The sequence below is a fragment of the Lactobacillus sp. M0390 genome, assembly GCF_016102085.1.
GTDB classification, from domain to species: domain Bacteria; phylum Bacillota; class Bacilli; order Lactobacillales; family Lactobacillaceae; genus Lactobacillus; species Lactobacillus apis.
Window position 1 is genome coordinate 1 of record NZ_JACFPH010000006.1, and the last position, 57,671, is coordinate 57,671.

A 57,671-nucleotide genomic window follows, 5' to 3' on the forward strand; every position below is an offset into this window, starting at 1 on the left:
TTCAAATAATTTTGCTGTCTTTGTTTGCTTTCTTCCAAATCAATGAAATTATCACAGTTGGTATTGGTTTTGGTAACCCAGTTAATGCTGGATTAATTGCAGGACTAATTGTTGGTGATGTGAAATTAGGTTTGGCCGTAGGAGCAACATTGCAGTTAATGATATTAGGTGTCGGTACTTTTGGTGGTGCTTCGATTCCTGATTATGCCACTGGAGCAATCATAGGTACTGCAATTGCGCATATTTCAGGAAAAGGCATTAACTATGGTATTGGTGTTGCTATTCCAGTTGGTCTATTGATGGTGCAACTTGATATTTTGGCTCGTTTTACTAATACCTACTTTGCACACAGAATAGATAAGGCAATCGATCGTAACGATGATAAAGCTGTTGTACGAAATAGTCTTTATGGCGCTATTCCGTGGGGGCTTTCAAGATCAGTTCCTGTACTGTTAGTGTTGATTTTTGGTGAAGCATTTGTCAAAAATGTACTGAACTATATGCCACAGTGGTTAATGGGTGGATTAAAATCTGCCGGAAGCATGTTACCAGCAGTTGGTATTGCTATCTTAATGCATTATTTGCCTATTAAAAAATTTGGTGCATATATGATTTTTGGCTTTGTAGCCGCTGCTTATTTAAACATACCGATGCTTGGTGTTGCACTTGTCGGAGTCGGCTTTGCCATTAATCATTATAATTCTATTATTCATGATAAAAACCAGTCTGGTAGCGGTAATGGGTTAAATACAGAAAAAGCTGCTGAAATGAGTGTTGATGATAAAGGAGTAATTACAGGTGATGAAGAATAATACTACAGAAAAAACTCCGACAACGCAGAGTCATAAGTTAACTAAAAAAGATATTCGTAGCGCTAATTTACGCTGGATTTTTACCTCTGCACTAAGCTGGAACTACGAAACTATGATGGCTCCAGGCTATGTTGGTTCACAAATGCCAATTTTACGTAAGTTATATGGTGATAAGCCTGAAGATATGAAGAAAATGATGCGTGTGCAGTCCGAGTACTTTAATACCAGTCCGCATATGGGCTCCATTATCCAAGGTGTCGACATTGCCCTAGAAGAAAAAGAGGGTATTGATTCAGTTGATGGTATAAGAGGTGTTAAAACTGGCCTTATGGGACCATTTGCTGCTGTAGGTGACACCTTATTAGGTACCGTTCAATCCACTATTTTTGGTGCGATTGCATCATATATGGCTCTTAAAGGTAACCCGTTTGGTGCTATTTTATGGATGGTTGCATTAGGTATTATCTACATTTGGTCTTATACTTGGATGCCATTTGCCTATAAACAAGGGGTCAACCTAGTTACTTCAATGAGTTCTAAGCTTAACGCATTGACTGACTCAGCAACCCTGCTAGGAGTGACGGTTGTAGGAGCTTTGATTCCAACTGTTATTACTTTAAAAATCCCGTTAATCTTTAGAGCTGGAAAAGTTTCAATGAAGTTGCAGGATATTTTTAATCAGATAATGCCATCATTGTTGCCAGTTTTACTAGTTGCCTTTATTTATTGGCTGCTAGATCGTAAACATATGAACTCTACTAGAGCAACTTGGTTTGTTTTAGTATTGGCTATTATTTTATTCAATTTAAAAATTGTTGCATAAAACATAGAAATTTAAATATAGTCAGATTATCTGCTGAAAAAAGCCTGTTGCAAAAATAAGCAGGTAAATTGAGAAAACGCGGATGGATTGACAATAATGATACAACCGTATTTTCTTTGATTTACAAAAGAATATTTGATAGCATAATTGCAAAAAATGCTGTAATAGCAGATTATGTTTAGATTATCAGGTTCTAAAGTTTATATTTTTAAAACAAATTTTAATAGCACCTGTATAATAACCAAATATGAAAGATGAGAAGATAAAATAAAATGGCTAATATCAGACAGGTAGCTCAATTGGCAGGTGTTTCGGCTGGTACAGTTTCACGAATCTTAAATAATGACACTTCCCTAAGTGTAACTGATCAAACGCGTATAAAAGTTTTGGCAGCTACTAAAAAGTTGAATTATCATACAAAAAATAAAAGTAAAAAGAGTCCCGTCATTGGCGTGCTGACAACTATGAATTTAGACCAAGTAGCAGAATATACATATTATCAGCAAATAAAGCAGGGGATTATTGAAGAACTAAAAAAAGAGAAAATGACGTTAAGTTCGATCTACTATTTGAATAAATCTTTGGACAGTTCATTTTGGGACCGATTATATTATTGGGACGGCGTAATTGTTATTGGTAGTTTATCCGAATCAGCCATTACTGAATTAAAAAAATTGAACTCTAATATTGTAATTATTGAGGCAAGATATAAAAGTAATTCAGTAAAACTAGTTAATGCTAATTTAACTGCTGGGGTAAAAGAAGCTTTAGCACAGCTTGAAAAGTTTGCTCAAACTAATATCGTATATGTTGGCGGTCCGCGTTATATGACTAACTTGCAAGGAGAAAAAACTCAGGCAAAAGGTGAAGTTCGTTTAAATTGTTACCGAGAGTGGATGAAGCTGCATGATCAGGATGAATGCTCAATCAGTACTTCTGGTTGGAGTATTGAAGATGGGGTTCAAGCTGGCAAACAAATTGTCCAATTACCTATTTTTCCTAAGGGAATTTTGGCTGGAAATGACCAAATAGCAATCGGAATAATGAGAGAATTGTACACAAAAGGCTTTCGTGCTCCTGAAGATTACCATATTATTGGATTCGATAATATTCAAATGTCCAAATATTATATTCCAAGATTATCATCAGTTTCAGTTCCGGAAAAGGACTTAGGTACAACTGCTGTCCATTTAATTAGAGAAGATATATTAGAGAATAAGTCGCGTGCTGCTACTACGCTACTGGAAGTTGAACTAATTTTGCGAGAAAGTACTGGTAATTAGTTTGGGAGGAAAAAATGGAAAATTATTATCCTGAGCAGTTAAGTGGAGATCAAACGAAGATTTTACTCACAAATCCTGATCGTGGTTTTCGCTTTGAAGTTTATTTGGATGTAAAAACGGGTAAAAGCATATATGAATATGCGGAGGAAGATGCTATTTCCGTATTAAAAAGAGAAGCATCACTGTATACAGATGATCAGCCACAAATAGTACAAGTCTATTTTTACTTAACAGGTTACCAGCATGCCCCTTTAGATGCACAAGCTTTTGACCATATGAATGCATTTTTTGAGGAGCTGGCTAAATTAAATTTAAAAGCATTACTTCGTTTTGCTTATATTTCTGAAGATAAAAGACCTTATAGACAGGCTCCTAGTTTGCAGAGAATACAGCAACATTTGGAGCAATTATCTGGCTGGCTCCAGGAACATCGCCAGCAAATTCATGCTTTGCAGGCAGGCATTATTGGACCTTGGGGAGAATGGTCTGCCCATGCTCGAGAAACAACTGATGAATCAGCAATTCTGCATAGTTTGCTGTTAAATTCTCCTCAGGATCTAACTGTACAGGTACGTTACTTAAATATAAAAAATCGCAATATAGGTGCTGCTGAAAAAGAGAATGAACAACGAATTGGTTTTCATGATGACTTTTTAATTGGCATTGGACATGAGTGGAACACAGCGGGTAAAAATTATGATTCAAATGAGTATCAACAATTAATAAGAGATTCAAAAAAAACAATTGTTGATGGCGAAAGTATCTGGCTATTTGCCAATCCTATGTATTTAAAAACAAAATACGTAGATCCTGAATTGACCACACAAAGAATGGTTGAAAATCATTTTACTACCTTAAGTATTGCGCATAATTACCATGAGATAAAAACTAATTCATATTATAATGTGACTTTAGAAAATGAATTAAAAAGAACTGGCAAACCCGAGGGTCTAAAATTTCCTCAAATGGGCTCATTTGAATATTGGAAACATGTCCCTGTTACGCCAGATTTACTAGATAAAAAGAACTGGCCTTATCAAAAATCATGGTTTTTGAACCAAAAGAATCAGACAATTGAACGTAATTATTTTGAATATTTACGTGATTATTTAGGCTACCGTTTAGAAGTTAAACAAATAAGTTATAACTCCACTTTAAATGCTGCCATTTATCTCACACTGAAGAATACCGGTTTTGCCGCTCCTCTGGCTTTGCAGAAAATAGAGTTATTTGCTGCAGATCAACAACAGAATATTATTGGTAAAGCTTTCGTGGAAAAAAGTGCTTTACAAACTAACCGAGAAGTAACTACAGTTATTCCATTGACTAAATCTGAACAGCCTGACAAAGTCGGCGTTAAATTACTTGCCACTAATGGTAGTACGGCACGTCTGGCTAATGAGTGTCAGTGGGCAGATGGCATCAACTGGTTTAAATTATGACTGAGGGGATCATCATGAAAAAAGTATTTAAAAAATCAACTTTAATAGCTGTATTTTTAGGACTGTTTCTTTTACAAAGCCAGCAAAGTTTATCTTCAGTAAAGGCTGTAGCCGTTACTGGATATGATGAAAAGCCCTTAACCGAGCAGCAAAATCAAGAAATGGCAAACAATACCGATCGCGGCTTTCGGTTAGAGTTAAATTTAAATGTTAAAACCGGCATGGGACTATGGAGCAATGCGGATAAAACAGGAATAGCGCAAATGAAAAATGCGACAGCTACATTTGCTGATGATAATCCGCGACTTGCACAAGTATATTTTTATCTGACTGATTATAAAAATAAGCCACTAGATAAAACTGCCTTTAATAATATGAATCAATATTTCAAAAAGTTAAAGCAAAACCATTTACAGGCTGTATTACGTTTTGCATATATTTGGGATGATGCTCATCCCAAATCTCAGGAACCTACAACTGAGCAAGTGGTTGCACATATTAAGCAGCTAGCTCCTTGGATTGCTCAGCATCGCGATCAAATAGCTAATTTACAAGCTGGATTTATTGGAGCTTGGGGGGAATGGGATAGCGGAGCACGCAGTCGCATGAATGAAAAAGCAATTCTGCAGGCATTATTAGCTAATACCCCTAAAGACTTATTTATCCAAGTCAGATATTACAACATCAAGTCGCGGAATATTGATCCGCAGAGTTCTGACTGGCAAAGAGTTGGATTTCATGATGATTACTTGATTGGTCGCCCTCACGAGTGGAATACCGCAGGTGCAGATCCTAATTCTGCTGAATGGAAGGCGATGGCAGAACAATCTCAGACTGTACCGGTTGACGGTGAAATGATTTGGGGTTCTGCCAATGCATCAGACAATAACGGTCAGTTAATTTCTGCACCACTGATTGCTCACCGCCTTGCAGTTGATCATTTTACTTCATTGAGTATAGCTCATAATTACAAAGAAGATGGCAAGGACTATTCTTTGAGTTCTTGGAAACGGCAATTAGTAACACCAACTCTTTTAGAGCAATATAAATTACCGTATCAAAAATCATGGTTTAAAGACACTAATGATAATGAAATAAGCCGTTCTTGGTATGAATATATTAGGGATTATCTGGGTTACCGATTAGCAGTTAAAGATATTAGCTATCAAGCAGATGAGAAGAGTATTGACTATCAAGTTAATTTAACTAATTATGGCCTGGCTGCTCCTGTTTTAATTAATAAAGCAGAATTGGTATTACTGAATGCATCTAAAAAGGCAGTGGCTACTAAAGAAATAACAGATGTTGCACATTTGCAATCGCTTCAAGTTTTGCCAATTGAATGGCAAGTAGACAAAGCGCTGGTCAAAAAAGCAAAATATTTAGCTTTCAAGTTTACTGGCTATAGTAATACAGGAAACCGCTTGGCAAACAATATAGCTTTTGCTAAGGGATATAATTATTTGCTGACACTTAAATAAATAGTTATAAAAAGACAAAAACCAATAAATTACATTTCAAAACGATAATTTATCGGTTTTTTATTTACGATAAAAATTAAAGACAAAATTTACTTATTTTTTTTGATCCCAATTAGCATTGATGCATTGTGTCGAGCTTGTTTTAAAGCAAATTTTACTATTACACGCAAAGCAAAGAAAAGCATTTTGTTAATGGGCACTTGGTTCTATTCATGATTCCCTTTGTGCTAGTTGTTGAAGCTCAAAATTTAGGGGGGGATAACTACCGCTAGTGGCGATCATACTATGATTTTCTTGAGATTAATATTAGTTATTTTGACAGCAGTATATTGCGCAAACAAGAAAGAAACTTATGACAATTTAAACTCCCAGGAAGGCTGTATTTTTAGTTTGCAAAATCGGGAAGTTTTAGGTGATCCACAAATTTATTTAGTTTATATTCTCAATTTTGTGGCTATTTTTGTTTTTTAAGAATAAATAATAATGGGTAAATTGTAAAATGAAGTTATTTCTAGTTATGCCGCATTAGCAGCTTCTTTTTTATTAGTAGAATAAACTACCTTTACTATTGTTACCAAAACAATTAAACAAGTTACACATAATAGTGTTAATGCGATAGTAATACCGAGCGAAGCAGTAATTGTAGTAAAAATAGTTGTTACAACTGGTACAGTCACAACTAAAATAGTGTTAAGCATTCCCATAGTTGATGACAAAATATTTTTATCAACAGCTTCAACAAGCCACTGCGTTAATTTAGGGCTAGCTGTACCAATAAATACTGCAAGGCTTGCCATGATAGGTAGGCAAATAAAAATATTTTTAATAAGCATTGTACCAATAACTGCGATACTTAGAACTGTTGAAATAATTGCGATAGTGAATAATGACATTTTCTTGAATAATTTTGTGCCTACAATACTACCAAGTGCCATACCAGCAGTCATTACACCTCCTATTAGAGCAATCGTGAAACTGTAAGTTCCAATGACCATAGAAGACTTATTACCAGCGATTACGATTGAAATTAAAGGCTCAATTGTTCCTAAGACTCCATTTAGTAAGGCAATTACTAGAACGACCGACAATAATCCCTTTGCTTTTTTTACTTGTTTGAATGATAAAGCAATTGTTTTAAAGAAGCCCTCTTCATTAACTGAAGTAGCTTCTTCTTGAGGACGAGTCTTGTAATAATTGCGACCGACGCTGGCAAAAAGGACACCTGCTGCTAGAAATGTTAAGGCATTGAAGATTGCTAGGCTTGAATAAGACATGAAAAGTAATAAACCAGAGCCAATGAATTGTGCAATCATATTGATAATACCGTTGATTCCACTAACAAATCCTTCAGCTTCAGCAACTTCATCATTTCCAACAATGTTAACAATTAGAGGCATTTGAAGGCCACCAGAGTATGAACCGGCAATATCTGACACTAAGTTAATGCCAATAACAGCTAAAACTAGGTTCCAGCCAGCAAAACCACTAGCGAAAAGTAAGCCGACGATTAGATAGAGTCCAAAGCGTATAACTGCTAACCAAACCATTAACTTGAATTTGTTTTTTGTACGGTCAGCTAAATATCCACTAAGAACTTGAAAAATTTGAGGTACTGATTCTGAAATTGAAATCAATGAAATAGCCAAGGCGTAATTTCTTAATTTACTTGCATAAGTAATAAGTGCTAAGTAAAACAAAATATTGCCTGCACCAGATAAAAAACTGGCGATTGTAAATTTTCTATAATCCTTATTCTTTATAAAAATGTCCATAATTTATAACTCCTAAATCAAATTTTATATATATTAAGTTATAACTTGGATATAATAAGGATTATCAAAAATGTCACATTTGAATGTTAAACGCCAAATTCGAATGAAATTAAGGAGGGGCACTAATGACAATAGGACAATTGCTAAAGCAATATCGAATTGAGAGCTCGAAAACACAAAAAGAATGGGCTGGTAATACGATTAGTACATCATATTATTCAAAAGTTGAAAAAGATCAGCATAGAATTACAGCTGAGGATTTGATTGCATTATTGCGTGCTAATAACATTAAATTGTGGGAATTTTTTGGCAAGCTTAGTCAAGAAGATAAAGTAAGATATGACGAAAACAGAGATATTGGCGAGGCAATGAATGAAGCGTTTTATCATAATGATAAGGATCAGCTTAAGGATATTAAAAATGTTATTGCAAATAGCGAAATAGCTGATAAAGAAGATCAGTTGTTATTTATAAATGCAGTTATAGCCTTAGTTGGTAATCATAACGTAGAAAATCTTGATGAAAAAGATCAAATTGAGTTGAAAGAAAAGATTTTTAATATTTCTGATTTTGACGAAAGTAAATTGGCTCTATATTGTAACTTTATGACACTTTATGATCTTGATAACAATTTGTTAATAAGTCGGCGAGTAATTACACAATTTCGCTATTCGGGGAATTCGAATGTTCAAGAAACAATATTAGCAATAGTGATTAACATTTTATTTATGTGTATTGAGGAAAATAGATATAAAGAAACAGAATTTTTTATTCAAGTAGCTGATCAAATTAGTACTAAGCCGAACTTGTTTTTTTATAAAAACTGCATTTTTATACTTAAAAATATAGTGAATTATCACTATGAAAGAAAGGATGAGTATTTAAATAAGGCTCGAAGGGCAATTGATCACATTAGTTCGTTGGGCATGCCGGAGTATAGTAAAGATGTGAAAGGTTTTTTTGATAAATATGGAAGAAATTAAAAAAGGTGTATTTGATATTTAGAATTCAAATACGCTTTTTAGTGTCTTCGGTTAAATCGGTAAACTATAAAGTTTAATAGAACTCAGAATGTAAAAAAGCTCGAAAGCTAAAAAACTTTCGGGCTTTTAGTCTAAATTCTATTTTTAGCAAAGCTTATTAATATAAAAATCCTTTGTAGTGATGCTTGGTTAACTTTTTAGCAAGTTTAGCTGAGCGATACCAGTGGGAGGTATTATGTATGCTCGTTCCATCAATTGTGTTTGCAATTGATAATACTTGGTGACCCTTAAGTTTAGAACAGTTGAAAAATTCACCGCCGTTTTCACCCCAGCCACCGTCTTCGCCATCATCACCAGTATCTGGTATGCCGATTTCAGCAGGTTCATTCCATTGCTTTACATTTAACCAAGTAATACCTTTTTGTTTCTGATAGCCGGGGATGAATATCCAATTAGCTCTTTCAAAATCTGGTTTATCGTGAGGTATATATTTATGTATTACGTTAGGTTGAAATTCATTTAAAGTATACGTTGTTTTAGTTATTTTTACTTTACTAAGATCTTTTTCAAACCCGTTAGTATAATACTGGTACCAAGTTCCGCGCATGTTTTTAGGAAAAACAGTAGGGACTTCTTTTGCTTGAACGGTATTCGTTGTGTTACATACACTTCCGACGCCAACAACTACACTGATTAATGTTAACACTGTGATAATTTTTTTCTTTAATTCCATTTTATTTTTCCTCCCCACTTTTACTACTAACCTATATTATATACCACTATATAATAATATGAATAAAGTAATAACAATAAAATTGCTAAGTTATCTATTTAGCAGATTCATTTGCACACATAATGATCAATATTTTTAAAAAATACCATACGAAAAAATAAAAAAGTCGAATGTGACACTTTTTAACTTGTCTCACCCCTTGAAGGTATTATCTGTATAAGAAAAAGATTAAATTATAGGAGAAAAGCAAATGATTAAATTTAATATTCGTGGTGGTTTTGGTGATTCTACTAAACCTGATGTAAATATCCGTGAGCAAGATAACCTTTACTTGGCGGTAAATTCAAAATGGTTGCAGGAGAATCCTGTTCCTGCAAGTCAGCCGTGGATTGATGGTTTTGACATAGCAGAACAGCAAACGCGTAAACACCTTTTAAAAGATTTTTCTGCTTTTGTTGCTGGTAAAAAACCAGTTCCTCAAGTTAAGAACTTTAACAAAGCAGTTGAATTTTACCGTGTAGCTGAGGATGAAGAAAAAAGAGCCGCTGACGGTGCCGCGCCAATTAAGGAAGACTTGACCTTTTTAACCGGACTCGACAATTTAGCAGATATCAATAAGAACTTGGCGAATTTGTTGCTAGCCGACAACTTGCCATTTAAATTTGAAGTGGAACCAGATTTTAAGGATGCACAACTAAATATTGTCACTTTTTACCGGCAAAATTTGATTTTGTCCGATACCAGTTATTATGGTAATGAAAAAACCGCTAACTTGCTTGATGTTTGGCAAAAGCAAACCGTTAATTTGCTGGTAATGAGTGGTGTTCAGCAGGATAAAGCTGAGCAATACGCCGCAGGAGCAGTTACGCTGGATCAGCGTTTGGCCCAGGTCTATCAATCAGCAGAATATAATTCTGAGATTGAAAACATATATCATCCAGTGAGTGTGACAGAATTTGAAAACCATAGTAAAAATATTCATTTAGCTGCTTTGCTGAAAGAAACCGGACTTGAAGCCGCTAAGAAAGTTAATGTTACTGAACCAGGCTATTTAGATAAATTTGATGAATTGTTTAATGAAGAACATTTTGCTGAATTAAAAGGCTGGCTAATCGGGTATTTTATTAATCAAGCGGCACGGTATTTGTCACATGAATTTCGAAAAGCAAGATTACCACTAAGAAAAGCAATGTACGGAGTAGATTCTTTAGATGAAGATGAGCGCTTTTCTTATGATGAGACGGTCAGATTATTTGGTGATGTCATTGGCCAATACTATGGCGAAAAATACTTAGGTGCTGAAGCCAAAGCCGATGCTACTAAAATCGTTAAAAATATGATTGCGGTTTACCAAGATCATTTAAAAAAGAATTCTTGGCTGTCAGATACAACTAAGAAAAAGGCGCTAAAGAAGCTAGACACTTTAGTCTTAAAAATCGGTTATCCAGAGCATGTTCAAAGATTTTATGACGAGTTCAAAGTAACGCCAACTACAGAAGGCGGCAGTTTATATAGTAATGTTAAAGCAAATAGTCAAATTAAACTTAAGGATAACTTTGCGGATGTCAACAGACCGGTTGATCAATCACTTTGGATGATGTCGGCGGTAGAACCAAATGCTTGCTATAATCCGCCAAGTAATGACATTACTTTCCCAGCACTTTTACTCCAAAAGCCTTTTTATGACCTACATCAGGATCGTGCAGCTAATTATGGTGGTTTTGGTACAGTTGTAGGACATGAAATTTCGCATGCGTTTGACAACAACGGCTCGCAGTTTGATGAGTTGGGTAATATGAAAAACTGGTGGACTGACGAAGACCAGGCTGAATTTAATAAAAGAATCAAAGCTGAAATTAAGCTGTTTGATGGCGTTGAAGTTGGTACAAGCAAAATCAATGGTAAATTAACAGTTTCAGAAAATATTGGTGATCAGGGTGGTCTAACAGTGGCCGTTGCGGCTAATAAGCAAGAAGGTGGAGACGCTAAAACCTTGTTTGAAAACTATGCGCGAATTTGGGCAACAAACGCTAAGCCTGAATTTTGGCAATTAATCGCCGCTTCTGATGTTCATGCTCTTTCCCAGGCTCGAGCAAATGTGCAGGCCCAATGTCAAGATGAGTTTTATCAAGCTTTCAATGTTAAAGAAGGAGACGGTATGTGGCTTGATCCGGATAAGCGGGTACAAGTCTGGTAATTACACTTGAGAGCAGCTACAAGCTCTATAAACTAATTGCTTTTAAGTGAACGTAGTCCCTGATTTTGTGCTAAAACAGACATAAGTTTAGAACTCTATATTAGTAAATATAAAATAGGGAGGAAAAGTAATGAAAAATATTAGAGTAGCAATTACTATACTAGCAGTTGTCTTGTGGCTTGTTGTCATTGGTATTTTCGCAGTTGCCATTGCTAAAAATCAATTGTGGAATTTGGGACCGGTTATTACACATAATAGGCCACAAAATGCTCTGGGCTGGTTGATTATTGCTGCCGCTGCAGTAACGGCAGTTAGCGTGATTTTAAAACTCACAAGTAATAAAGAGTAGTAGTACTTTTCTAAAAACAGAATGTACACTAAGAAAAAACAATAAATTAAAGGACTAATTCCAACTGTTTTTGTAGGTAATTAGTCCTTTTTGTGTTCTCGAGATACTAAAAAATTAGCTGGACTGGGGTGCTATAATCAGCCATTTCACTGAAAAGGCATTCAAAAAAAGCTTGACTTTGTTTGGGAAGCGCATACAATATGTTTTGTAAGGTTTAGTTAACCGGTTAACTAAATTCTTAATTATTTGATTATTACTTTTGATGGAGGAGCTGATTAAAAACTATCCCGTAAGATTTGTTGGGTAGGTATTAGTTTTAAGCTGGGATGATGCAACTGTTTATGTTCAAGCTTTTGTCTAAGGATATGCATTGCAACCTTGCCAATAGAATAAGAATCTTGATGAATACAGCTAATTGGCGGAGTCATTACTTGCATCCAGTCAAATTCTTCATAAGTTGCAACACCATAATCTTTTGGATAAGAGTAATGCAATTGCTGCATTGCCTGAAGTAAACGCAAAAGTACGCGAGCATTCATACAGAAAAAGCCAATTTTAGTGTCAGTATTTTGTTGCATAATTGTATTGATATTTTCAGTAAATTGTCGATATTCAATATCTTTACCGTGATGAGGTACAGCAATTAAATGATTGAGCGTCGAATATTTTGTAGCTTTAATGAACCCTTCATAGCGCTGAGTTCTTGTACTGATGTTTTGGAATGGCCAGGTGACAAAATAGAGATTATCGTAACCCTGTTTTTGCATTTCACCAACCATTCCTTGTACGGAAGTCATATTATCAGTAGCGACTGTATCAATGATTAGGTTATTAGATTCGCGGTCGACCATAACAGTATTCTGGTTTGATAGGGATTCATAGATTGGACTATCTGGATTAACAGGGTCAACAATAATTCCCGCAACACCTTCATTTTGTAACCGCGTAATATTATCAATTTCTTTTTGTTCACTGTTATCAGCATTGGTAAACAATACACGATAATGATAATTATCACATTGTTCAAAAATTCCTGATAGTACCTGTGAAGTAAAGGGATTGGTGATGTCGGCAATAGAAACACCAATGGTTTTGTTTTCATTTTTTGCTAAATTTCGAGCAGTAGAATTAGGACGAAAATTAGTGTCGTTAATTATTTGACTTAAATTCTTACGTGTTTCTAAAGACATGTGATCGTAGTTGCCGTTAAGAAAATTTGAAACGGTGGCTGTTGATACATTGGCCATAGTAGCAATGTCTCTAATTGTTAGTTTTCCCATAGTTATTTCCCCAATAATTTATATATATATTTAGTATATCGTATTTTTTATTAGAAAAAGGGAATTTTACTATAATTTTGTTAACCGATTAACATTGATCAGTATTGATCAATGTTAGCCGACAAGTAGCTTAGGTATATCCTCTAATACACTTGATTCACCTCATGCTTAACAAAATTAAAAGCTAATTTGCGGTTAGTTCAGTAATTTACTTCATATAGGAGGATGAGGTTGTGTTAGAAACTGTTAATCGTGTTTTTCAAGTTTTTGGTGCTAGTGTAGTAGTGCCAATTATGATTTTTATTGTAGCGCTGTGCTTAAGGGTTAAGCCCAAGACAGCGATGATGAGTGCTTTTTATGCAGGTGTAGGTTTGACCGGTTTTGGTTGGATCATTCAAGCCTTCACCCCAACTATTACAAAAATAATTAAACAAATGGTCAATATTACCGGGATTAAATTGCCTATCGTTGATATAGGATGGCAAGCTGGTTCTTTAGCATCATTTGGTTCAACTGTAGGTCTAAGTTTCTTTGTTTTCGGCTTAATTGCTGAGATCTTATTATTTGCTTTCGGTGTAACAAAAATTTTTATGGCTTCAAATTTATGGAATAATTTCGGTTTTATGATTTGGGGAACAGTTTGTTACTACGTTACACATAATTTCTGGCTTTCATTAGGATTATCATTCTTCATGTTACTCTACGCTTTGGCTTTAGCTGAAATTCAAGCTGATCGCTGGTCTGATTATTATGGTGTAAAGAATGCATCTGTAGCATCTTTGCATAATATTGAGCAAGTTATCCCAGCAATCATATTAGATCCATTATGGAATTTGCTAGGGTTTAACAAAGTAAAAATGACACCTGAATACTTTAAAAATAAACTAGGTGTTTTTGGTGAACCTACAACGCTAGGAGCACTTTTGGGTTTAATAATTGGAATTTTGGGTAATTTGACAAGATTGGGTACTTTACAAGCTTGGGGTCAAATTCTTTCGGTAGCAGTACAACTATCAGCTGTTATGACTATCTTTCCTTTAGTTACAAATGTCTTTTCAAAAGCTTTCACGCCGTTAGCAGATGAAATTGACAAAAATGCACATAAGGATAAAGAAGGAACTAAAGCAACCAATGAAGTCACTAATAAGAAACGCTGGTTCCTAGGTGTTGATGACGGAGTTGGCTACGGTGAACCTGCAACTATCATTTCTGGTGTCATTCTAATTCCAATTATGGTTTTAATTGCTTTTATTCTTCCAGGAAACAAGGCACTACCAATTGTCGATTTGATTTCTTTACCATTTATGGTTGAATCCATCGTTGCATTAACTCGTGGTAATATTTTAAAAGTAATTGCTAACGGAATTGTTTGGTTTAGTTTAGGCTTATATGCTTCTAGTTGGCTAGGTAGTTTTTATACTGGAGCAGTATCACACTACGGCGTTGCCCTACCTGCTGGCATTGTTTTAATTACTAGTTTTAACTTAATGGCTAGACCATTAAATGCATTAGTTTTTGCAGCATTTGTTTCGCAAAACCCATTATATATTGGATTGGTAATCGTAGTTTATTTGGCACTTCTGTTCGGACTTCGTCGATACCGGCCACAAATTTGGAATTATCTAAACAAGATGGCAGATAAAAACGTTGGGTATTCTGGCAGTGATGAAAAGATAACCTATTAATTTAGTAGAGGAGATAATTACAATGAAAAAAATTGACGGACATTTACATTTGGTACGTTCAGTTGCAGGTCTATCGGGTAAGGGTCGAATGACGCCTTTGGGTAATGGCCAAGCGATTTGGGACAACGGAATGTTTCTTAATCTAATACCTGAAGGCTGGGGCGATCACGATTTCACTGCAGAATCAGCTCTAAAGGTTATGGAAGATAATGAAGTTGAAAAAGCAGTTTTGCTTCAAGGCAGTTTATATGGCTTCCAGAACTATTACTCTTATCAAGCAGCAAAGAAATATCCTGATAAATTTATTGCAGCTTTTTCTGTTGACCCATTTGCTGATGACGCGATGGAAATTGTTAGACGTCACGTAGAAGACTTAGGCTTTAGAGCAATTAAATTAGAAATTAGCCAAGGTGGAGGTTTACACGGATATCATCATCCATTCCGTTTAGATACTTCACCAGAATTAGGTAAGCTTTTCCATTTCTTTGCTGACTATCCAGGCTTCGTCATCACAGTTGACTACGGTGATTACACTCAATTCAGCTACGAACCTGAAGCAATTGTTAACTTGGCTCGTCGTTATCCTAAATTAGACTTTGTTGTTTGCCATTTATCATTCCCTAACGCAGACCACTTAAATCGTTTGGAAAACGCTTTGGAGCAGTGGGAACCATACGAAAATATCACTACTGAAATTTCAGCAATTCAAGATATTGAAAAGGAAACGACTTTCCCATTTCCACGTTGCCAAAAGGATGTTGCATTAGCTAAAAAGGTTCTCGGTGCTAAGCGTATCTTTTGGGGCACTGATTCACCATGGTCATCAACATTTAATTCGTACCACAATTTAGCTACTTGGCTAGAAGAAACGGACATCTTTACTGAGTCAGAACTTGAAGATGTTATGTATAACAATGCAAATCGGATTTACTTCAAACCACAAAATGTGCAAGCAATGCGTGATAGTGAAGATCCAGTGTTAAAAAATAAGTAAAAAGTAAAGGAGTCAAAAATGAGTAAAATAAAAGTTTTAGTAACCGGTATTATTCCAGAAGCTGGGTTAACTGAATTAAGAAAGAATTTTGATGTAACCTACGAGCCAGAAAAAGAGACCAGAGAATGGGTTCTAGAGCATTTACCTGAATATGAAGGTCTGCTAATCATGGGCTTGAAGGGTGATCGTGAATTAATCGATGCAGGTACTAATTTAAAGATTATTACTGCAAACGGTGTAGGCTTTGATCATATCGACATTGAATATGCAAAGCAAAAAGGAATTGTTGTTGCAAACTGCCCACAAGGGGTACGTGTTCCAACTGCTGAAATGACCTTCACATTATTATTGGCAACTGTGCGTCACTTACACTTCTACGATAAGGTAGTTCGTTCAGGTGAATGGATTGATGTTTCAGAACCAGAATATATGGGAATGAGCTTGCAAGGAAAAACACTTGGCGTTTACGGCATGGGACGTATTGGCTCAGAAGTAGCTAAATTTGCTCAAGTGTTTGGGATGAAAGTGATTTATAACGATGCATATCGCTTAGACCCTGAATTGGAAGAAAAATTAGATGTAGAATACGTTGATTTTGACACTTTAGTTGAAACATCAGATGTTATCACATTACATGCACCAGCACTTCCTTCAACAAATGGCATTTTTAATGCTAAGACATTTAAACAAATGAAGAACACAGCTTATATTATCAATGCTGCTCGTGGACAATTGATTAAGCAAGATGACCTAATCTCAGCACTGAAAAATAAAGATATTGCTGGAGCAGGACTAGATGTTTATGAGACTGAACCAGATATTCCACAAGCTTTACGTGATTTAGACAACGTTGTGTTGTCACCTCATGCAGGAACTGGAACATTAGAGGCAAGAACTGCAATTGCTGAAGAAGCTTCTAAGAACTTAATCTCATACTTACGTGATAATAAACCTTTGAACCAAGTTAATAAATAAAACTACTCTAACTTTTTAACTATTGTGTTTAGCTGTTAGATTAATTTAAAGGCAATCTCTTAAGGGCACAGAGTCTAAAAGAGGTTGCTTTTTTTTAAAAATTATCACTGAGGTACAAAGATGAAATTTAGCAAAATTTTTAGCGATCATTTGGATCATTGCTATGCAATTATGCGATTGCAGGCACTTGAGCGTGACTTTATTGTTGTGGCTTCAGAGGAAAACCAACCGTGTTATGCCTATGATCTGGATAATGATTTTGAACGAATTATGGTGTGGAACGACATTGGTGGGACCATGACTTTAGTATCAATTCCAGGCACATTAAACTTTCTTGCCACACAAAGATTTTATCCAGGATTCAATTCTTTGCATTGTCGCATAGTTAAAGAAACCTTTAATGGACATGGATGGGATCAAAGCGTGGTGGGTGAGTATCCATATATTCATCGTTTTGACATTATTCCTAAAACTAATAATGGCGAGTACTGGTATATAGGCTGTTCCATTGCAAATTCAAAAAAGTATACCGATGATTGGTCGGATCCCGGAAAAGTCTGGGTAGGTGTATATCAAGATAAACAAAACCAAATTCAAGACTTGAGAGCCTTACCAATTAGGATTACTAAAAATCATGGTTACCACCGTATGGAGGGCTATTCTTTAATTACGGGAGCTGAAGGTATTTTCCGCTTAGATTATCCAACTGAACAAGAGGACTGGAAACTAACACAATTAGCGCAAAATGAAACTTCAGATATTGCAGCTACCGACATCAATAATGATGGGCAGCTGGAGTATTTGGCAATTGAAGGCTTTCACGGCTCTCACTTAAGAGTATATGACACAAACTTTAAGACCATATCAGTTAGTTCAGAGGCTACTCCTTTTGGTCATGCAATTTGGGGTGGAAAAATTAAAAATCACAATTGCTTTCTGTTTGGTTGGCGAGCAGGTAAACAGGGATTAGAACTGATTAGAGATACTCAATTGTCCGCAACTCTTATTGGTGATCATCTTGGCCCAAGTAATGTCACAGTCTATGAAAAAAATGAGCAACAGTACTTGTTATCGGCAAATCGTGAAGCTAATGAAGTGGCAATTTATCAAATTGATGATGAATAAGGGAGCATAAATGAAATATTTTTTAACCATTGATAATGGGGGAACCAATACGAAAGTAATCCTAACTGATGTGCAAGGTCATCAATTAGGGATGTCATCGTTTGCAACTAAGAGATTATCCTCCAAGCCAAACTTTCAAGAAATTAAATTGACTACTTTATTGACAGATATTGGTCAAGTAATTCAAGCGACCTTAAAAAAGACAAAAATAACAGCTGATAAGATTAGTGCCGTTTCAGTGGTTGGTCATGGCAAAGGGCTATATGCATTAGATGCTGCAGGTAAAATTTTTATGAATGGAATTTTATCTACTGACAGTAGAGCCAAGGACATTGCCGCAGAATTAAGTGAGCATGTCGAGCAAATCTATCCTATTAGTCATCAACAAATTATGGCCAGCCAGTCACCAGTTATTTTGCGCTGGTTAAAAGAAAATCAGCCAGAAAAGTACCAGCAAATTAACTATGTTTTGTCTAATAAAGACTTTATCAGATATCTTTTGACAGGAAAAATCTATCAAGAATTAGGCGATGCATCGGGGAATAACTTAATTAATTTAAATACCGGTGAATATGATCAACGTTTATACGACTTCTTTGGTATTCCTGAAATTGCTACTAAGTTACCACCACTAATTCATGCTACTGATCTAGCCGGTGAAATCACAAATGAAGCTGCTAAAATCACAGGTTTAGTCAGCGGTACACCTGTTTATGGTGGAATGTTTGATATTGATGCTTGTGCATTAGCTACGGGTGTTTTAAGCGATGATCTTTTCAGCATGATTGCTGGCACATGGAACATGAATATTTTCCCAAGTGAGCAATTGGCTCCAATAGAATCTGGACTAATGAACTCAATTTTCCCAACTGGAGCTAATCTAATTGAGGCTTCAAGTCCAACTTCTGCTGGTAATTTAGACATTATGCTTAAAATGTTGCTGGCTGACGAAATTCAAAATGCACAGCAAAATAATAAGTCAATTTATGATTACTTAGAAATGATGCTGGATAGCACAGATGAGAGTTATGCAAAATTAGTATTCTTTCCGTTTTTGTATGGGAGCAACTCGGATCCAAATGCAGAAGGTGCTTTCATTGGTCTACAAAGTTCCACAACCAAATCTGAAATGATTAGAGCCGTATATGAAGGAATTTGCTTTGCCCATCGTCAACACATTGAGCAACTTTTAAAGGTTCTGGGACATAAACCCAAAGCTATTCGTATGTCAGGTGGAGCATGCAATTCTGAACAATGGATTCAAATGTTTGCGGATGTTTTAAACATACCAATTGAAATTACAGCTAACTCTGAATTAGGCGGTTTAGGCGGAGCAATTGCCTGCGCTGTCGGAATAGGAGAATATGCTGATCTGACTGAAGCAGTAAAGAACATGACTAAAGTGGTTAAACGATATGAACCACAGGAAAAGGCTATAAAAGTTTATGACCAAAAATATCAAGTTTATAGCTCATTATTACAGTCTTTAAACGGTAATTGGGATGAGCTAAACAGTTTACAAAAGGAGCTAAGTTCTAATAATGACAATTAATTCTTTAGGTATTTATGAAAAGGCACTACCGCAGGATTTGTCCTGGCGTGAAACCTTTGAACTAACCCATGAGCTAGGCTTTAATTTCTTAGAATTTTCAGTTGATGAAAGCGATGAGCGATTAGCTCGGCTTGATTGGACGCGTGAACAGCGCAAGCAAATCCGTGATTTGATGTGGGACACTAATACCCGTATTAATAACTTAATGTTATCTGGTCACCGCCGCTTTCCACTAGGTTCCGCTGATCCAGCTGTAAGAAAGCAAGCACTTGTCATGATGGAAAAGGCAATTGATTTATGTGTTGATTTAGGAATCCATAATATTCAAATGGCCGGTTATGACGTTTTCTATGAAGAAAAAACGATGACTTCGCGTGAATATTACGTGGAGAACCTAACGAAATGTGTTCAGATGGCAGCTAAAAAGAATATTATGTTGTCCATTGAAACCATGGATGATCCTTTCATTAATAATTTAGCTAAAATTGCGCACTATCATGATCAGGTGAAAAGCCCTTGGCTTCAAGCATATCCAGATCTGGGTAATTTAAGTGCTTGGCCTGAAAATGATGTTCCGGCTGAAATTGAAACTTATCTTGATACAATTTGCGCGATTCACTTGAAAGATAGTAAGGCAGTCACGCCAACTTTTGCAGGTCAATTTAAAAATGTACCTTTTGATGAAGGCTGTGTTGATTTCACTGGTCTGCTACGGTTGCTTAGTCGATTAGGTTATAGCGGCAGCTTCACAATTGAAATGTGGTCTGGCGATAATGGCGATGAGAATGCAGTGGCTGAAGTGAAGGCTGCCAAAGAGTTCTTTGATCAAATTTTTGCTGAAGTTGGAATTGAGCAAGAAGAAGTTAAATAAGGAGATTAAGATGCTTGAACAACTGAAAGAGGAAGTTTATGAAGCTAACATTCAATTACCTCAATTAGATTTAGTGACTTTTACGTGGGGCAATGTTTCGGGGATTGATCGAGCGAGTGGATTATATGTAATTAAGCCGTCCGGAGTACCATATGAAACTCTAAAACCAGAAGATATGGTAGTGGTGAACTTAAAAGGGGAAGTAGTTGAAGGTGACAAGAATCCTTCTTCAGATACTCCGACACATACATACCTATATAACCATTTTGCTAAAATTGGTGGAATTGTTCATACGCATTCACCTTGGGCAGTGGCATTTGCTGCGGCTCAAATGGACATTCCAGCTTTGAACACGACTCATGCAGATACTTTTTATACTGATGTACCAGCAGCTGATGCTTTAACTCAGGAAGAAATAGAACAAGACTATGAGGGTAATACTGGAAAAACAATCGTACGGACTTTCAAAGAACGGCATTTGGATTATGAGGCAACACCAGCAGCATTAGTTAGTCAACACGGACCATTTACATGGGGCGAAACACCAGCTAAGGCAGTTTATAATGCAAAGGTATTGGAAGTGGCAGCAGAAGAAGATTATCATACGTTGCAGTTAACACGTGCTAATAGTCATTTGCCCCAATACTTATTAGATAAGCACTATTACCGTAAGCATGGTGAAGAAGCTTATTATGGTCAAGATAATGCACAGTCACAAACTCATGCCAAAAGAAAATAAATAAAACCAACAAAAAGAAAGGAACTATTTTTATTTAAAACAGTTCCTTTTAATTTGCTCTTTGTTTTTAATTAGTTTTCTCTATGTTTGTGAATGAACCAACCAGATATAGCTGCAAATGTTGCAGACAGAAGACCAGCAAGAACAGTTAACAGACTTTGCGTTTGGTTTTTGCCCGTTTGTGGTAATTTGTTGCTTGCTAGATTGCCAGCAGTTATCTTTGGTCTGGCAATATGATTATTAGTTAAATGTCGTTTTGAAAGGCTTTGAGGTGCTTGGGGCCGTAGATGATTGGTTGTTTGCGGCTTAGTAGGGTTTTTATCCTGATGGTTATTGTTGATAGGCACATTTTCGGATGGACTGTTACTATCTTTTGCGTAAATATAAGTGACATCTTGAGCCTGTGTACTAAAGAAGCCGGTGGCATTAGTAGGCCGACTTTTTAGGTGATATCCATTAAATTCTTTTATATCGGTAATGTACCCGTCACTAAGATTACCACTTAAAACAATGTCGGAAGTAAGAGGATTACCACTTTCATCTTGATAGTGAACAACTATATTAGCAGCTTTACTTGGGATAATAGGATTTACAGGTGGCTTGGTAGCAATAGGAGCTTTTTTGTAGAGATAAACAACATCAGTTATAGTTTTATTGGCAAAACTGCCACTGGCATTAGCAGGAGTTTCTGCTAATGTGTAACCAGTAATATCTTTTGGCGTAGTGGTATATTTAGTATTTAGTCCACCGGTTTGCACATCATTAGGTGCTAGTTGATTACCGTCTTGGTCTTGATAATGTGTAATAACAGCCGCATTGTATCTAACATAAGCATCGGCATCTTTAGCTGGATTATAGTTAGTTAGAAGCTGGCGAGATGTCCAACGCTTGTCTTTAAGCGCTTGAGGATGCTCTGCTGTTCCATTACCAACGTTAACCCAGATTCCTGGTGTGTTTAAACTTGTATTTGCTAGTGAATTTTTAGCACCTAATTTTAAGTAGTTTAAACTGTTCAGTCCGATTAGCATAACAGCGCTGTTAGTAACAGAATCCATATTAAAATTACTTATATCAAGGCTGGTTAAGCTATTATCTCCAAAGAACATTTGAAACATGTTAGTTACCTTGTCCGTGTTAAAGTGACTAACATCTATCTTTGTTAAATTGCTGCATGAGGAAAACATTCCGTTCATATTAGTAACATTACTAGTGTTGAAGTGGCTAACATCTAATTGAGTTAGGCTTTCGCAGCCTGAAAACATACCAGAAAAATCTGTTACTTTAGATGTATTGAAACTATTGATGTTTAAAGAAGTCAAATTAAAGCAGCTAAAAAACATGTTACTCATGTTTTCAACATTTTTAGTATCAAAATTATTCAGATTTAAGTTGCTTAAGCTTGAGCAAAGATAAAACATAGTGTTCATGTCTTTAACATTGGCTGTATCAAACGAACTAAGATCTAGATTTTTTAATGAATAGCAAGATTGGAAAAGGTAGCGCATGTCAGTTACGTTACTGGTGTTAAAGTTACTCAAATCTAGACTTTTTAATTTGGGTTCATTAGCAAACATAGAATTCATGCTTGTGACTTGGCTTGTATCAAGGTTAGATAAGCCTTCAAATTCTTCTAAGTTACTTATATCATTGAAGAGACCAGCTGCGGACCCTTTAATAGCTAAAGGTCCAGCGATAACAATCTTTTTAGGATTATTATTTCGTAAGAACCTGCTAAGTGCTATAAGTACATCGTCATTAGTCGTTAGGCTACCTGAAATAGTAACAACCTCTTGATCAGGATCGTATGTAAGATGGGCATCGTTAATGTCAGATGATATTAGGTTGTCTTTTGTAGCTATCTTTTGCTGTTCATTTTCATCATGTATAGTTGTAGAAGGCACGTCAGACTGATTTGCATTATTAGCAGGTTCATTGTTATCAGTAGTTGATGAATTGCTAACAGGTGCAGCTGACGGTGCCGACGAACTGGTGTCAGTAGGTGTACTTGATTGCTGATTAGCTGCAGGTTCAGCAGTTTTTGGTGATATTTTATTAGACTCAGTAACATTACTGGCTGCTAAGTGAGAAGCTGCAAGCTGATCAGCTTTTGCAATTTGCGGGTTAGCGCCTAATAGACCAATGGTGGCCAAAACGCCACCTAATAGTAATTTCTCCTTATTTTTATTCATTATTCTTAACCTCATATAGTAAAGATAACGTACTGTTTATACACCTTGAGTCTAACACGATTAATATATTAACTACTAATAGAACGCACTTGTATAGAGTTTATGCATCAACGGAAAAATTAGGACAGCTATTCAGCATTCGATTGAATGAAGCAATCTTGATGACCTTTCTAATAGACTCTATAATTGAGAGCGAATAGACAACTATATAAACAGTTGGAATATTTACATAGGAAAAAGCATGAAAAAATATTTTTAGCCTCTTACTTTGCAAAGGTAGTTGAACAATTTAAGGCATTTGTTCAAAATAATGAAATCAAAACTAAGAGAATTCTTTTTATTCCAACTGCTAGTAATGTAGAAGAATATACAGAATACGTTACTGAAGGAAAATAGGCTCTTGAAGAGTTAGGCTATGTAGTTGATAAATTTGACATTGCAAATGAACCAGTAGATGTAGCTGCTAATAAAGTAAAAAATGCAGAGATGTTTTTTATAACTGGTGGTAATACATTTTATCTATTGCAAGAACTAAAGAAAAAGAATTTAGTATCACTGATTAATGAGAAAGTTGATTCTGGAACTCCATATATAGGAGAATCTGCGGGCGCAATGATTATGGCACCGAGCATTGAGTATTGCCGTATTGTCAACAATGCAACTCTTGCAAAAGATTTGACCGACTATAGTGCCTTGAATCAGACTAAGTTCTATACTTTACCGCACTATAAAGAAGAGCCATTTGTGGAATTAGATGATGAAGTACTTGCAGTATATAAGGATAAATTGAATTTATTACCGATAAATAATAGTCAGGTAATTATAGTTAATGATAAAGACTATAAAATAGTTTAGAACTTAATAAAATAGCGAAGAAAAGACTCTCAACTGATGTGAGCCTTAAAATTATGCCACTTTATGGACTAACTTCCGATATTCAATCGGAGCTAGTCCTTTTAATTTAATTGTTTGCCATTTGTCATTCCTTAATGCAGATTACCTGAATTGTTTGGAAAGTGCTTTGGAGTAGCGGGAACCATATGAAAACAGCACCATCGAAATTTCAGCAACTCAAGATATTGAAAAAGAAAAGATTTTCCTATTTCTATGTTGCCAAAAGGACGTTTCATTAGCTAAACAGGTTCTTGATAACTAAACATATCGTTTGGGGCACTGATTCAGTTTTCCAAAATATGTAGAAGATAACAAAGAGAAGCATCACAGTAGTATTTTACGTTCTCACTCTGGTTCTATCTTCTACGGGCTGTCATTATTTCCCAGGTAATAATCTAAGGCATGCGTAGAAGGTGACAGTAACTTTTCCTGGTATTGAACACAAAAAATCTGAGAAATTACATTTCCCAGATTTTTCATAGAATGTTTAATTAGTTTTCTTTATGTTTGTGAATGAACCAACCAGATACAGCTGCAACTGTTGCAGACAGAAGGCCAGCAAGAACAGTTAACAGACTTTGCGTTTGGTTTTTACCCGTTTGTGGTAATTTGTTGCTAGCTTGATTATCAGTAGGTGATTTTGGTATGGCAACATGATTATTAGTTAAATGCTGTTTTGAAGGGCTTTGAGGTGCTTGGGGCCGTAGATGATTAGTTGCTTGCGGTTTAGTAGGGTTTTTACCATGATGGTTGTCGTTGACAGGCACATTTTCGGCAGGAGTATTACTATCTTTTGCGTAAATATAGGTGACATCTTGAACCTGTGTACTAAAGAAGCCAGTGGCATTAGTAGGCCGACTTTTTAGGTGATACCCAGTAAATTCTTTTGTATCGATAGTATACACATCACCAACGTTACCACTTAAAATAATGTCGGAAGTAAGAGAATTACCATCTTCATCTTGAAAGTGAACAACTACATTGGCAGCTTTACTTGGGACAACAGGATTTACTGGTGGCTTGGTAGGAGTAGGAGCTTTTTTGTAGATATAGACAACATCAGTTATAGTGTTATCTGCAAAGCTACCGCTGGCATTAACAGGAGTTTCTGCTAATGTGTAGCCAGTAATATCTTTCGGTTTTGTGATGTATGGAGTGTTTAATCCACCAGTTTGTACATCATTAGGTGCTAGTTGGTTGCCCTCTTGATCTTGATAATGTGTAATAACAGCCGCATTGTATCTAACATAGGCATCGGCGTCTTTAGCAGGATTATAGTTAGTTAAAAGTTGTGGAGATGTCCAACGCTTATCTTTAAGTGCTTGAGGATGCTCTGCCGTTCCATTACCGACGTTAACCCAGATTCCAGGCGTATCCAAGCCAGTATTTGATAGAGAGTTTTTAGCACCTAGTTTTAAGTAGTTTAAACTTGCCAGTCCATTAAGCATATTATCGCTACTGGTAACAGAGTCCATATTGAAATTACTGATATCAAGGCTGGTTAAGCTGCTATCTCCTGAAAACATTACCGATATGTCAGTTACCTTGTCCGTGCTAAAGTGACTAACATCTACCTTTGTCAAATTAGTGCATTTAGCAAACATACCGCTCATATTAGTAACATTACTAGTGTTGAAGTGGCTTACATCCAATTGGTTTAAGTTTTTGCAATTAAGGAACATGCCCAAGGTAATGTTAGCATTACTTGTATCAAAGTTTGTAACATTTAAGTTTGATAAGTTACGACAATCGCCAAACATAACAGTAAAGTCTGTTACTTTTGATGTATTGAAGCTACCAACGTTTAGTGACGACAAGCTTTGACAGGCAAAAAACATAGAATTCATGTTTTCAACATTTTTAGTATCAAAATTATTCAGATTTAAGTTGGTTAAACTTGTGCAAAAATCAAACATAGCATTCATGTTTTTAACTTTTGCTGTATTAAACGTGCTAACGTCGAGATTGGTTAAGGCAGAACAAGTCATAAAAAGAGTTGACATATCAGTTACGTTACTGGTGTTAAAACTACTTAAATCCAAACTTTTTAACTTAGTATCACCAGAAAACATACCCTTCATGCTTGTGACTTGGCTTGTGTCAATGTTAGACAAACCTTCAAACTCTTCTAAATTATTCAACCCCCCAAAGAGATCAGTAGCAGATCCCTTGATAGCTAAAGGGCCAGCAATAACAATCTTTTTAGGGTTATTACTTTTTAAGAATAGGTTAAATGAACCTGTACCATTACTATTATCCAATACGCTACCAGAAATAGTAGCAACTCCTTGATCAGGATCGTATGTAAGATGGGCGCCATTAATGTCAGATGATATTAAGTTGGCTTTTGTAGCTATCTTTTGCTGTTCATTTTCACCATGAGTAATTGCAGGAGGCATGTCAGACTGATTTGCATTACTAGCAGGTTCATTGTTATCAGTAGTTGATGAATTGCTAGCAGGTGGAACTGACGGCATCGATGAACTGCTGTCATCAGATGTACTTGGTTGTTGATTAGCTGCAGATTCAGCAGCTTTTGGTGACTTAGTTACATTGCTGGCCGCTAAGTGAGAAGCTGCAAGCTGATCAGCTTTTGCAATTTGTGGGCTAGCGCTTAATAGACCAATGGTGGTCAAAACACCACCTAATAATAATTTCTCCTTATTTTTATTCATTATTCTTAACCTCATATAGCAAAAAATAACGTACTGTTTATACACCTTTAGTCTAGCACGATTAATATAGTAACTACTAATGAAACGCACTTGTATAAAAACCTAAGCATCAGCGAAAAATGAGGACAGCTATTTAGTATTCGACTGAACGGATTAATCTTGAGGATCTATTTAATAAACTTTATAATTAAAAGCGATTAGATATAGGGATAGTTAGCATATTGACTAGGAGAAAGCATGAAAAAAATATTTTTAGCCTCTTACTTTGCAAACGTGGCCGAACAATTTAAGACATTTGTTCAACATAATGAAATCAAGACTAAGAGAATCCTTTTTATTCCAACTGCTAGTGATGTAGAAGAATATACAGAATATGTTGACGAAGAAAAACAGCTTCTGGAAGAGTTAGGCTATGTAGTTGATAAATTCGATGTTACAAATGAATCAGTAGATATAGCCACTAATAAAGTAAAAGACGCCGAGATGTTTTTTGTAACGGGTGGTAATACATTTTATCTGTTACAAGAACTAAAGAAAAAGGAATTGCTGCCACTGATTAATGAAAAAATTGATTCTGGAACTCCATATATAGGAGAGTCTGCTGGTGCAATCATTATGGCACCGGACATCGAATACTGCGGTATTATGGACGATGCAACTCTGGCAGAAGACTTGACTGACTATAGCGCTCTAAGTCAGACTAAGTTCTATACTTTACCGCACTATAAAGAGGAACCATTTGCGGAGGCAGATGATGAAATACTTGCAGTGTATAAGGATAAATTGAATTTAGTTCCGATTAATAATAATCAAGCAATTATACCTAGTGATAAAGACTATAAAATAGTTTAGAACTTAATAAAGTAGCAAAGAAAAGACTCTATTTAGAAATAGAGTCTTTTTTAATTTTATTTTCATGTATATCTTATGTATGAGATAATAAACTAATAAAAATTGCTGTTTAAATTGAATAATGAGAAATCAAATGATGGAAAATAAAGAAATAATAGCACGTTATCTTGACGACAATGGAGTTGTTAAGACGTGGCCAGCCAAAGCTAAAAATCGCTTCCTAATTTTGCAGTATTTAGCGACAAAATTTGAACCTACCAAAAAATATTCTGAACAAGAAGTAAACCTAATTTTGATGAAGTATATTTCTGATTACGTCACTAGGAGACGAGATTTAGTCGAAAATCATCTTTTAAGTCGAACCGATGATGGCAGAACGTATTGGCTAAATACCGATGCATCAAGCAGTAAAAATTAGGTTAAAAGAAAAGGTGCCAAGATGATTATTGATACAAAAGAACTGCAGAAAAAAGTTATTGAAAATAAAGAAAATCATGGTTTTAATAAGACTGATATCAAATTTGAATTATTGTGTTTATATGGTGAAGTTAATGAACTTTTTCAAGCTTATTTGAAGCATGATAAAGATAATATTGATGAAGAACTGGCAGATGTGGCAATTTTTTTACTAGGCATTTCTGAGATGCTAGGTAGTGACTTGGGGACAGATATAGTTGCTAAAATGAAGATCAATGAAAAGCGTGTTTATAAAAATGGTGTTAAGTTGCTAGAAGATGAAAATGTGACTAAATGATTATATATAAGCAATCCAAGGCATGACTGCTTTTGGATTAATTGAGAAGTGAAATGAAGACCATGATAGCAACCTTGGCAGAGCAATTTCTGGGTGATTGCTTCACTACTTTGGCTTTGATTTCGAAATTTTTGTTTCGATTTCGAAACTTTTTGTACGAATCCATGCTAGAATAAGTGTGTATAAATAATTTAGCGATTCCATTGGAATCACACAAAAAGCTCTATCCCGATAATAGAGCTTTTTTGCGTGCTAATTATTAAAGAAGGAAGGCAACCTACTTCTTTTTCCTCTTTCCGTTTAGCCAGCGTTTTTTAGCTAAGAAAACTATTAGTTCTCTAGTTAAATCAAGGAAAAATTGTATAAATAATTTAGCTAGATCCATTGGAACCACCTCCTATCCTTATAAGATAGGCCGTTGCCTCCAACGCTATTATAACAAGACTATGGGCACTTTTTAAGTTCTACAGCTAAATTAGCAACGCCATTGCTTCATATGGTTGTAAATTAAGAGCTTTAGGTACTTCGGTAATATTTTGCTCATAATTAGTAATCAGTGTTTCTGCCTTTTGTCCTTGGAAAGCTTCAGGCAATTGATAGGTAACAGGTTGACCGTAAAAGTTGTTAATAACTAATAATGTTTGCCCATTATAATCACGGCGATAAACAAAAACTTGCGGATGATCTAAATCAACGGGTTGGTAGCTGCCTTTAGCAATAATTGGAAGTTGTTTACGCAAGTAAATCAATTTTTGATAATAGGAAAAAATTTCTCCGTGATCTAGTTCTGCTGCGACATTTATTCGCTCTTGGTCTTTAGGCTTCAGCCAAGGTGTACCAGTAGTAAACCCGGCATTAGGACCGCTATCCCAATGCATTGGAGTTCTACTGTTATCGCGTGACTTGGCTTGAATAATTGCCAGTGCATCTTGTTCACTTACGCCATGCTTTTTCAATTCGTGATATGCATTATGTGTTTCAACATCAACATAATCCGATATTTGCTCATAATTAGGATCAATCATTCCAATTTCTTCGCCTTGATAAATATATGGCGTTCCGCGTAATAAGTGCATCACGGTTGCTAGCATTTCTGCAGACTTTTCGCGGTAGTGAATGGGATCACCGAAGCGGCTCAAAGCCCAAGGTTGATCATGATTATTCCAAAAGAGGGCATTCCACCCGCCGCCTTGACTCATTCCTAATTGCCAGTCATTGAGTAATTTCTTGAGAGCAGCAAAATCAAAAGGAACCTTAGTCCACTTTTGTCCATTCTTGTAATCTACCTTCAAGTGATGGAAGGTAAAGACCATTGATAGTTCGTGGTTATCCTTATTTGTGTAAGCTACAGAATTAGGAATGGAAGTAGAAGACATTTCGCCAACCGTAATTGAATCAGGCATTTGTCCAAAGGTACTTTGATTTAATTCTTTCAGGTACTGGTGAACAATTGGCTTGTCAGTATACATTAACTTGCTTGCAACATTTTCTGGTGCGTCTTTTAGGTCTTCGTCCTTACCAATAACGTTAATTACATCAAAGCGAAAACCTTTGACACCCTTATCACGCCAGAAGTTAACCATTTTAAATAGTTCCTTTCTTACTTCAGGGTTATGCCAGTCTAGATCTGCTTGTGTTTGATCATATAAGTGAAGGTAGTATTTGCCTGTGTCTCCAAATGGTGCCCAAGCTGGACCACCGAACTTGGAAGTCCAGTTATTAGGTAAACTACCATCAGGCTTTGGATCACGAAGATAGAAAAACTTTTGATAGTATTCGTCGCCAGCTAATGCTTTTTGAAACCAGGGATGCTCTGTTGAGCAGTGATTTAGAACCATATCAAGCATCACATCGATATGGTTTTCTGCTAACTTTTTAACCAATTCATCAAAGTCGTCCATTGTTCCAAATCTAGGATCAATTGCATAATAGTCGGCAATATCATAGCCATTATCGTTTTGTGGTGAAACAAAAAAAGGACTAAACCATATCATGTCAATATTTAGTCTTTTCAGGTATGGAATCTTTTGGATGATACCTCTTAAATCCCCTAAACCGTCGCCGTTACTATCATAAAAAGATTTTGGATAAATCTGATAAATAACTTTATCTTCAAAACTCATAAAATAATTCTCCCGTGTTGTGCCTTTCTACGTGCAAAGTCGACAAACTTAAATTTATCGGGACGATGCAGAGAAATTGTGTATTGAAAAAATGATGTGTCCTTTAGATAGGTTAGACTGCGTACGACTACTACCAGATTGGTGTCTTCTAACTGCAAACTTTGGATTACTTTTTTATCAGCTGGTTCAACTGTAATTGTCTTAGTTGCGTAATCAATTTCTAGTCCTAAGTCGCGCTCGAAATAGGAGTAGAGAGATTTTTGCGCTTGCTCAATTGTAAGGTGCGGAACATACTTTTTTAAAATATAGTCTTGATCAATAACAACTGGTTCATGATTGATCGAACGCAACCGCTCAACAAAAGTTGCTGCAGGCTCAGTTATATCTAGCTGATTGGTAATAGATGATGGCATTTTAGTGTCGCTAAATTGCAAAATTTCTGTAGTTGCATGCATTTGTTCTTGCTTATTGAGCTCGTCAAAAGTTTCAATGTTTGAAACTGGGAATGCAAATCTTGCACGGTCAAGTACAACCGATCCCTTACCTCTAAGCTTTTGAATTAGGCCCGCAGACATTAACTCGGCAAGTGCCTTTCTAGTAGTTTCACGTGAAACTCCATATAATTCTGAGAGAACTGGTTCACTTGGTAAGAGTTCGCCAGCCTTGTATTGACCATGTTTAATTTTATTAGTTAAGTCCGCAGCAATTTGCAAATATTTGGCTGTCATTATCAGTAATCCTCGTTTTTTTATACTTAATCATAGCACCTTCTTTACTATTTTAACCTATCTAGACAAATTATTAGTTCAAAATAAGACTAATAATTAACCAAATAATAAGCAAAAATTTGACACTTGTCTATACAAGTAATATAATTTATTGGAAAGCGTTTTCAAAAGGATACAAAGTTATTGAAGGAGTTTAAATTATGAAAAAAGAGAACTTATTGGCTCCCATAAGTGGTGAAGTCATTAATCTCAGCGGAGTTGATGATCCAGTTTTTGCTCAAAAAACATTGGGTGAAGGATTTGCAGTTAAGCCAGAGAAAACACAGCTTGTTTCACCGGTAACGGGCAAAATTATGATGGTTGCTGACACAAAACATGCGATTGGCTTTAAAACAGCTACTGGCATGGAAGTACTAATTCACTTGGGAATTGATACAGTTGAATTAGAAGGTAAACCATTTTCAGTCGAGGTAGCAGCTGGAGATGAGGTTGAAGCAGGTCAAAAAATTGGAACAATGGACCTTGCTGCAATCAAAGCCGCTGGAAAAGATGATGAAGTAGTTGTTGCAGTAACTAATACTGCAGAAATTCTGAGTAGTATTGACGTCCAACTAGGCAAAATTGATGCTGGTCAAGTGGCAGCAGAAGTCACTTTAAAAGAGGACACTAAGACCAAACCAGATGCTAACGCTAAAGAAAATAAGTATCAGGTAACTGCGCGAGAGGTAGTTGAAGCTATTGGTGGAAGCGATAATATAAAAAGCGTAATTCACTGCTTTACGCGATTACGTTTTTCTTTGAAAGATGACAGCATTCCTGATGATGATCAGGTTAACCAAATTAGCGGAGTTCTGGACGTTGCTCGTGCCAATAATCAATATCAGGTAGTAATCGGACAAACTGTTAATGATGTTTATGATGAGGTCATTAAGATTTTGGGACCGCAATATGCAGGGCAAGGCCAAGAAGCAGCTGATAGCAACAATAATGAACAGGATAACCAAGATTTAAGTTTTGGTGGCAAAATCAAAAATGCCTTTTTCCAATTGATTGGTGTTATTACTGGCTCAATGATGCCCGTAATTGGACTCTTGGCAGCAAGTGGAATGTTAAAAGGTATTCTCAATATCTTGACTAACTTTTGCCATATGTCGACAGCATCACCAACTTACACGATTATTAATTCAATGGGGGATGCAGCCTTTTATTTCCTACCAATAATTGTTGGTTTTACTGCAGCTCAAAAGCTGGGATCAAATCCTGTCATTGTTTCATTAATCGGTGGCTTTTTGATTTATCCTGACTTGGTAAAAATATATGCCAGCGGGAAGTTTAGCTATTTCCTAGCAGGTGTTGGTATTAACGCTAATTTCTTTGGTATTCCAATTCACATTCCACAATATACTTATTCTATTTTCCCAATGATTTTTGCAGCTTGGATGGCAGCAAAAATTGAACCTTGGATTAAAAAATGGATGCCAGTTACATTGAGACAAATTTTTACACCATTAGTAGAAATCTTTTTAGTCGGAATGACAGTCTTAATTATCGTTGGTCCAGTTATTTCCTTTATTTCAGAAGGTATTGCCGGAGTATTGCAATGGTTACTCACAGTTAACACTGCATTATCTGGTTTGATTATTGGTGGATTATATCAAATACTGGTTATTTTCGGTCTGCACTGGGCAGTAATTCCGTTAATTGCTAACGACATTGCCGCAACAGGACACAGTGTCTTAAACGGAATCATCTCAATTACAATGGTTGCTCAAGGTGCTGGTGCACTTGCAGTTTGGTTTAAGACTAAGCATAATCCTGAACTAAAGGGATTATCGATGAGTGCAGCTATCTCAGCAGCAGTTGGTATCACTGAACCTGCGATGTATGGTGTTAACTTGAAATACGGTCGTGTATTTATGACCTCAAGTATCGGTGCAGCTATTGGTGGTTTAGTTAATGGTTTGCTCAAAGTTGATATGTATGGTTTTACCGGTAGTTTAATTGGCTTCCCATCATTTGTTCCTAAGGCTGGACAGGGCAATCCAAATAACTTGTTAAACTTCTGGATTGCATCAATTGTGACTATTATTGCCGCCTTTGCTTTAACTTACTTCTTTGGTTATAAGGAAAACGATGCTAATAGCCCTAAGAACGCTCCAAAAAAGAAGACTTTGGCAGATTTATAATTGCTGAATTTTGCGATTTTAAGGACAAAAAAGTTTCTAACTATATTAGTTAGAAGCTTTTTAAATTTCAGCTAGTTGTTTAGACTAAAAATTGCGATAATTAATTGTAAAACTAGCAAAATTGGAGTGATTGAAGATGAAAGTACTAGTAATAGGTGCACATGGACAAATTGGGCAACAATTAGTTCAGATTTTACAAAAGAGCCCAAGCTGTGAAGTTATTGCAGGCTTGCGGTCGGTTGAACAGGAGAAAGCTTACCAAGAACAAGGAATTGCAACTACTTTTGTTGATTTAACAAAACCGCAAAAGCAACTAGAACAAGTGATGCAAACGGTTGACATTGTGGTTTTTTCTGCCGGATCAGGTGGAAAAACTGGTGCTGATGCAACTATGATGATTGACCTTGATGGAGCAGTTAAGGCAATTAATGCAGCTGAAAAAACAAACATTCAGCGCTTTATTATGGTTAGTTCGATTAAGTCAGATGACCGCAGTTTTTGGTCAGATCATGCTCCAGCAGTAGAGCCACAAAGCTACTACTATGCTGCTAAATACTATGCCGACCAATGGCTTTACCATAGCTCATTAGATTATACAGTTTTGCGGCCAGCTAGGTTACTCAACACTGCAGCAACTGGAAAAGTCAAAATAGCACAACACATAACAGAGCCCGCTTCTGCCATAACAATTACCCGAGCAGATGTAGCAGAAGTAATTGCAGAAATTATCGAGAAAGATAAGCTGCATCGAAAAGACTTTGACTTGGCCAATGGTGCAGTTGCGATTGATCAAGCAATAGATCAATTTGAATAAAGCCAAAATTTGATAGAGCATCCTAACTTATGAGTTAGGGTGCTTTTTCAAAAGCATAAATTTATTTGAACAAGAGTAGTAATATATAAGCTGTATAGCTGGGTATTATTTAAGTTAATTTTTTGGAGGTACGTATGCTTGTCAGCAATCTGTGGTTGATTATTTTTGCTACTATTTCATCTTTTTCACGCGGGATAATTTCGGTGATTGACCGTTACCAAATGGGTTATCGCAAACAAAGCTCAATTGATGTTAACTTTTTAAATAATATTTGTAGTTCAGTTTTAGTAACTTTTATGTTGCTGGTTATATTGCATAATTACCCCAGTCCACGCATTACAAACAATTACTTAATTAGGGTATTTTTGTATGCTTTTTTAGCGCAAATAGTGGCATATGGTTATAGTTATGTCTTTAAAAAAGTAACTATCATGCAATCGGTTATCCTAAGTAAAATTACTGATTTGTTTATTCCGTTGGCAATTTTGCTGACAATGGGCTACTTCAGTAAATCTTCTTACTTAGTTTCGATCATCTCAACTATCATAGTTGTCATTTATATTGCCTTTGAACAGCGCAAAGATAATTTGGATTTGAAAAACTTGGCGAAGACATTTACAGTTATTGCGCCACTGCTAATTGCGCAAGCGGCATTTTCGCCTTTTTTGACTAAAGGATTAATTAAGCCAATTGATTTGGTCTTTTTTACGATTATGACAATCTATGTTCGGTGCTTAATTTCCTTAATTACTTTTATCTATAAAAATCATTCCCTCAAAATTAATGGTGAAAACTTAACAGGTAGAGTTTTCCTTATTTATGGTAGTCGCGCCGTCTTAACCCTTCTTGCGCAAGTAACCTACACTTTGGCAACCTCTTCGCCTAACTCAAGCATTGCCTGGATCTTTTTAAACATGACTTCTCTTTACAGTGTGATTTTTGGCGACATTTTCCTAAAAGAGAAGATGAAGTTTGCAGATATCTTGGTGATAGTCCTTATCTTTGTTTTGGCATTATTTTCAAAGTAAAAGGGGCACCTATTGGCTGACAACGAAACTATTTTTTATACAACAGATTAAAAAATGCTTTAATTATTAAAAAAGTATATAATTAACTATGACTTTTTATGACTGGCTCAAAGATAGATACTGATAGTTTATTTGGGGAAATGCTATCGCTCATATTAAGAGCGGAGACATAATGATAATAGAAACCAAAAACTTGGTAAAACGATATAAAAAAGTGAAAGCAACAAAATTATTTCATAAAGAGTATCGTGATTTTGTTGCACTTCAAAATATTAATTTTCAACTCAAGCAGGGCGAATACCTTGGCTTAGTTGGTTTAAATGGGTCTGGTAAATCGACCCTAATTAAGCTGATTTTAGGCATTTTACAGCCAAGTAGTGGAAGTGTCAGAACTTTTGACATGGATCCACTAACTAATAGACAAAAAAATGCACAAAAAATCGGAGTTGTTTTCGGCCAAAGAAGCCAACTCCGTTGGGATTTACCGGCAATGGACACATTCAAGTTAAATCGTGAGATTTATCAAGTGCCGGAAGAGATTTTTGATAAACGAGTGAAAAATCTAGCTGAAATGTTAGATGCGACTGATTTTTTATTGCAACCAGTGCGCACGCTTAGTCTGGGACAACGGATGAAAGCTGAATTTATTGCGGCCCTTATTCATGATCCAGATTTAATTATTTTAGATGAGCCGACAATTGGGCTTGATGTTTTATCGAAAAATAGTATCACACAGTTTTTACAAAAATTGACCAATAAAACAATTATTTTTACTTCACATGATCTTGATGAGGTCGAAAAAGTTTGTTCAAGAACGCTAATCTTAAGTCATGGTCAGCTGGTATTAGATAAAAGTAGCAAAGAGTTGGCCAAACTTGACGTGCCTTCAACCGTGACATTTACTAGCAAAAATTCTTTAAGTGAAGCAATTACTGCAAAATGGCCTACGGTTAACCGAATAGAAAACGGAGCGTATCAACTTACAGGCATAATGCAGGAAGAGCTTAAGTCCACTTTGTCTATGATTACGGCGAGTGTCGAAGTCGATAGCATTGAGGTTAAAAATAACAAGCTAGAGTACTTGCTAGCACATCTAACCAAACAGGAGGTGCGCTAATGAAGTACAGATTCATGTTAGTAAAAATTGGTATCAAAAAAGGGCTAGCATCGAAATATGCTCTCTTATTTTGGCTTTTTTCCGTACTAATATCCACCACTGTCCAGTATTTTTTATGGAAAGCAGTTCTGGTTGGTAAACCACATCGTGAATTTCAAGAAACAATTAGTTATTTAGTGTTAATGCAAATTTTAACAGTTTTGTTTCCTAAGACTAGCTATGAACTTAACGATAAAGTACGTTCCGGAGATATTGCAATCGATCTTCTTAAGCCACTATCTATTTCAACGCAATTACTATGGGAAGGAATAGGTTATTCACTAGTCAAATTTGCCATAATTGGTGTCGTTGATATGTTAATCTTTTTCTGGTTCTTGGATTTTAAAATTGCATTTAGCACCATATTAATGGTTCTCGTCACGGCTATTTTAGGTTATTTTTTATACTTTGAACTTGAACTGGTACTCGGAACTTTTTCTTTTTATACCTACAGCATCTGGGGGATTACTACTTTTAAAGAAGCTATTTTGCTTGTACTAGCAGGAAATGCCTTTCCAGCTAATTTTTATCCCAGCTTGCTTAAAAAGATTGCTCAATATTTGCCCTTTCAATATTCATATGGCGCAATAGGGACATTGGCCCAGCATCCCGCCTGGAATTTATTTATTAAAATCGTCGTAATTCAGTTAATTTACATCGTTGCCTTTAACTTGTTGTTTAAGTTGCTTTTTAAGCATTCAGCTAACGCTACAGTTATTCAAGGAGGTTAATGATGCGATATTTAAAATTATTATTTACGTATTTCAAAGTAAATTTAAAATCATTAGCCGTTTACGATCTTGATTTTTATTTTGCGATTATTGGCATGATAGTCCAAAATGTCCTAAACATTGTTGCATTAAGGTTTATTTTTAACATTGTGCCGCGAATTAGTGGCTACAGTTTCAGCCAGTTGCTACTAACGTATGCATTAGCAACGTTATCCTTTTCAATATTCCGCTGCTTTTTCATTAATGCCTTAAATATTTCGGATTACATCCATAATGGTTCATTGGACACGATTTTGATTAAACCCGTCAATCCGCTATTTCAACTAGTTAATGAACGTGTAGATGAAGACTCTTGGGGCGATTTATTAGTTGCCTTGCTTCTGCTAATTGTGGTTGATGTGCAATTACATAATCCTTGGTATATCACGATTATGTTTATCTTTATTTCACTGTTTACGTCCTTAATTTTTTTGGCATTAGCAATCTTAGGTAATATTGTTTCACTTTTATCTAACGGTTTAGCTAATTTGGCTGAAACAACCTTTGACTTTTTTGATATGAGTAAATATCCCATGGCTATTTATTCGATGGGATTTAAAATAATTATGACTTTTATACTGCCAATTGGTTGGGTTGCATCAATTCCACAGGAAAGAATTGCCGTTAAGCACGAATGGATATGGCTATTGATAATTCCAGTTGTCTGCATTATGTTCTTTGTGTTGATTTATCAACTCTGGCGCGTATTTCTGAAAAAATATCAGAGTACGGGCAGCTAGAGAAAGCTAGTATAAATATATTGCCAAAATGGTTAGCGGTACAAAAGTGCTGCTAACTATTTTTATTGCTTTTGCTGAAAACTACAGTTTAGCCGATGGACAGTCAAAACAAATTTAGCTAAATATTGGTATAAAAAAGCCATACAACTGAAGAGCTGTATGGCTTTTTATCAATTATTCTTTTAATGTCTGTGCTTCTTGATGAATTACTTGCACACTATTAATTACAAATGGAAAGCCGATATATGGTAGCAATTGAATTACTGACCAAATTAGTTCACTTTCGTTGTTACCGGCCTTTAAACTTCCACGAGCATGGGCCTTGATTTGAAATTCAACGTTCATGGTAATTAGTGCCAATAGTTCATAGCGCTCACGGTCACGAACATCTAGTGCTTTTCGGTTATAAAAATCGTTGAAAAAGTGTTCCGTTAATGCGTGGGGGATGAATGCGCCAGCATTGTCTGGCAAATCTTTCAGCAGATTTTTAATTTCGGTGCCATATAATTGTGCTTGAACTTGTGCTCCATAGTTTTCATCTGCTTCACTTTCTACAGGTGTCAAAGTGATTTTACGTTCTTCAAATACGCTATTTACCCGCTCTAAAGCTTGTTTAACCTTCAGAGTACCAATTACAGGTACTAATTGATAAAGCACCTCTAAAAGAACTTCAGGGGCAATATTAGCATCTAAAATGTTAGCCACCTGCTCTGGAACAGCTGTCATTATTCCTTGCGTAACACTAGTGATTAATGGAATGATAAAACGATCTTTATGTAAGTGTTGAGCACAGTTACTGTCCACGTCGTTAAGGTAGCTCTGGCTTAATTTTTGAAATTGCTCTTCTAGTTGATTATTCATGAAAATCTCCTGGTTAATACTATCTGCAATCTTTACAAATTTCTTCTTTTAATGATTTTAAGAACAGCTCAGCAACTGGCGATAAACTAACTTCTCGTTTCCAAATTACTCTAATCGTTTGTTGCAGACTAGGGCATAATTTTTTAAACGTAAGCCCTGAACTTTCTGAAGTATCAGCCAAGTTATCCAGGGTTAACATTAATGCCGAATGATTTTTGACCATTAACGTACCGTTGAAATTAAGGTTATAGTCACCAATAAAATTCACGTTATCGTAATAATTACCTAACCAGTTTTGAAAAAGGTGAGTTTGCAGGGCTTGCTGCGAGGTCAAGAGGGAACGACCGCACAAGTCTTTCGGCGTAATTGCTTCTTTAGCTGCTAGTATATCATCTCTTGGCATTAATACGCCCCAGGTATCTTTTTCAGATAAGGTTAAAGAGGCATAGCTGGGTAATGAAATGTCACCAATAATTACCCCAAAATCTGCAGTTCCATTATTTAGCTTTCTTTCAGTGTAACTGTAATCGCCGTTTAAGAGATGAATTTTAACGGTGGGATGATCTTTGATGATTTGGCTAATTACGTTCATAATTTGTTGCATCCCGATGCTTTCACCTGCTGCAATTGTTAGGTTACCACTAATAAAAGAGGTAGTTTCAAGATTTCTTTTTGTCCTAGAAGTTAATTCTAGTATTTCTTGTGCTTGTTCCAGTAAGTAATGGCCTGCAGGAGTTAGTGTTAAACGGCGCTTTTGCCGGTCAAATAATTTGACGCCGAGTTCTGCTTCTAAATCAGCTATTTGTCTGGAAAGTGCTGGTTGCGAAATTAAGACCTTTTTAGCCGCACGCGTCATGTTACCCTCTTGGGCAACAGCAACGAAATAATTTAAAACGCGTAGTTCCATATAACCTCCTGTTTAATGCATTTTGTTTATGTTGACTGATTATTAATAAGTATTTCACTGAAGAAAAAGTTACAGTTAAAATTTGTATTATTGAGAAAAATTCAATATGTAATAGGCCACCTAATGTTATTTTGGTAGACAAGTAAAAAATCATAAAAAGCGCCTATAATAAACACGATTATAGGTCACCCTTTTACTTTTAAATTAGTAAGGAAAATAAAATGAAAATATCAGAAGTTGCAGAAAAAGTCGATTTAACTCCAGTAACTCTAAGGTACTACGAAAAAATGGGTCTTATTCCAGAAGTAAAAAAGGAACACGGTGTCAGAAACTATAGTGAAAATGATCTTAACTGGATTAGCTTCATCAAATGTATGCGGAATGTGGGCATTCCAGTAAAAGACTTACTGGAATATACCGAGTTACTACAGCAGGGTTCAGATACTAAGAAGGCAAGAAGACAAATTTTGGTCAAAGAACTACATCGCTTGGAAGAACAGGAGCGGGCTGTTCATTCCACTATCAATAGACTAAAGCACAAAATCAGTCTATACGATCAAGGAGAATTAAAGTAGGTTTCACCATAAAAAGTTGACTAGTAAACGATCAACTTTAGTATTTTCATGTAACTTGCTGTGTTGTGCCTGAGGCCCAGTTATTTCTTTTTCCTGATATGAGCGGGCACGCTTTTCCACTAAATAGCGGTAGGAACGAGCTGAATTTACTGCCACAGAGCCATCGTTTCCCTTACCTGTATCGCCGTAAATATTTAATACAGCAGCATTAGTGGGAAACTTTTTTCTTAGGCCTAAAAGTCCGCGATAGCCCGTGTCTATTTGCGTGGGCTTGCCGTTAGGTTCTAAAACTATTTTTTTAGGTGCATTTTGCTGACTTAAAAAGCCGTTATAATGCCCTGCAATAGAAACTTGTTTATTTAAACGGGGCATGTGCGGATTATCAGCATTGCTTAGTAGATAATAGGCAATTTGTAAGTTACCCATTGAATGGCCCACAAGATTTACTTGTTTGAATTGATATTTTGCTTGCAAAGCAGTGATAACGTTTTTGATGTAATTACTACTCTTTTTGAAAGCAACGGCCTGGTTAGTTTCACCTGTAGAAATGCTTTTGTTGTTGAGCAAATTAACTTCAATGATGGGGTTTTTCGCACCATTTTTAATGGTGCCCCATAAAGAGACCTTACCCGCGGGACTAACATCTGCACGAATAATTGAGTTGGTAAAATTGTGCTGTTTAGCGTAATTAGTCATGCTTTCTTCCGCACGGTAGCTACTGCCCCAACCGTGAACAAAGAGGGTTGGCGTAGCAATAGCTGTTTTATGCTGTTGCTGGCCAGGCTTTTTAATCACATAAAAGCCCAGTATTAATAATAAGGCAGCGATAATTGCACTTATCCCGAAAGCTTTATGTTTTTTGGTCATCGGCGACTCCTAAAAAGGATTAGCGAATCCTATAAACTTTTTTGAACATCTGCGACGATTTGTTCAAGAGTTAAATGATTTTGTTGATAAATTTCTGCTACAGGAGTTTGGTCAGTGTAAACACGGTTTTGCCCGTAGTTGAGTACTTTAACGTCTTTGTTACCCAGATAAGAAGCTACTTTTTGGCCGAACCCACCGTCGAGAATGTTGTCTTCAAGGGTGACGATTACCTTGTGATCGGTGGCCAGCTGGTCTAGTGCTTTTTCATCTAAAATATTAGCTGAAAGTGGGTTAACAAGAGCGGCACCGAGCTTATTTGCTACTTTTTCACCCAATTGATAAAAAGCGCCTAGTCCAATAACTGCTACTTCCTTACCCTGCTTAACTTGATAGTTAATGGTGGAGTAGTCGGTAATAACGTCTTGCTGATCAGTTTCTGGTACATTTCCAGGAACTTTAATTGCAACGGGATGCTTCTTTTGCTTGATGGCCCATTCAAGCATTGTCTTTTCTTCAGCCAAAGTTGTTGGTGCTAAATAAATCCAGTTAGGCAAATTAGAAATCATTACCTGATCAAAAATACCAAGGTGAGTTTTCGATTGACTAGAAATAGTGCCTCCTGCTACAAGCATTACCACCGGTAAGTCATTGGCGGCAGTATCGTGTGATAATTGGTCAAAAGCACGTTGTAAGAAGGTTGAATTTTCCATCAAAACCGGAATACCGCCTTCTTTGGCAAAACCAGTGGCAAATGCAACCGACTCTTGCTCGGCAATACCAACGTCAGTGTAATTAGCTGGATATTCATTTTTAAAGTCATCTAAATTAAAGACACCAGGAATAGCGGCATTAATGGCCATGATATTTTGACCGGCATCAATTTGTTCTTTAATAACGTCAAGTGCAACCGACTTGGATGTAGGTTTTTGGTTTTCAGCGGCAAGGGGCTGATCGTCTTCCAAATTAAATGGTGAGACCCAGTGATGTGCTTCTTCGTCTTTGACTGCAGGCTCGTAGCCTTTTCCCTTAAGCGTATTAATGTGCAACAAAATAGGATGATCAACATCTTTAACAGCTTTAAAAGCATCAATCATGGCAGAGAGATCATTACCGTCTGCAACGTAGCGATAGTCAAAGCCCATTGCCTTAAACGGGTTTTCTGCTGTTTGGCCGTTAGAATCACGCAGCTTTTTCAGTGAGGTTACCACACCACCAACGTTTTTATCAATTGACCATTGGTTATCATTAACTACAACCACTAAGTTGTGTGGCTCAATCGCTGCATTGTTTAGCCCTTCAAAAGCCAAGCCACCTGTCAGTGAGCCGTCACCAATTAAAGCCATAATATTTTCGTGTTGACCCATTAAATCACGTGCCTTTGCCATTCCAGTAGCCAGAGCGACTGAAGTTGAGGTGTGACCAACAGCATAGTAATCATATGGACTTTCGTCAGGATTTGAATATGGTGTTACATCTTCATAATGGTCAGGGTCGAGCCAAGCTTTGGCCCGTCCAGTTAACATTTTATGTGGATATGTTTGATGGGAAATGTCCCAGACCAGTTTATCTTTTGGAGCATCAAATACATAGTGGTAGGCAATGGTAGCTTCTACAATACCGAGATCTGGCCCTAAGTGGCCACCTTCAGCTGCATCTTTTTCAACGATTAATGTCCTGATTTCTTGAGCTAATTTTTCCATTTCGGGGATGCTCAATTTTTTAACATCTTTTGGTCCCGCAATTTTATTTAACAAAAAGTCTTCATGTTTATTCATAATATAAGTGCCTCCTTGCTGTGCTAGTCAGCCAGCTTATTTCAGTAACTGTATAAAAGTTTAATACTTAAAGTTAACTCTAAGTCAAATATAAAATTACTTTTTTATAATTAAAAGTTAATTTTATTCGATTTAAACTATAATTATTATAGTGATAGAAATAATGATGTGACACATTTAAGGAATTGAAGATGACAATTGGTGAATTACTGAAAAAGTTTCGCGTTAAGCAATTGAAAACGCAAAAAGAATGGGCTGCGGGTGTGGTTACGCCCTCTTATTATTCAAAGGTTGAGAAAAACCTGCATCGTATAACGGCAGAGGATTTGATTGCAATTTTGCGGCTTAATCACGTTAAGCCGTGGGAATTTTTTAATCAATTAGATGAAAATCAACAAGCGCAGAATGTTGCGTTTAATGAAATTGAAGAAGAAGTAAATCGAGCATATTATCAAAACAATCCTAAAAAATTGAAGAGATTCGCCAATACGTGGAGAATAGCGATATTGAGAATAAGGACAAATTACTGCTACTGATCGATTTTAATTTGGCTGACACGCTGAATAATGTAGCCGAATTGAGTGATACGAAAAAAGCGCAGTTAAAGAATTGGCTTTTTGAACAAGATGATTTTGATGAAAGAACTCTACGTATGTACATTAACTTTATCCCAATTTATGATTTAAAAAGCAATTTGAAGATTGGCAAAAAGGTAGCAGAAAAATTAAAAGGTACAACAGAAACGCGGAAACAGGAGGAGCTCTTAGGTGTTATTATCAATATCTTGATTGTGTGTATTGAGCAAGGAGCCTATGACGAAACTGGATATTTTGTTCAAGCTGCCGAGCATATCAGAACAGTGCCAAAACTATTCTTTTATAAGAACATGCTGGTCTTTTTAGAAAACATGATTAACGAGCACTTTGACCATCAAGAAGAGTATGTGGCTAAATGCCAATGGGCAATCAAAAATTTCGACTTACTAGGAATGCCTGAATATGGTAAAGAAGCAGAACGTTTTTTTAACGAATATCAGTAAAATGAATAATAGTGCTAAGATAAGAATAAAATAGTTAAGCTTGAGCATAGAAGGAATGATTTTATGAAAATAGGTTTTATTGGAACAGGTGTAATGGGTAACGCAATTTGCCTTAATCTGTTAAAGGCTGGTCATGATTTAGTGGTTTATAACAGAACCAAGAGTGAGACTGATAACTTAGTTGCTCAGGGTGCAACTTGGTGTGAGAGCCCTAAAAAAGTTGTTGAGAATGCTGAATTAATCTTTACGATGGTTGGCTTTCCAGCTGATGTTGAAAAAGTTTATTTCGGTGATGAAGGTATTTTTCAGGCCGCTGTTAAGGACAAATATCTAGTTGATATGACCACTTCAAAGCCTGCATTAGCTCAGCGCATTTTCCGTGAAGGGGAGCAACAAGGAGCAAAAATTTTGGACGCACCGGTTTCAGGTGGAGATTTAGGTGCCAAAAATGGTACTTTGACAATTATGGTTGGTGGAGATGAAGCAGCTTATCAAGATTTGGAACTAGTTTTTAAAGACTTTGGCAAAACCGTGCATTACTTTGGTGCTGCAGGAGCAGGTCAGAATACAAAAATGGCCAATCAAATTATGATTGCTGGAACAATGACTGGAATGTGTGAAATGCTCGTCTATGCCAAAAAAGCAGGTTTGGATCTTGAATCTGTACTAGAGACAGTTGGAGCAGGTAGTGCTGCTAATTGGAGTTTGAGCAATTATGGTCCACGTATCTTGAAGGATGATTATACACCTGGCTTTTTCAGCAAGCACTTCTTAAAAGACTTGCGCATTGCCTTGGAAACTGCCAAAGAAATGGATCTTGAGTTGCCAGCTACTAAAGAGGCAGAAAAATTGTATGAAACCTTGGTTGATGAGCGTGGTCTAGGTGACTTGGGCACACAGGGTTTGATCAAATTATGGTGGAACTAATATTTAGTTCAAAAACAAAAAGAGCAGTTTCAGATTTGGAACTGCTCTTTTTTATGAGTAAGTATAAGTGAATTTTAAGTTAATTGATTTTACTTTTGACTTCTTCTACGCCGTCTAAAACATTAGCATAGCGTGCCAAAATGAAAAGGTAGTCTGATAAACGATTAATGTATTTTAAACAAGCAGGGGCTAATTTTTGCTGTTCATCGTTTAATTTAGCCATTGCACGTTCTGCTCTCCTAGCAACCGTACGAGCATAATGCAAATGGGTCGCGGTAATCGAACCGCCCGGCAAAATAAAGTGGGTAGTTTTTGGAATTTTTTGATTAAGTTCGTCTATTTGTTGTTCAAGGAATTCGACTGTAGCCGCCGTTATTTCTTCGTGTCTTTTAACAACAATATCGCTTTCTAATTCATATAAATCACGTTGTCGATCTTGCAGTGGGTTAAGCAATTCTTGACACTGATCGGATAAGTTAGCAATTACAACACCTAAATAAGAATCTAGTTCGTCGATGTCACCAAGTGCTTCAATTTGTAGGTCATACTTAGGTACCATTTTGCCGGTGACTTGCTTGGTGTAACCTTGGTCGCCGACTTTGGTATAAATTTTGATGGTCATAAAAGCCTCCGTTTGTAGTGATCTAATGCAACATTAAGTGGTTTATATAGAATGGGGTAGAAGACTAAGTTGCCAACTGCATGGTAAGTATCAAAAACTAAGCTTCCAGCCCAGTAGGCTAGAAATGCATTAAAGCCACCAAAAATCGACATCCCGAAGTCTACGAAACAGCCGTATTCCCAACCTAAAAAGACAGCAACGACTAATTGATAAGTAAAGTGCTTTTTTAACGGCGTAAATTTTGCCAGTAATGCAACAGTTAAAACGCAGCCGCCATAGGCTAAGACCTGTGAGATGGTCCAAATGCCGAAGCCTAAGTAAATGTTAGAGACTACCATGGTCAAAATGGCTAGGGCAAAGCCGAAGGTAAAGCCCATATTTAACGTTACGATTACCAAAATGTCAGTGACTGGCTGGACATTTGGAACTGGAATAATTTTAAAAATGCGTAAGGCTACGCACATGGCAGTTAAAATAGCAAGTAGTGCTAATTTCTTGGTTGAATCATGCATGATTGCTGATTAGTCGATCTTTGCTAAAGTGAATTTAACCTTATCCTTGTTGGCTACTTTTTGTTCTGCAGCACCTTTAGAAGCGAATTTGCCGTTGATAGTGTAAGTCCAGTAAACCTTTTTGGCCTTATTTTGGCTCTTACCATCGATTGAAGTGATGAAGCCATCAGTACTCTTTACTTTCCAAAGCTTCTTAAGGCCACGCATAACAGTTGAGTGCTTAGGCAACTTTACGCTTTTTGTCTTGTAGTTTTTATTATCCACTTTAAGGGTATAAGTAACGCGAACTTTGCTTGCAGCATCAACTTGTTGAACATTTTGGGTACTGCCATATCCAGCAACAGTGAAAGTAAAGATAGTAGCGATTCCGGCAAGAACTGATAATTTATTTTTTTTCATGATAAAACTCCTATTTTTAATACATAAATTTAGATTATTTAACTGGACAAGCGCCTGATTCACAATCGGTTTGATCAACTAGCTCGATGTCTTTTTGATCATCATGTTGTTCAGCAAAGACAGTAGCAACATCGCCAGATATTTTGGCTTTGCGCTCTTCGTATGTTTTCTTATCAATTGGTTCTTTTGGCGCTTGCTCCAAAGATCCACCATAGTAAGGAAGAAGAGACGTTGACTTGATGACGTTACGATATTGTTTAAATAAAGAGGTGATCTTGTCACCTTCATTGCTTTGGAAAGTGACAGTACAACTAACCGCATTATCGGACCAGTAGGTTTGTAAAAATGCTTGAGTTGCAAACTGTTCTTCAATTGAAACAGTACCTGCAGAAGCAAAGTTTTTGCTGTCTGCATGAGCTGCTCTTAATGGAAATTCTACACAAATAGTATTTGGTGAATAGATATCTGGTTCTGAGTAGTAACCACAAGCATCAAGGGCCTTGAGTAAAGGATCTGAGGCTTGGAATCTGATTCTTTGAATTAGATAGCCAGCGTAGTGGAAGTGCATACCTTCAGAAGCACCTGCAAGTTTAGCAACAGTACCAGATGGTTTAACAGTGGTGTGTTTGATAGAAGGATTGCAATTTAAAGCCTTACTGTAGTCTTGATCGGCATCAATTACTGCTTGATATGCTTCTTCGACCATTTTGATTCCCTTAGGATCATAAATTGGCTTTTTAATTTTTGCGCCTGTCTCTTCGTCGATACTGTCTTCAAAGCCGGTAACAACCCGATGACCTAAATCATTTAAGAGCCAATCTTGGATACCTGACATTGAAACACCGATTCGTCTGTTCTTGTAGATGATGTTGCGGGAAACTTCCCAGTCGTATTCACTAAAAGTTACACGCTTGGTATAACGGGTAGCCAGTTTGAAGACCTCTTTTAAGTCCCAACCTTGTTCTTCAGCAATGTAAGGAAAAACTTCAAATAAGTTACATGGCTCACCGTTGGCTAGTGAAATCTCACCACATGGGTTTGTTCCTTCAACTTCGCCATCAATGCCTTCTTGATAACCATCAATAATACGGCCGTAATTACGTGACAAGTCTAAGTTAACAACACCAGGTTCACCGTTTTCTCTAATACCAGCGGCAATTGGTTCGTATCCATCGAATTTAGCGTCAATCGCAACGCTATTGTTTGAAGCCCAACGGTGATGATATAGCTTATCTTTATCTTGCTTCATTGTGATGAAATCTTGATCATCGTTAGAGCCTAATGCTAATTCAGCAGACCGTCTAACATTTCCTGCAACAACAGTTTTCCCGATTAAGTTGCAAATGTCTGTACCATCAACTGAGGTGATTTTTGTACCAACACGATTATTGATAATGTCGTTAATCTCAAACAGCATTTCGACCAATGGCATTGGGCCAGAAGCAGTACCACCAAAACCGTGAATTTTTGCACCGTAAGGACGAATACCACTGATGTCTAAAACCAACTTCTGTTTATTTTCAGGATTGGTCTCCTTAAAGTGCATATCGATTAAACGAGCATTAGCTAAAACCCAACCTTCACGGGTGTCAGATAAATCGTAATAGATATAGTCATCCGAATTCTGATTTTGCTTTACCCACTCACTTTTATCAGTTGCTCCAAGCTTAACGGAGTCGTCATAAGAAGCACTAGCCTTGTCGATTACAATCGTTAAATCGATTTTATTGTCAACTGAGGGAATTTTTTGGATATTGTCCTGAACGACGGAAAAGCCAACGCCGCCACCTTTCATCAATTGGTCAAAGACGAAAGAAAATGGCATTGAAAGAGCTTCTTGATTTTTGTCCAAATAGTCAGGCACGATATGACTATCACCATATTTCTGTGGTTTGATAGCAATAAACCAGCAATTGTTTAAGGAATCACCATTACGTCTTTGGTAATCAGTCCCAGAAACCCACAAGTTCCGTCCAGACGGAGTGGAAGCAAGGCCATAAATAAGCTTGAATAAACGCTTAGCTTCGTCTGTCAGTTCCTCAACCACATCTTCAGAAGGCGAATCAGTTAAGCGTGGATCAAGGTTAATGTTGCCTTCCACAACACGCTTAACTGTTTCGTCCCATTCTTCAGCGCGATTATATTCAGGAAGCCAGCGTGCATAAGTCCGCTTGTACGTGACCCAGCCAAGTTCTCCCCAGTGAGGCGAAACATTTTGTTTCACTTGATCAATATAAGCCTGATCCAAGCTTATTCTTGCATTTTTCATATACAAAATATCTCCTCATAAAATAACACTTTGTTTCACATACACATCATGTATGGTGTCTAAAAAGACTATAACACAATATCTTGTATTTACCAGCGGATATGCAGCAGTCAAATCCGAACAAAAAAAGATGATTTAAGGCGGCAGTAGGAGAAAAAGATTTTCAAAAAAATCATATAGCAATCAGCGTATAGAAAAAGCACAATAAACTAAAAAAAGCTTATTGTGCTTCAAAAAGACTAATAAAAAAGAGTTAACGACCAATTGCTGTGAAGAGCAGGAGAAGTATTCCTCCCAAAATAGCAAAAGGAATTAGTAAATGAATAAAGAAAATGAAGATTAAACCGCATGCCAGTATAAATAATAAAATTTTAATTATCCCAACACCTAGTTTAGCCAGTGCCCAGATCAATGCAAAAATTAGTAATAAAGTAAGCATACTAGTATTTCCTCCTGATTTATTTGGTAAGCAATTATACCTCAAGCGCAGTTACTTAAAATGAGTTTTACCTAAATTTAACAAAAAGATAATTATGTTTTTTATGAGTAATTTACTGGTATAATATTTTTCCGTAGCAGTATTTATTTCCCGGGAAATAATTGGAAAGGATGAAAAATACTTGCGTTTTAGACAAATTATTTTTGATGTAGATGACACACTAATCGATTTCGCGGATACGGAGAATTTCGCGCTCCATCGTCTTTTTAACGCGCATCACTGGCCACTAACAGAGGACTTGCAGCGCCGTTACCACTCATATAATCAAAGTTTATGGCGTCAGCTTGAAACTGGTGCATTAACATATGATCAATTGAGTGAAATGGTTTTTCATAATTTTATCAAAGAAAACTATCATATTAATGTTGATGGACTTGCCATTATGGATGAATATCGTTCATACTTCAGTCAAGCTTATAAGTTGCTACCTGGTGTAGAAGATACGCTTCGCTTTGCCAAAAAGAGTGGGTACGAGTTAACCATTTTAAGTAATGGTGAAGCCTATATGCAGCGCCACCGCTTAGAGCTAGCTGGAATTAAGAACTATTTTAATTTAATTATTACTTCTGAAGAAGCAGGTTATTCAAAACCTGATGCTCGAATTTTTGATTACTTTTTTGACCGGGCGGAATATGGTCCTGAAGAAACAGTATTTTTTGGAGATGGTTTACAATCAGATATTTTAGGTGCAGAAAACTATGGTTTTAGCAGTGTCTGGTATAACCATCGCGGGCGAAAAAATAACATGAATTTACATCCTTTGTGTGAAGTGAAAACATATCCCGAATTCGTGAAACTGTTAAAAAATGACTTTGAAAGAATTAATTAGCAATTTGTCAAATTTGATGTGGCAGCATATATATTATTCGATATAATATAACAGAGGTGAAAATAATGACTGTCAAAATTAGTTCTTTAAATGATAGATATTTTTTAAATAACGGAGCTAAGATGCCTACTATAGGTTTCGGAACTTGGCAAACGCCAGATGGCGATGTTGCCAAAAACTCCGTTATTGATGCAATTAATGCGGGGTACCGTTTGATTGATACTGCTGCTGCTTACGGCAACGAGGAGAGTGTTGGTAAGGGCATTAAGGAAAGTGGTATTAACCGTTATGATTTATTTGTTACAACTAAATTGTGGAATGATAAGCATGGCTATCAGGAAACAATTCAAGCAATTGACGAAAGTTTAGAAAAACTAGGGTTAGATTATCTTGATCTGTACTTAATTCACTGGCCAAATCCAAAAGCAGTGCGTGATCATTGGGCAGAATTAAACGCAGAGAGTTGGCTCGCAATGGAAGATCAGTACAAGGCAGGAAAGCTTCGTGCGATTGGGGTTTCAAACTTTAGACGTGAGCACATGGATGAATTACTAAAAACCGCTTCTATTCGTCCAGCTGTCAATCAAATCTACTTAAATCCGAGTGATATGCAGGAAGACGTTGTTTCATATAATAATGAACTTAACATTTTAAGTGAAGCATATAGTCCATTAGGAACAGGCGGCTTAATTGGAAATAAAACTGTTAGTGAAGTGGCTGAGCATTATGGTAAAACTCCTGCTCAAGTACTCTTACGTTGGTCACTTCAACATCAGTTTGCACCACTTCCAAAATCTGTTCATACTGATAGAATAAAAGAAAATGTAGATATTTTTGATTTTGTAATCGATGAAGAAGATATGAAGACTTTGGACGGGTTGCATGGTGCTGCTGACCTTGCAACTGATCCTGATAAAACAAACTTCTAAAGTTAACAATTAAGGTGAAGAGCAATGAAAATAGGATTCATAGGTACCGGTAAAATAGGTAAAGCAATTATTTTGGGCTTATTGCAAGGAGATATCGCTAACCAAGATATTTATGTTTTTGGTGGTGGACATCCATCAGCCGAAAAAATTGCAGCTGAATTGCACTTGAATTTAATTAATGACTATGCAGACTTTAAAGAATGTCAGGCTGTCATTGTTGCAGTGGGTGGTTCAGTAGTGGAAACTATTTTTGCAGAACTTGGTCAAAAATACCATGGCATTATCTTATCCACTGGTGGTGGTGATTTAGAAAAGGTAAACCATGAATTACCTAATGGCTCTTCTTTTGTCAAAATTGTGCCAAATACACCAGTTCAAATCGGTGAAGGAATTACAGCAATTAGTTTTGCTGCAGGAGAAAAGCCTGAAGTAATCAAGACTGTAAAAGATCTGTTTGAACAAATGGGTGATGTTTACGTTGTGCCGGCCGACTTATTAGGCATTTATGGTACTGTCGCAGGTTGTACTCCAGCATATGTCGATTTAATGATCGAAGCACTGAGCGACGCAGCCGTTCAAAATGGGGTAAAACGAGCAGAATCCTACCAAATCATTGAAAAAATGCTCTTAGGGACTGCTAAATTAGCATTAACTAGTGGTAAGCTTCCTGAAGAATTAAAAGATGAGGTTACTACTCCTGGTGGCTCTACCATCAGAGGCGTTAATAAGTTAGAAGAAAAAGGTTTTCGTGGAGCATTAATTCAGGCACTTAATGCTTCGGCTAAGTAAAAATTAGCAAGATTACTTAATAATGAAAGACAAAATAAAAGGCACCGAGTAAGTAAAATCGGTGCCTTTTTATTAAAGTCAAATCATTAAATGTGTTTAAGAAGGGAAATAAGTTTTTATGAAATTAAAATTCTTTATCCAAATCAACTGGAGTGTCAGGAGTTTCACCCTTGATTAACTTCAAGTTGTTGTCAAATGAGTTGATAACCATGTTACGAACAGCGTGTGTTGTGTAGAATGCTGTGTGAGGAGTTACCAAAACGTTTGGACGAGCGATTAAGTCAGCTAAACGCTTGTCAGGTAATTCTTTATTAGAGAAGTCTTCGTTAAAAATACCAACTTCACCTTCATAAGTATCCATTACGAAGCCGAAGATCTTACCTGAATCAAGGCCACGAATAACTGCATCAGTATCAACAAGAGGACCACGTGATACGTTAACAATAACAACGTCATCTTTCATCTTCTTGATTGATTCGTCGTTAATCATGTGGATGTTTTCAGGAACATCAGGTACGTGAAGTGAAATTACATCAGATTGAGCGTAAAGTTCATCTAAAGTATCTACATAGTAGCCCTTCTTCTTAAGAATAGGGTTTTGGAAAATATCGTAGGCAATAACTTTTGCGCCAAAGCCTTCCATAATTTTCATGAATACTTGACCAATATGTCCAGTACCAACAACACCAACAGTTTGGTCACGAACTTCACGACCAATTGTAGGAGCCCAACGTAAATCATGCTTAGCAAGCTTTTCGTCCATAGCTTTATCTTGACGTAAAACTCTAGCTGCTTGAATAGCTGCATGTTCAGCAATAGCATCTGGTGAGTATACAGGAACATTAGTTAATTTAAAGCCAAGTTCCTTAGCCTTCTTTAAGTCAATGTTGTCGATACCAACGTTACGGATTGACCAGTTACGAATACCAAGTCTGTCTAAAGCTTCAATTGTGTCAGCTTTGTAGTCTAATTGTTGGTAAGTAACAACACCATCAGCACCCTTAGCTAATTCAGCAGTTTCAGGTGTTAAAAGTTGATCAGTGTATTCAACATCAACATCTCTGTGAGCGTCGCTCCACTCGCGAACATAAGGCTCTTCGTCTTTACGAATCGCATAAGCATAAATTTTAGTCATAAAATCTAACCTCCAAAAATCGTTATTACTTTCTCTTGTGCTATTATACACTTGTGCTAACTGAATTAAAAATATAAAAATGTGAAAAAGATAATTTTCGAAAAAAGTTGATTTTTCAATAAGCGCTTACATTTATTGAGTACCAACTAATTAAGCTAGAATACTCATTTAAATAAGTTTTTCTAAAAGTCGTGAAATTGGTAACAATTTTTCTTTTATGTAAATAGTGCAACTATTAATAATATTAGGTAAATTTTTCAATGAATCTTTGTGCCAGTCATAAAAAACTATATAATGTAGAAGACGGTTTTAAAAGGAGAAAAAAATGATCTTAATTTCATGGAATATTGATTCATTGAATGCCGCTTTAACGGGGACCTCTTCAAGGGCTGAGGAAACACGTAAAGTTTTGGCAAAAATACATGATCAGGATGCAGACATTATTGCAATTCAAGAAACTAAATTGCGTGCAACTGGTCCAACTAAAAAGCACTTAGAAGTTTTAGCAACGGAATTTCCTGAATATGAAATAGTGTGGCGTTCTTCAGAAGAGCCAGCACGTAAAGGCTATGCCGGAACAATGTATCTATACAAAAAGGAACTTAAGCCCGAAGTGACTTTTCCAGAAATTGGTGCTCCAGAGCCAATGGACCAAGAAGGTCGCATTATTACATTAGAGTTTCCAGAGTATTTTGTTACCCAAGTTTATACACCAAACTCTGGTAATGGTCTGAAAAGATTACAAGAGCGTCAAATTTGGGACGAAAAATATACTGAATACCTAAAAACTTTAGATGATAAAAAACCAGTTTTGGCAAGTGGCGACTATAATTGTGCGCATGAAGAAATTGATTTGAAGCATCCAGATAATAACCATCATTCTGCTGGCTTTACCGATGAAGAGCGTGCAGGCTTTACTAAATTGCTTAATGCTGGCTTCACTGATACTTTTAGAGAAATTAATGGTAATGTTGAAGGTGTTTATTCATGGTGGGCTCAAAGAATTAGAACTGCCAAAGCCAATAATTCTGGCTGGAGAATAGACTACTGGATTACAAGTAACAGAATTGCTGACAAGGTAAAGCGTTCAGAGATGATGGATACTGGCGCACGTGCCGATCATTGTCCAATTTTGCTAGATATTGATTTGTAAAACATAGATTAAAAGAAATCCATGAATTTGGATTTCTTTTTATTTATTACATATAGAAGGTTTTGAGGAAATTAGATGAATAAACCGTTGCAAGATGCGATTCTTAATGGCTTATATGATCAAACGTATCCGGGGCATGAACTACTCAATCCCCAGCTTTTGCAGAATACGAAAGATTCTAATATCTGGTTAACTATTAGGCAAGAACTTTTGAGCTGCCAAGGCTTTACGTGGGCAGTTGCATTTATTACGCAAGATATGCTTGTGCCATTCAAAGTAGTAATGGCTGATTTAGCTAAAAAGGGTGTCTCGGGTACCTTAATTACGGGTGATTATCTTGCCTTCAACGATCCAAAAGTTTTCCATGAACTCTTAAAAATTGAAAATTTAACGATAAAAATCGCTTCTCCACGGGGTTTTCATGCCAAAGGCTACCTTTTCCAGCATGAAAATTGGCAAACAGTTGTCATTGGTAGTGCAAACTTTACTCGTGCGGCATTACTCAGTAATTATGAATGGGCGTTAAAAGTCAGCTCCAAGAAAAATGCTGCATTAGCGGAGCAGCTTGCAACTGAACTGAAAAGGTTAAGTCAAGAGAGTCAGCCACTATCACTGGAATGGCTGAAAAATTATGAAGATAATTGGGTAAAACCTGCTCAATATCAGTCAAGAAAATCCCAAAAAGTAGCTGCTAGTCAACCAATTGAACCAAATCAAATGCAAAAGGCTGCGTTACAGGAATTAGATGGTTTAGTTGAAGAGGGTAAAAATAAAGGGTTAATTGTTTCAGCGACTGGAACAGGTAAAACTTATTTGGGTGCTTTTGCTGCGCGTAATTTTAAGCCACATAAATTTTTGTATGTGGTACACCGTGAGCAAATTGCTAAAAAGGCACTAGATAGCTTTTACCAGGTTATTGGCGGTGATCGAAAAAATTATGGGTTATTGACAGGCCATAAGCATGATTTAAATTGCCAATATACTTTTGCAACAGTTCAAACGTTGAGCCAACCTGAAGTACTGGATAATTTGCAGACAACTGAATTTGATTACATTTTAATTGACGAAGCACATAGAGCGGCTGCACCGAGTTACCAACGTGTTTTTGATAAATTCACGCCTAAGTTTTGGCTGGGAATGACTGCAACCCCTGAGCGTATGGATAATCAGGATGTATATCAGTTGTTCGATTACAATTTAGCCTATGAAATTCGCTTGCGTGGGGCATTAGAAGAAAAAATGCTTGCACCGTTTCATTATGTTGGGGTTGAGGATTACGAAGTCGATGGCGAAAGCATTGATGAAACGGCCAATCTCCGCCGTTTATTAGCACCAAAACGAGTGGACTACATCTTAAAGCAAATTGGTTATTATGGCTACTGTGGTGATCAAGCTAAGGGATTGGTTTTTTGCAGTAGACAAGAAGAAGCGCGCGAGCTAGCAGAAATTTTTTCAGCTAAAGGACATCCAGCAATTGCGCTGACTAATGAAGATAGTGAAAAAAGAAGACTGCAAGTCGTGCGCCAACTCGAAGAGGGAAAAATTGAATATATTATTACAGTTGATCTCTTTAACGAAGGAATCGACATCCCGGCACTGAATCAGATTGTGATGTTGCGTAATACGCAATCAAGCATTGTGTTTATTCAGCAGCTTGGCCGAGGTCTGCGTAAGTATCCTGGAAAAGACTATGTAACCGTCATTGATTTTATTGGTAACTATAAAAATAATTACCTAATTCCGATTTCTTTGAATCAAGACGACAGTAGAGACATTGACCGTGTACGCGAAGAGAGTACTTTGCCTGGCTTTATTGATGTTTCAACAATTAACTTTACGCAAGTTGCTTCCAACAAGATATTGGCATCGCTCGACCGAATAAAGCTCGATAGCATAAAGGAATTGCGTCAGTCTTATATTGAGCTAAAAGAAAAAACGGGTAGACCACCACTTTTATATGATTTTTATCGTTATGGCTCGACTTCGCCTGAAGTTTTTGCTAATAACCACGCTTTGGCTCATTACGGTGAGTTTTTAGCTAAAATGGGTGAGCCGATAAAGTTGACTGAATATGAGAGTGCCGTTTTATCGTTTGTAACGAAAGAATTGCTGAATGGAAAAAGACCGCATGAACTGCTACTGCTCAAACAATTATTGACAGACAAGTCAGTCAGCCAAACTGAGTACGAGCAGGTGCTGCGCGATTATGGTGCGTATGTTAATTCTGCCGTTTTAAACTCAGTTGATGATATTTTGACGTTGAATTTCTTTGATATTAAGCAAGGAAAGACTACCAAGAAAGAACAATATGGTGATCAAGCACTTATTGAACGACCAGATTTATTCACTTATCAACTAGCGCCGCAATTAGAGGAAGCACTTAATCATAACCAGCAGTTTAAGCAATTGTTTACCGATGTTGTTAAAACTGGTTTGGCGCTTAACCAAAAGTATGATAACCAAAAGCAATTCACGCTTTACGAGCAATATGATCGAAAAGATGCTTGTAGGCTGCTTAATTGGCCGAAGGATGTTTCTGCACCAATGTATGGTTATCGTGTTGATAAAGATGAAACGCCGATTTTTATTACTTATAAAAAAGACTCATCAAAAAAGCGGAATGCTGTGTACAACAATACTCTAGAAGATGGTCGCTGCTTAAGATGGTACACGCGCTCGCCACGTCATATAGATTCTGATGAAGTCCAGAGATTATTGAATACACCCGAAATGAAGCTTCACCTATTTGTTAAGAAAAGAGATGCAATTGGTAAACAATTTTTCTATCTTGGCCAAGCAGAAATTCAAAAAGAAACCGTTAAAGAAGAGCAGTTAGGTCCAAAGAAAAAGGCTGCGGTTGGGATGAACTTGCTACTTAAGCATCCACTTGAAGCCAAAATGTATGAACTACTATTTGAAGAATAAGAAAAAAGCTTCTTTATGATTAAAGAAGCTTTTTTAAATAGATAGTTTATCTTGAAACAAATGTATTAGGCTTGATGTGCTGAAGGATTTCGTAGCCTACATCTTTTTCGTCGTTTTCAACATCATTAGTCTGATTTAAAAACATGACAATGCCGTTTTGATTATCGGTTGTTAACTGAACCCAGGTGCCAAAGTGAAGCCCATATAAACTACCATAAGCGGATTTGAGAGTTTCTTTATTCCTTAAATACATTCCGCCGCAGTAATCGGTAACTTTACTCTTCAAGTGAGTCAAGTAATAAAAATCATCCTTACTTAGGATACTACCGTCACTTAGACCAACCTGTATTTTGTAATATTCGTCTGTTGTGGTAAATAAGTTACCGGCACCAGGAATTTGGGAGGCAAGGCTGGCTTTAACGTAACTAGATTGCTGGTAGTTCTTGCCACCATTTGAATAGTAAGAAATGGGATCTGTTATTCCCTTAGGGATGCCTTGGTAAAGGTATGTTCTTTGCAAGTTAAGCTTTTTAACGATGCGGCTTTCAAAGTTATCTTCATAAGACTTTCCGGTAACTTGGCGAATGATGCCAGCAAGCAAAATGTAGTTACTATTATTGTAATGATAATTACCTACACTATCTGCTTTAGAAG

The 57,671-nt window shown here is 36.5% G+C and carries 50 protein-coding genes and 1 pseudogene (1 of these 51 running past the window's edge); 34 read left to right on the forward strand and 17 right to left on the reverse strand.

Annotated features, from left to right (window positions below):
- The 5 genes from H3R25_RS08290 to H3R25_RS08310 all read left to right on the forward strand — a co-directional run.
- The coding region (locus H3R25_RS08290) for a PTS sugar transporter subunit IIC (protein WP_198194980.1) at window positions 1-812 on the forward strand (812 nt) is incomplete at its 5' end.
- Window positions 802-1,635: a PTS system mannose/fructose/sorbose family transporter subunit IID gene (locus H3R25_RS08295; protein WP_074426137.1), complete on the forward strand. Its 834-nt coding sequence runs from the start codon at window positions 802-804 to the stop codon at window positions 1,633-1,635. The genes H3R25_RS08290 and H3R25_RS08295, both read left to right, overlap by 11 nt.
- 272 nt (window positions 1,636-1,907) lie before the next feature.
- Window positions 1,908-2,918 (forward strand): LacI family DNA-binding transcriptional regulator, encoded by a 1,011-nt coding sequence (locus H3R25_RS08300; RefSeq protein ID WP_074426136.1) that lies wholly within the window; start codon window positions 1,908-1,910, stop codon window positions 2,916-2,918.
- Window positions 2,919-2,932: 14 nt separating this feature from the next.
- On the forward strand, window positions 2,933-4,360 hold the full coding sequence (locus tag H3R25_RS08305; protein WP_198194982.1) for a DUF4874 domain-containing protein: 1,428 nt from the start codon (window positions 2,933-2,935) through the stop codon (window positions 4,358-4,360).
- A gap of 14 nt (window positions 4,361-4,374) precedes the next feature.
- Window positions 4,375-5,841 carry a DUF4874 domain-containing protein gene (locus H3R25_RS08310; RefSeq protein ID WP_198194984.1) on the forward strand — a complete coding sequence of 489 codons (1,467 nt, stop codon included), beginning with the start codon at window positions 4,375-4,377 and terminating at the stop codon, window positions 5,839-5,841.
- A gap of 515 nt (window positions 5,842-6,356) precedes the next feature.
- On the opposite strand, the gene H3R25_RS08315 is transcribed toward H3R25_RS08310, so the two are convergent.
- The gene (locus tag H3R25_RS08315; RefSeq protein ID WP_198194986.1) at window positions 6,357-7,613 is read right to left on the reverse strand and encodes an MFS transporter; all 1,257 of its coding nucleotides are present in this window, start codon (window positions 7,611-7,613) and stop codon (window positions 6,357-6,359) included.
- A gap of 125 nt (window positions 7,614-7,738) precedes the next feature.
- On the opposite strand from H3R25_RS08315, the gene H3R25_RS08320 reads away from it, so the two are divergent.
- Window positions 7,739-8,596, forward strand: coding sequence for a helix-turn-helix domain-containing protein (locus H3R25_RS08320; protein WP_046305745.1), 858 nt, complete (start codon window positions 7,739-7,741; stop codon window positions 8,594-8,596).
- A 157-nt stretch (window positions 8,597-8,753) separates the two neighbouring features.
- On the opposite strand, the gene H3R25_RS08325 is transcribed toward H3R25_RS08320, so the two are convergent.
- Entirely contained in the window at window positions 8,754-9,329 is a 576-nt protein-coding gene (locus H3R25_RS08325; RefSeq protein ID WP_198194987.1) for a hypothetical protein, read from the reverse strand.
- Between the two features lie 250 nt (window positions 9,330-9,579).
- Here H3R25_RS08325 and H3R25_RS08330 point away from each other — a divergent pair, with 250 nt between their 5' ends.
- Window positions 9,580-11,526, forward strand: coding sequence for a M13-type metalloendopeptidase (locus H3R25_RS08330; RefSeq protein WP_198194988.1), 1,947 nt, complete (start codon window positions 9,580-9,582; stop codon window positions 11,524-11,526).
- 130 nt (window positions 11,527-11,656) lie between these two features.
- Complete coding sequence (locus H3R25_RS08335) at window positions 11,657-11,875, forward strand: hypothetical protein (RefSeq protein WP_187158183.1); 219 nt, start codon at window positions 11,657-11,659, stop codon at window positions 11,873-11,875.
- Between the two features lie 275 nt (window positions 11,876-12,150).
- On the opposite strand, the gene H3R25_RS08340 is transcribed toward H3R25_RS08335, so the two are convergent.
- Entirely contained in the window at window positions 12,151-13,155 is a 1,005-nt protein-coding gene (locus H3R25_RS08340) for a LacI family DNA-binding transcriptional regulator (protein WP_122033933.1), read from the reverse strand.
- Between the two features lie 233 nt (window positions 13,156-13,388).
- On the opposite strand from H3R25_RS08340, the gene H3R25_RS08345 reads away from it, so the two are divergent.
- The 7 genes from H3R25_RS08345 (at window position 13,389) to H3R25_RS08375 (ending at window position 21,096) form a co-directional block, all read left to right on the forward strand.
- Window positions 13,389-14,840: a PTS transporter subunit IIC gene (locus H3R25_RS08345; RefSeq protein ID WP_198194990.1), complete on the forward strand. Its 1,452-nt coding sequence runs from the start codon at window positions 13,389-13,391 to the stop codon at window positions 14,838-14,840.
- A gap of 22 nt (window positions 14,841-14,862) precedes the next feature.
- The gene (locus H3R25_RS08350; protein WP_122033937.1) at window positions 14,863-15,834 is read left to right on the forward strand and encodes an amidohydrolase family protein; all 972 of its coding nucleotides are present in this window, start codon (window positions 14,863-14,865) and stop codon (window positions 15,832-15,834) included.
- A gap of 18 nt (window positions 15,835-15,852) precedes the next feature.
- Window positions 15,853-16,809, forward strand: coding sequence for an NAD(P)-dependent oxidoreductase (locus tag H3R25_RS08355; protein WP_187158180.1), 957 nt, complete (start codon window positions 15,853-15,855; stop codon window positions 16,807-16,809).
- 120 nt (window positions 16,810-16,929) lie between these two features.
- Window positions 16,930-17,934 carry a hypothetical protein gene (locus H3R25_RS08360; protein ID WP_198194992.1) on the forward strand — a complete coding sequence of 335 codons (1,005 nt, stop codon included), beginning with the start codon at window positions 16,930-16,932 and terminating at the stop codon, window positions 17,932-17,934.
- Between the two features lie 10 nt (window positions 17,935-17,944).
- Entirely contained in the window at window positions 17,945-19,486 is a 1,542-nt protein-coding gene (locus tag H3R25_RS08365; protein WP_198194994.1) for an FGGY-family carbohydrate kinase, read from the forward strand.
- The gene (locus H3R25_RS08370) at window positions 19,476-20,357 is read left to right on the forward strand and encodes an L-ribulose-5-phosphate 3-epimerase (protein ID WP_198194996.1); all 882 of its coding nucleotides are present in this window, start codon (window positions 19,476-19,478) and stop codon (window positions 20,355-20,357) included. Before H3R25_RS08365 ends, H3R25_RS08370 begins: the two co-directional genes overlap by 11 nt.
- A 10-nt stretch (window positions 20,358-20,367) precedes the next feature.
- Window positions 20,368-21,096 (forward strand): L-ribulose-5-phosphate 4-epimerase, encoded by a 729-nt coding sequence (locus H3R25_RS08375; protein WP_198194998.1) that lies wholly within the window; start codon window positions 20,368-20,370, stop codon window positions 21,094-21,096.
- Window positions 21,097-21,167: 71 nt separating this feature from the next.
- On the opposite strand, the gene H3R25_RS08380 is transcribed toward H3R25_RS08375, so the two are convergent.
- The gene (locus tag H3R25_RS08380) at window positions 21,168-23,285 is read right to left on the reverse strand and encodes a BspA family leucine-rich repeat surface protein (RefSeq protein WP_198195000.1); all 2,118 of its coding nucleotides are present in this window, start codon (window positions 23,283-23,285) and stop codon (window positions 21,168-21,170) included.
- 216 nt (window positions 23,286-23,501) lie between these two features.
- Here H3R25_RS08380 and H3R25_RS08390 point away from each other — a divergent pair.
- Window positions 23,502-24,140 (forward strand): annotated as a pseudogene (locus H3R25_RS08390) (Type 1 glutamine amidotransferase-like domain-containing protein).
- Window positions 24,141-24,670: 530 nt separating this feature from the next.
- On the opposite strand, the gene H3R25_RS08395 reads toward H3R25_RS08390, so the two are convergent.
- Complete coding sequence (locus H3R25_RS08395; protein ID WP_198195004.1) at window positions 24,671-26,854, reverse strand: BspA family leucine-rich repeat surface protein; 2,184 nt, start codon at window positions 26,852-26,854, stop codon at window positions 24,671-24,673.
- A gap of 237 nt (window positions 26,855-27,091) precedes the next feature.
- On the opposite strand from H3R25_RS08395, the gene H3R25_RS08400 reads away from it, so the two are divergent.
- The 3 genes from H3R25_RS08400 to H3R25_RS08410 all read left to right on the forward strand — a co-directional run bounded on the left by H3R25_RS08400 (window position 27,092) and on the right by H3R25_RS08410 (window position 28,460).
- Complete coding sequence (locus H3R25_RS08400) at window positions 27,092-27,706, forward strand: Type 1 glutamine amidotransferase-like domain-containing protein (RefSeq protein WP_198195006.1); 615 nt, start codon at window positions 27,092-27,094, stop codon at window positions 27,704-27,706.
- 133 nt (window positions 27,707-27,839) lie between these two features.
- Window positions 27,840-28,124, forward strand: a complete 285-nt coding sequence (locus H3R25_RS08405; RefSeq protein ID WP_198195008.1) for a DUF2087 domain-containing protein — start codon at window positions 27,840-27,842, stop codon at window positions 28,122-28,124.
- A 21-nt stretch (window positions 28,125-28,145) separates the two neighbouring features.
- Entirely contained in the window at window positions 28,146-28,460 is a 315-nt protein-coding gene (locus H3R25_RS08410; protein ID WP_198195010.1) for a MazG-like family protein, read from the forward strand.
- Window positions 28,461-28,930: 470 nt separating this feature from the next.
- Here the strand turns inward: H3R25_RS08410 and treC are convergent, their stop codons facing one another.
- Entirely contained in the window at window positions 28,931-30,583 is a 1,653-nt protein-coding gene (gene treC, locus H3R25_RS08415; protein ID WP_198195012.1) for an alpha,alpha-phosphotrehalase, read from the reverse strand.
- Window positions 30,580-31,311: a trehalose operon repressor gene (gene treR, locus H3R25_RS08420; protein ID WP_198195014.1), complete on the reverse strand. Its 732-nt coding sequence runs from the start codon at window positions 31,309-31,311 to the stop codon at window positions 30,580-30,582. Before treR ends, treC begins: the two co-directional genes overlap by 4 nt.
- A 200-nt stretch (window positions 31,312-31,511) precedes the next feature.
- Here treR and H3R25_RS08425 point away from each other — a divergent pair, with 200 nt between their 5' ends.
- The 6 genes from H3R25_RS08425 (at window position 31,512) to H3R25_RS08450 (ending at window position 38,005) form a co-directional block, all read left to right on the forward strand.
- Window positions 31,512-33,497: a PTS glucose transporter subunit IIABC gene (locus H3R25_RS08425; RefSeq protein WP_198195016.1), complete on the forward strand. Its 1,986-nt coding sequence runs from the start codon at window positions 31,512-31,514 to the stop codon at window positions 33,495-33,497.
- Window positions 33,498-33,633: 136 nt separating this feature from the next.
- Complete coding sequence (locus H3R25_RS08430; protein WP_074426407.1) at window positions 33,634-34,311, forward strand: SDR family oxidoreductase; 678 nt, start codon at window positions 33,634-33,636, stop codon at window positions 34,309-34,311.
- Window positions 34,312-34,445: 134 nt separating this feature from the next.
- Window positions 34,446-35,339 (forward strand): EamA family transporter, encoded by an 894-nt coding sequence (locus H3R25_RS08435; protein ID WP_198195018.1) that lies wholly within the window; start codon window positions 34,446-34,448, stop codon window positions 35,337-35,339.
- Between the two features lie 172 nt (window positions 35,340-35,511).
- Window positions 35,512-36,456: an ATP-binding cassette domain-containing protein gene (locus H3R25_RS08440; protein ID WP_232354591.1), complete on the forward strand. Its 945-nt coding sequence runs from the start codon at window positions 35,512-35,514 to the stop codon at window positions 36,454-36,456.
- Entirely contained in the window at window positions 36,456-37,226 is a 771-nt protein-coding gene (locus H3R25_RS08445; protein WP_198195020.1) for an ABC-2 family transporter protein, read from the forward strand. Before H3R25_RS08440 ends, H3R25_RS08445 begins: the two co-directional genes overlap by 1 nt.
- A gap of 2 nt (window positions 37,227-37,228) precedes the next feature.
- The gene (locus H3R25_RS08450; RefSeq protein WP_232354592.1) at window positions 37,229-38,005 is read left to right on the forward strand and encodes an ABC transporter permease; all 777 of its coding nucleotides are present in this window, start codon (window positions 37,229-37,231) and stop codon (window positions 38,003-38,005) included.
- Window positions 38,006-38,179: 174 nt separating this feature from the next.
- Here the strand turns inward: H3R25_RS08450 and H3R25_RS08455 are convergent, their stop codons facing one another.
- Both H3R25_RS08455 and H3R25_RS08460 read right to left on the reverse strand, forming a co-directional pair.
- Window positions 38,180-38,866: a carboxymuconolactone decarboxylase family protein gene (locus H3R25_RS08455; protein WP_198195024.1), complete on the reverse strand. Its 687-nt coding sequence runs from the start codon at window positions 38,864-38,866 to the stop codon at window positions 38,180-38,182.
- A 19-nt stretch (window positions 38,867-38,885) separates the two neighbouring features.
- A complete protein-coding gene (locus H3R25_RS08460) occupies window positions 38,886-39,773 on the reverse strand; it encodes a LysR family transcriptional regulator (protein WP_198195026.1) in 888 nt (295 codons plus the stop codon).
- Window positions 39,774-39,994: 221 nt separating this feature from the next.
- Here H3R25_RS08460 and H3R25_RS08465 point away from each other — a divergent pair, with 221 nt between their 5' ends.
- Complete coding sequence (locus H3R25_RS08465) at window positions 39,995-40,348, forward strand: MerR family transcriptional regulator (RefSeq protein WP_198195028.1); 354 nt, start codon at window positions 39,995-39,997, stop codon at window positions 40,346-40,348.
- A gap of 3 nt (window positions 40,349-40,351) precedes the next feature.
- Here H3R25_RS08465 and H3R25_RS08470 read toward each other — a convergent pair whose 3' ends face one another.
- Together H3R25_RS08470 and H3R25_RS08475 are read right to left on the reverse strand one after the other, a co-directional pair.
- Window positions 40,352-41,215, reverse strand: a complete 864-nt coding sequence (locus H3R25_RS08470; protein ID WP_198195030.1) for an alpha/beta hydrolase — start codon at window positions 41,213-41,215, stop codon at window positions 40,352-40,354.
- Between the two features lie 29 nt (window positions 41,216-41,244).
- On the reverse strand, window positions 41,245-42,990 hold the full coding sequence (locus tag H3R25_RS08475) for a 1-deoxy-D-xylulose-5-phosphate synthase (RefSeq protein ID WP_198195032.1): 1,746 nt from the start codon (window positions 42,988-42,990) through the stop codon (window positions 41,245-41,247).
- 191 nt (window positions 42,991-43,181) lie between these two features.
- On the opposite strand from H3R25_RS08475, the gene H3R25_RS08480 reads away from it, so the two are divergent.
- The 3 genes from H3R25_RS08480 to H3R25_RS08490 all read left to right on the forward strand — a co-directional run bounded on the left by H3R25_RS08480 (window position 43,182) and on the right by H3R25_RS08490 (window position 44,956).
- Window positions 43,182-43,526: a helix-turn-helix domain-containing protein gene (locus H3R25_RS08480; protein ID WP_198195035.1), complete on the forward strand. Its 345-nt coding sequence runs from the start codon at window positions 43,182-43,184 to the stop codon at window positions 43,524-43,526.
- Complete coding sequence (locus tag H3R25_RS08485; protein WP_198195036.1) at window positions 43,481-44,029, forward strand: hypothetical protein; 549 nt, start codon at window positions 43,481-43,483, stop codon at window positions 44,027-44,029. Before H3R25_RS08480 ends, H3R25_RS08485 begins: the two co-directional genes overlap by 46 nt.
- A gap of 63 nt (window positions 44,030-44,092) precedes the next feature.
- The gene (locus tag H3R25_RS08490; RefSeq protein ID WP_198195038.1) at window positions 44,093-44,956 is read left to right on the forward strand and encodes an NAD(P)-dependent oxidoreductase; all 864 of its coding nucleotides are present in this window, start codon (window positions 44,093-44,095) and stop codon (window positions 44,954-44,956) included.
- A 79-nt stretch (window positions 44,957-45,035) separates the two neighbouring features.
- Here H3R25_RS08490 and H3R25_RS08495 read toward each other — a convergent pair whose 3' ends face one another.
- Genes H3R25_RS08495 through nrdJ form a run of 4 tightly spaced genes read right to left on the reverse strand, consistent with a single transcriptional unit; the run spans window position 45,036 to window position 48,758 of the window.
- Window positions 45,036-45,578, reverse strand: coding sequence for a cob(I)yrinic acid a,c-diamide adenosyltransferase (locus H3R25_RS08495; protein WP_198188269.1), 543 nt, complete (start codon window positions 45,576-45,578; stop codon window positions 45,036-45,038).
- The gene (locus H3R25_RS08500; protein ID WP_074426419.1) at window positions 45,575-46,090 is read right to left on the reverse strand and encodes an ECF transporter S component; all 516 of its coding nucleotides are present in this window, start codon (window positions 46,088-46,090) and stop codon (window positions 45,575-45,577) included. Before H3R25_RS08500 ends, H3R25_RS08495 begins: the two co-directional genes overlap by 4 nt.
- Window positions 46,091-46,099: 9 nt before the next feature.
- Complete coding sequence (locus tag H3R25_RS08505) at window positions 46,100-46,489, reverse strand: DUF4430 domain-containing protein (protein WP_198195040.1); 390 nt, start codon at window positions 46,487-46,489, stop codon at window positions 46,100-46,102.
- Window positions 46,490-46,523: 34 nt separating this feature from the next.
- Window positions 46,524-48,758, reverse strand: a complete 2,235-nt coding sequence (nrdJ, locus tag H3R25_RS08510; RefSeq protein ID WP_198195042.1) for a ribonucleoside-triphosphate reductase, adenosylcobalamin-dependent — start codon at window positions 48,756-48,758, stop codon at window positions 46,524-46,526.
- A gap of 620 nt (window positions 48,759-49,378) precedes the next feature.
- Between nrdJ and H3R25_RS08515 the strand changes: the two genes are divergently transcribed.
- The 3 genes from H3R25_RS08515 (at window position 49,379) to proC (ending at window position 51,804) form a co-directional block, all read left to right on the forward strand.
- On the forward strand, window positions 49,379-50,086 hold the full coding sequence (locus H3R25_RS08515; RefSeq protein WP_074426422.1) for a YjjG family noncanonical pyrimidine nucleotidase: 708 nt from the start codon (window positions 49,379-49,381) through the stop codon (window positions 50,084-50,086).
- Between the two features lie 65 nt (window positions 50,087-50,151).
- Complete coding sequence (locus H3R25_RS08520) at window positions 50,152-51,015, forward strand: aldo/keto reductase (RefSeq protein ID WP_198195044.1); 864 nt, start codon at window positions 50,152-50,154, stop codon at window positions 51,013-51,015.
- Between the two features lie 24 nt (window positions 51,016-51,039).
- Window positions 51,040-51,804 carry a pyrroline-5-carboxylate reductase gene (proC, locus tag H3R25_RS08525; RefSeq protein ID WP_198188286.1) on the forward strand — a complete coding sequence of 255 codons (765 nt, stop codon included), beginning with the start codon at window positions 51,040-51,042 and terminating at the stop codon, window positions 51,802-51,804.
- 124 nt (window positions 51,805-51,928) lie between these two features.
- Here proC and H3R25_RS08530 read toward each other — a convergent pair whose 3' ends face one another.
- Window positions 51,929-52,939, reverse strand: a complete 1,011-nt coding sequence (locus H3R25_RS08530) for a D-2-hydroxyacid dehydrogenase (RefSeq protein ID WP_074426426.1) — start codon at window positions 52,937-52,939, stop codon at window positions 51,929-51,931.
- Window positions 52,940-53,264: 325 nt separating this feature from the next.
- Here H3R25_RS08530 and H3R25_RS08535 point away from each other — a divergent pair, with 325 nt between their 5' ends.
- A complete protein-coding gene (locus H3R25_RS08535) occupies window positions 53,265-54,092 on the forward strand; it encodes an exodeoxyribonuclease III (protein WP_074426427.1) in 828 nt (275 codons plus the stop codon).
- Window positions 54,093-54,167: 75 nt separating this feature from the next.
- On the forward strand, window positions 54,168-57,017 hold the full coding sequence (locus tag H3R25_RS08540; RefSeq protein ID WP_198195046.1) for a DUF3427 domain-containing protein: 2,850 nt from the start codon (window positions 54,168-54,170) through the stop codon (window positions 57,015-57,017).
- A gap of 46 nt (window positions 57,018-57,063) precedes the next feature.
- On the opposite strand, the gene H3R25_RS08545 is transcribed toward H3R25_RS08540, so the two are convergent.
- Window positions 57,064-57,671: the 3' portion of a serine hydrolase gene (locus H3R25_RS08545; protein WP_232354593.1), read on the reverse strand. It continues 520 nt past the right edge of the window; the window shows 608 of its 1,128 coding nt (coding positions 521-1,128); its start codon lies beyond the right edge, outside the window; its stop codon occupies window positions 57,064-57,066.

What these genes read in the sequence shown, in the direction of transcription:
- H3R25_RS08295 (WP_074426137.1), top strand. Translation starts at nt 802, where the DNA reads ATGAAGAATAATACTACAGAAAAAACTCCGACAACGCAGAGTCATAAG.
- H3R25_RS08300 (WP_074426136.1), top strand. Translation starts at nt 1,908, where the DNA reads ATGGCTAATATCAGACAGGTAGCTCAATTGGCAGGTGTTTCGGCTGGT.
- H3R25_RS08305 (WP_198194982.1), top strand. Translation starts at nt 2,933, where the DNA reads ATGGAAAATTATTATCCTGAGCAGTTAAGTGGAGATCAAACGAAGATT.
- H3R25_RS08310 (WP_198194984.1), top strand. Translation starts at nt 4,375, where the DNA reads ATGAAAAAAGTATTTAAAAAATCAACTTTAATAGCTGTATTTTTAGGA.
- H3R25_RS08315 (WP_198194986.1), bottom strand. Translation starts at nt 7,613, where the DNA reads ATGGACATTTTTATAAAGAATAAGGATTATAGAAAATTTACAATCGCC.
- H3R25_RS08320 (WP_046305745.1), top strand. Translation starts at nt 7,739, where the DNA reads ATGACAATAGGACAATTGCTAAAGCAATATCGAATTGAGAGCTCGAAA.
- H3R25_RS08325 (WP_198194987.1), bottom strand. Translation starts at nt 9,329, where the DNA reads ATGGAATTAAAGAAAAAAATTATCACAGTGTTAACATTAATCAGTGTA.
- H3R25_RS08330 (WP_198194988.1), top strand. Translation starts at nt 9,580, where the DNA reads ATGATTAAATTTAATATTCGTGGTGGTTTTGGTGATTCTACTAAACCT.
- H3R25_RS08335 (WP_187158183.1), top strand. Translation starts at nt 11,657, where the DNA reads ATGAAAAATATTAGAGTAGCAATTACTATACTAGCAGTTGTCTTGTGG.
- H3R25_RS08340 (WP_122033933.1), bottom strand. Translation starts at nt 13,155, where the DNA reads ATGGGAAAACTAACAATTAGAGACATTGCTACTATGGCCAATGTATCA.
- H3R25_RS08350 (WP_122033937.1), top strand. Translation starts at nt 14,863, where the DNA reads ATGAAAAAAATTGACGGACATTTACATTTGGTACGTTCAGTTGCAGGT.
- H3R25_RS08355 (WP_187158180.1), top strand. Translation starts at nt 15,853, where the DNA reads ATGAGTAAAATAAAAGTTTTAGTAACCGGTATTATTCCAGAAGCTGGG.
- H3R25_RS08360 (WP_198194992.1), top strand. Translation starts at nt 16,930, where the DNA reads ATGAAATTTAGCAAAATTTTTAGCGATCATTTGGATCATTGCTATGCA.
- H3R25_RS08365 (WP_198194994.1), top strand. Translation starts at nt 17,945, where the DNA reads ATGAAATATTTTTTAACCATTGATAATGGGGGAACCAATACGAAAGTA.
- H3R25_RS08370 (WP_198194996.1), top strand. Translation starts at nt 19,476, where the DNA reads ATGACAATTAATTCTTTAGGTATTTATGAAAAGGCACTACCGCAGGAT.
- H3R25_RS08375 (WP_198194998.1), top strand. Translation starts at nt 20,368, where the DNA reads ATGCTTGAACAACTGAAAGAGGAAGTTTATGAAGCTAACATTCAATTA.
- H3R25_RS08380 (WP_198195000.1), bottom strand. Translation starts at nt 23,285, where the DNA reads ATGAATAAAAATAAGGAGAAATTACTATTAGGTGGCGTTTTGGCCACC.
- H3R25_RS08395 (WP_198195004.1), bottom strand. Translation starts at nt 26,854, where the DNA reads ATGAATAAAAATAAGGAGAAATTATTATTAGGTGGTGTTTTGACCACC.
- H3R25_RS08400 (WP_198195006.1), top strand. Translation starts at nt 27,092, where the DNA reads ATGAAAAAAATATTTTTAGCCTCTTACTTTGCAAACGTGGCCGAACAA.
- H3R25_RS08405 (WP_198195008.1), top strand. Translation starts at nt 27,840, where the DNA reads ATGATGGAAAATAAAGAAATAATAGCACGTTATCTTGACGACAATGGA.
- H3R25_RS08410 (WP_198195010.1), top strand. Translation starts at nt 28,146, where the DNA reads ATGATTATTGATACAAAAGAACTGCAGAAAAAAGTTATTGAAAATAAA.
- treC (WP_198195012.1), bottom strand. Translation starts at nt 30,583, where the DNA reads ATGAGTTTTGAAGATAAAGTTATTTATCAGATTTATCCAAAATCTTTT.
- treR (WP_198195014.1), bottom strand. Translation starts at nt 31,311, where the DNA reads ATGACAGCCAAATATTTGCAAATTGCTGCGGACTTAACTAATAAAATT.
- H3R25_RS08425 (WP_198195016.1), top strand. Translation starts at nt 31,512, where the DNA reads ATGAAAAAAGAGAACTTATTGGCTCCCATAAGTGGTGAAGTCATTAAT.
- H3R25_RS08430 (WP_074426407.1), top strand. Translation starts at nt 33,634, where the DNA reads ATGAAAGTACTAGTAATAGGTGCACATGGACAAATTGGGCAACAATTA.
- H3R25_RS08435 (WP_198195018.1), top strand. Translation starts at nt 34,446, where the DNA reads ATGCTTGTCAGCAATCTGTGGTTGATTATTTTTGCTACTATTTCATCT.
- H3R25_RS08440 (WP_232354591.1), top strand. Translation starts at nt 35,512, where the DNA reads ATGATAATAGAAACCAAAAACTTGGTAAAACGATATAAAAAAGTGAAA.
- H3R25_RS08445 (WP_198195020.1), top strand. Translation starts at nt 36,456, where the DNA reads ATGAAGTACAGATTCATGTTAGTAAAAATTGGTATCAAAAAAGGGCTA.
- H3R25_RS08450 (WP_232354592.1), top strand. Translation starts at nt 37,229, where the DNA reads ATGCGATATTTAAAATTATTATTTACGTATTTCAAAGTAAATTTAAAA.
- H3R25_RS08455 (WP_198195024.1), bottom strand. Translation starts at nt 38,866, where the DNA reads ATGAATAATCAACTAGAAGAGCAATTTCAAAAATTAAGCCAGAGCTAC.
- H3R25_RS08460 (WP_198195026.1), bottom strand. Translation starts at nt 39,773, where the DNA reads ATGGAACTACGCGTTTTAAATTATTTCGTTGCTGTTGCCCAAGAGGGT.
- H3R25_RS08465 (WP_198195028.1), top strand. Translation starts at nt 39,995, where the DNA reads ATGAAAATATCAGAAGTTGCAGAAAAAGTCGATTTAACTCCAGTAACT.
- H3R25_RS08470 (WP_198195030.1), bottom strand. Translation starts at nt 41,215, where the DNA reads ATGACCAAAAAACATAAAGCTTTCGGGATAAGTGCAATTATCGCTGCC.
- H3R25_RS08475 (WP_198195032.1), bottom strand. Translation starts at nt 42,990, where the DNA reads ATGAATAAACATGAAGACTTTTTGTTAAATAAAATTGCGGGACCAAAA.
- H3R25_RS08480 (WP_198195035.1), top strand. Translation starts at nt 43,182, where the DNA reads ATGACAATTGGTGAATTACTGAAAAAGTTTCGCGTTAAGCAATTGAAA.
- H3R25_RS08490 (WP_198195038.1), top strand. Translation starts at nt 44,093, where the DNA reads ATGAAAATAGGTTTTATTGGAACAGGTGTAATGGGTAACGCAATTTGC.
- H3R25_RS08495 (WP_198188269.1), bottom strand. Translation starts at nt 45,578, where the DNA reads ATGACCATCAAAATTTATACCAAAGTCGGCGACCAAGGTTACACCAAG.
- H3R25_RS08500 (WP_074426419.1), bottom strand. Translation starts at nt 46,090, where the DNA reads ATGCATGATTCAACCAAGAAATTAGCACTACTTGCTATTTTAACTGCC.
- H3R25_RS08505 (WP_198195040.1), bottom strand. Translation starts at nt 46,489, where the DNA reads ATGAAAAAAAATAAATTATCAGTTCTTGCCGGAATCGCTACTATCTTT.
- nrdJ (WP_198195042.1), bottom strand. Translation starts at nt 48,758, where the DNA reads ATGAAAAATGCAAGAATAAGCTTGGATCAGGCTTATATTGATCAAGTG.
- H3R25_RS08520 (WP_198195044.1), top strand. Translation starts at nt 50,152, where the DNA reads ATGACTGTCAAAATTAGTTCTTTAAATGATAGATATTTTTTAAATAAC.
- proC (WP_198188286.1), top strand. Translation starts at nt 51,040, where the DNA reads ATGAAAATAGGATTCATAGGTACCGGTAAAATAGGTAAAGCAATTATT.
- H3R25_RS08530 (WP_074426426.1), bottom strand. Translation starts at nt 52,939, where the DNA reads ATGACTAAAATTTATGCTTATGCGATTCGTAAAGACGAAGAGCCTTAT.
- H3R25_RS08535 (WP_074426427.1), top strand. Translation starts at nt 53,265, where the DNA reads ATGATCTTAATTTCATGGAATATTGATTCATTGAATGCCGCTTTAACG.
- H3R25_RS08540 (WP_198195046.1), top strand. Translation starts at nt 54,168, where the DNA reads ATGAATAAACCGTTGCAAGATGCGATTCTTAATGGCTTATATGATCAA.